This is a genomic window from Bartonella sp. 220B (assembly GCF_026930205.1).
Classification (GTDB): domain Bacteria; phylum Pseudomonadota; class Alphaproteobacteria; order Rhizobiales; family Rhizobiaceae; genus Bartonella.
Window position 1 is genome coordinate 230,686 of record NZ_JANHOI010000002.1, and the last position, 57,671, is coordinate 288,356.

A 57,671-nucleotide genomic window follows, 5' to 3' on the forward strand; every position below is an offset into this window, starting at 1 on the left:
GTTTTACCTCTGTATTAGCAGCTCCAAGCCTTTGAGCACGAAGGCATATTTGTGCAAGTGCTTCTTCTCCTGAAACATAGATAACGTTATACCCTTTTCGCGATAAAGCAGCTGCTGTTTGTGTGAGCAATGTTGACTTTCCGATTCCTGGGTCTCCACCAACAAGCAATGCCGATCCACGAACAAATCCTCCACCCGTAACACGATCAAGCTCAGCAATGCCAGAATGAATACGAGGAGCATCTTGAAGATCTCCAGAAAGAGATGTAAGGGCCACTATACGTCCTTTACGGACATTTTGTGTAGGACCGCTACCAATACCACTATTTTCATTTTCTTCGATAAGGGAATTCCATTCGCCACAGGAATTACATTTCCCAGACCAACGTGAATGAATAGTTCCACAATTTTGGCAAATAAATTGGAGACGGTGACGTGCCATGATAATTTAACCAATTTGTTCGGGAAGATAATGACTATCTGCCAGATCGCTGAAACGTGTGTAATCAGACTGAAAGGCAAGATGAACAGTCCCCGTTGGTCCATGGCGCTGTTTTGCAACAATAACGTCAGCTTTTCCAAAAGCTTTGTCCATTGTATTTTGCCACTTTTCATATTCAAGAGTGCCTATCTTTGGTTCTTCATTTTTGAGATAATATTCTTCACGATAGACAAAAAGCACGATGTCAGCGTCTTGCTCAATGGAACCAGATTCACGCAAATCGGAGAGTTGTGGGCGTTTATCTGTTCGATTTTCAACTTGGCGAGAAAGTTGTGAAAGGGCAATGATGGGAATATTCAATTCTTTCGCCAATGCTTTTAATCCTGTAGTAATTTCTGTAATTTCCTGAACACGATTTTCAGATGAACGCTTTGAATTGCTTGTCATGAGCTGAATATAGTCAATAATCAAAACATCTAAACCGTGTTGCCGCTTGAGGCGGCGTGCGCGTGCTGCCAATTGTGTGATTGATATACCACCCGTTTGGTCTATATAAAGCGGTGCTTTTTGTAAGCGATTCATAGCACGGATAATTTTTGCAAATTGCTCTTCTGAAATATTTCCACGACGGATATCAGAAGAAGAAACCTCTGTTTGTTCAGAAATAATACGGGTTGCCAGCTGTTCTGAAGACATTTCCAGTGAGAAAAATCCAACAATGCCTCCTTCATTTTCTTGTATTTTTCTATCACGATTGCAAGCATTGGCAATGTTAAAGGCAATATTGGTCGCAAGTGAAGTTTTTCCCATTCCGGGACGCCCGGCGAGGATAATGAGATCAGATTTTTGTAATCCTCCCATTTTTTCATCAAGTGTTTTAATGTGTGTGGCTATTCCTGATAAGTGTGATGAACGCTTTTTAGCAGCATTTGCCATTTCAACAGCTTTTTTGACAGCATCATTGAAATTTTCAAATCCACCGCCATACTTTCCCTTTTCTGCTAATTCAAACAAATGTTGTTCAACAGTTTCAATTTGCATAGATGGTGTGAGTTCTACAGGAGCATCAAAGGCTGTATTGACAATTTGAGTTCCAATATTAATCAAGGAGCGTCGGAGAAAAAGATCATAAATGACTCGTCCATAATCTTCAGTGTTAATGATTGTTACGGCTTCTTTTGCCAAACGGACAACGTAAGTGTATACATTGATATCTCCGATTTTTTCATCAGCTGGAATGAAAGGCTTAATAGTAACAGGATCCGCAATTTTTCCTTTTTCAATAAGGTGGGATAAAACAGCATAGATTTTTTGATGCAATGGTTCAAAAAAATGATCTGGCTTTAGAAAATCCGCAACACGATCATGAGCATCATTATTGATGAGAAGTGCTCCTAGCAATGCTTGTTCAGCTTCAATATTATGCGGAAGTTGCTGGAAAGAAGAGGAATCTTCTTTTTGTGAAGAGCTAAAATTAACGACGCTTGTTTCTTCCATAACAGTTTTTTCCACTAAAATTTCGTGTTTAGCTATTTTAGAAAACCGATCAAACATTGTACCTAAAAGGGATAAAGGACCAAATCTTCGTTTTAAGTTAAAATCACACTTTCAATTTTTTAGGTTCTCGTTGATTTCTAGTTTATCATCTGTGTATAGTTTATATACAAGCTATTCCTTTATATTTTATTTTAAATACAAAAATTTTCCAAATTGCACTTTCGATGTTCTAAAAAACACGATGTTTATCTTCAGTGTTTTGATATTATAAGATGCTAAAGTTTTAATATTGCTGTGAGTAAAATTATTTTTCTTTATGATTTGAATTATTTCAAATGAGATGGGTGATGTAATCAATTTACCACTTTATGCAGGGCACTCTTTTAAAGAGCAGAACCTTAAAAAATTGTTTTTATTTTTAATAAAACAACATATGGGAATGTTTTTGCTGACTGTATTTCTAAACTGTGTGATTTCTGGTCACTACTACGCTGAAGACGATTTTTTCATAAGAATTCGGTTTTTACGGCAAAACAATAGAATATTTAGCCTAAAAGGCTAAATATTCTATAACATATCAATCTATCAGACGACAGAAAAAGAAAAAATGCAAGACAGAGAGTAAAAATGGCTATTAAGCTTCTTTATCAGTGCTATTTGCATCATTATCGTTCATTTCTTCTGCTGATAGTTCTTCCTGATTTTCTTCTAATGATTCTTTTTGAATATCATAGATTGCTTCAGCAGAGATTAGGGTTTCACCTTCTGCTTGACGTTGTGCTTCACTGACTGAACGCGCAACATTAATGATTACAGAAATTTGAACTTCAGGGTGTAAACTCAAAGTGATGGTATGGAGACCGATCATTTTTATTGGATGATTCAACTCAATCTGATTGCGTCCAATAGAAAAGCCTTCATTTGTTATGATTTCAGAAATATCACGTGTTGATACAGATCCATAAAGTTGTCCTGTTTCACCAGCTGAACGAACAGCAATAAACGATTTACCATCAAGTTTTTCAGCAATTTTTTGTGCTTCGCTTTTGCGTTCAAGATTACGCGCTTCGAGTTGTGCACGTTGCATTTCAAAATGTCTTTTATTCGCTTCATTAGCGCGTAAAGCTTTGCCTTGAGGTAAGAGGAAGTTACGTGCATAACCATCTTTAACCGAGACAATATCACCCATTTGACCAAGACGAGGAATACGCTCAAGTAGAATAATATCCATAGTTTTTCCTTTCGAACAATAAATTTAGTGAAGTTTTTTGCGTGATTGAAAATTGTATTGAATAGCTGCCCAAATACCCATCAAGAGCATCATGAAAGAAATAGGTGGAGCAAAAACAACCGTTAAAATAGCAACATAAACAAGAGAGAGTATAATCGCGCGGCCATTGATTCCTTTTGTAATATTGTGGAGGTATGCGAGACCACTGATTGATATAACGATAGTATATGCAGAGCTAAAGGTACGCGTACCCAAATCAATGGGAGCACTCAATTCAATCATTGATGCTATGCAAGCAACAATGAAAATAATAATTCCAGAAAGAGGAAGACGAAGAGTTTTACTCCAATCATCACGAGGTCTTTTCAGCCACTTCATATGTTGAGCAGTTATCATCGAAAAATAAAGATTACCAACAAGAAAAATCAAGCTATAAATTGTCAGAGCAATAGCTGTAAAAGTTGCGGCATGGGGTGTTAAAAGCTCACTAAAAGCGAGTATATCTGCTTCTTGTGGTGTTTGCACCTTTTGCATAGCTTGTACGATATTTTCAGTAATTTTTTTTGCAATGAAGGGAGGTGATGGATGGGTTTGGACATAGAGCCCGATGAGAGTTGCTATAAGAGCGATAAAATTGGTTAAACGAAAAATAACCGATGATAATGGATACCATATCAATGCGTTTTCTTTTTGCGCTGACTGTGCAAGTCCAAGGAGCCAAGAAGCGTAGACAGCAGGAAGGAAGAATAAGAGCATAAAGCCAAGAGCAGTATAGATATTAGTCGTTATGATAAGAACGACAGTAGCACTTATAAGGGCGATGAGGCTAGCTAATGTTCCTTGTCCAAACGCAACAATAAAAATTGGGAATGAAAGAAAGCAACCAAGAAGAAAAGAAAAATGGGGCGCGAAAGTCGCAACGCTAATGATTGCCATTCCTATTACAACAGCAAATAAGCCCGCTAAAACACCGGTCATTATTTTATGAATATGAAAATTTTTCATTTGTTGCTGTCCTGCCCTCATTGCAGTTAGGGGCATTCCAATGCCTCAACTTTTAATATTTATCCGTGTATTCTGCAATCAGTTGTTTTTCTGAAGCATACAAGAAAAGCGACTGGGGAGTTTCCCCAGTTGCTAAAGTGTACTGATAACTTACTTTATAACATAAGGAAGTAAGCCTAGAAAACGAGCACGCTTGATGGCATTAGCCAATTCACGCTGTTTTTTCTGACTGACAGCTGTAATCCGTGAAGGAACAATTTTCCCACGTTCTGAAATGTAGCGCTGCAACAGTTTGATATCTTTATAATCAATTCTAGGGGCATGAGCACCTGAAAAGGGACATGTTTTGCGACGACGATGAAAGGGACGGCGTGCTGCAGTTTGATTCATATCAGTCATCATTCTACTCCTTCCATGACATCTTCACGTTGACGGCGCACAGAGCGAGGACGTTCTTCATCATAACCATTACGATCAATACGTGAGAACATAGCAGATTTTTCTTTTTCATGTTTTTCTACACGAATAGTCATATAACGCAGAATATCTTCATTGATTCGCATTTGACGTTCAACTTCAGCAATCGCTGCAGCAGGTGCATCGATATTAACCAGTACATAATAAGCTTTACGATTTTTGCGAATACGATAAGCGAGGGGACGAAGACCCCAATTTTCTACGCGCCCAACTTTTCCACCGTGTGCTTCAATGACACCTTTGTAGACACTCAAAAGTTCATCAATTTGTTGCGGTGCAATGTCCTGCCGGGCAAGGAACATATGTTCATAAAGAGCCATTGCTTTGCCTTTCTTCAATTAAATTTTACCGGTTTTAGCGCAAAGCCTCTGCGACTTGTCTTTTTTGGAAATCCAAAGAAGAAAGGACGCGTTTACAATTCGAGACATTCGAGAGCGGAGACACAGGAGGTCGGAAACATTGCGCTTCCTACTGGTTATTTTCCAGTCCTCCGTTCAACCTCCAGCCAAAGTGCCGGTAACGAAAGTTTGATATCTACAGCTTATCTTTAAAAATAGCAAGTTTATGCGTATAAAAAATTGATTTATTGAATCTTGACCTATTCTTTATAGGTTTCATTCTTTTAAAAGATTATGATGCTGATAAGCTATAAACATGAAGGAAAAAAGAATGGATTTTTTAAATCGAATTGATGTTGCACTTTTTGAAATGTTTGCTGGCAGTCATCAATCTTGGTCAGTTTTAGTTTTATTGGGTATTTTTTGTGCGAAGTTTTTGATTTATATTATTCCATTACATCTTTGTATGTTATGGTTTTGCGGTGAAGAGAGAGAGAGACGCGTAACACTAAGCATTTGTGTGAGCATTTGTGCAGCTCTTTTTATAGGTTATCTTATTTCTCTTATTTATTTTCATCCACGTCCGTTTGTTGTGGGATTAACAACACCACTCATTAAGCATCGTGCAACCGCTTCTTTTCCGAGTAATCATGCCTTGACTTTCGCATCTTATATGGCGAATCTTTATTTTTATCGATACAAAGTTGCTTCTCGGTTTGCCGCGGTGTTTTTATGTTTGATCTGTTGGGGGCGTATCTTTGTCGGTGTACATTATCCTTTTGATGTTTTAGCTGGCACAATTTTAGGCTGCTTTATCAGTTGGGGCGTTCTTCATTTTATAGCGCCATATTTTCCTAAGTTTCTATATCAAATTCCACCATTAAAGTATAACTTTAAGAGAAATATCCGTTCAAAATAAATGGCTTTCTCTTGATTTGTGCTGATGAATAAGATCAAAAGCAGATAATTTAATTACATAATTTAGGAGTTGAGGAATGGTGGCAGCTTTTATTTTTCCAGGACAGGGGAGCCAACTTGTTGGTATGGGCAAAGCGCTCGCAGAGCAATTTATTGCAGCTCGGATGGTTTTTGAAGAAGTTGATGATGCTTTAGGTGAGAAATTATCAAATATCATTTTTGAAGGTCCAGCAGATGTTTTGACGTTAACAGCAAATGCTCAACCAGCTTTAATGTGTGTATCTATAGCTATTATTCGTGTGATGGAACAATTAGGGCTTGATATAGAATCAAAGATAAAATTTGTTGCAGGTCATTCTTTGGGAGAATATTCGGCTCTTTGTGCTGCTGGTACATTTAGTCTTCGTGATACAGCAAGGCTCTTGCGTATTCGTGGAAATGCCATGCAGGCTGCTGTTGCTGTTGGTGATGGCTCTATGGCAGCACTTATTGGATTGGATGAGCAAGATGTAGAAGAAATTTGTGAGACTGTTTCTGGAAAAGGAGTATGTCAGATTGCTAATGATAATGGAGGGGGACAAATTGTTATCTCAGGTGAAGCGAAAGCGGTTGAGACAGCGGTAGAGCTTGCATCAAAAAAAGGTGCGAAACGTGCACTTCTTCTTTCTGTTTCTGCGCCTTTCCATTCGTCCTTAATGCAACCTGCTGCTGATGCCATGAAGAAAGCACTTTTGACTGTTAATAAAAAGGCTCCTATTGTTCCTCTCATTGCCAATGTTTCTGTTACACCAGAAAGTGATCCAGAGCGTATTGCTATGCTTCTTGTTGAACAAGTAACAGGGAGAGTGAGATGGCGTGAAACGATAGAGTGGATCAGTGCTCATGGGGTTGATACACTTTTTGAAGTTGGTTCTGGAAAAGTATTAACAGGTTTAGCGCGTCGTATTAATAAGGATGTAGAGGCATTAACAATTGGAACAGCTGAGGAAATAGAAACAGCACTACAGATGCTTGGCGTTTAATCGATAAGGAGTCTAAAAAATGTTTAAATTAACAGGTCGTAAAGCTCTTGTGACGGGAGCATCGGGAGGGATTGGTGAGGCAATAGCGCGTTGTTTTTATGCACAAGGGGCCATTGTTGGACTCCATGGAACACGTGAAGAAAAGCTTAAAGAAGTCGCTGCAGATCTGAGAAAAGCAGATCTAGGAAAAGATGTTTTTGTGTTTCCCGCTAATCTTTCTGAGCGTAAATCTATTAAGCAATTGGCTGAAGCAGCGGAAAGAGAAATGGGTGGTGTTGATATCCTTGTAAACAATGCAGGAATTACCCGAGATGATCTTTTTATACGTATGCAGGATCAAGATTGGGATGATGTCTTAGCGGTTAATTTGACAGCTGCTTCTACTTTAACACGTGAATTAACGCATTCTATGATGCGACGTCGCTATGGACGAGTTATTAACATAACATCTATTGTTGGTGTTGTTGGAAATCCTGGACAAACGAACTATTGTGCTGCAAAGGCAGGTTTGATAGGTTTTTCGAAAGCATTGGCACAAGAAATTGCTTCACGAAACATTACGGTCAATTGTATTGCTCCAGGATTCATTAAGTCCGCAATGACCGATAAGCTTAATGAAAAGCAAAAAGAAACTATTATGGCTGCAATTCCAATGAAGCGTATGGGGAGTGGAGAAGAAATAGCTTCTGCTGCTGTTTATCTAGCAAGCGATGAGGCAGCCTATGTGACAGGTCAAACACTCCACGTCAATGGTGGAATGGCAATGATTTAAGTATTTTTTTCACATTGATTTATAAATTTTATTATTTTAGTAATATCAAGCGAAATGAGAAAATGTATTCTGTTTCCTTAATATAATCAGTTAATCAATTTATGTCGGAATGTCAGATTGGTTCATTTTGTAGGGGATATCCACAGGGTGTTTTAAATTGTTGCTAAAATCTTGAGAGTAAATGCATCTATTGCTTGATTAGATGATGCGATATAGTTAACCCAATTATAGGAAAGTAATATAAATTTGAGGATTTCAACATGAGTGATACAGTAGAGCGCGTTAAGAAAATTATCGTGGAGCATCTTGGAGTGAATGCCGATAAGGTAGTAGAAAATGCGAGCTTTATCGATGATCTAGGAGCAGATAGCCTTGATACGGTGGAGCTCGTTATGGCTTTTGAAGAAGAATTTGGTGTGGAAATCCCAGATGAGGCTGCTGAAACGATTTTCACAGTTGGTGATGCAGTAAAGTTTATCGATAAAGCTTCTGCGTGATGATTGAAAGGCAAAAGCGTAAAATGCTTTTGCCTTTATTCTTTAGAGCTATTTTGAGAAATAAGCTTTGAGAGGTGAATCTCAATTCAAGGTTAGAAGTTATGAGACGTGTTGTTGTTACTGGTTTAGGATTGGTATCTCCATTAGCTGGTGATGTCGAATGGAGTTGGAAACGTCTTCTTGAAGGGAAAAGTGGTGTTCGACGCATTACTGAATTTGATGTGTCCGATTTGCCATGCCAAATTGCTGCTCGTATCCCCCTAGGGGATGGAACAGAGGGTACCTATAATGCTGATTTGTATATGGATCCCAAAGAACAGCGTAAGGTTGATGCATTTATTGTTTATGCAATGGCTGCTGCTGGCCAAGCGCTTTCAGATGCTGAGTGGTTTCCTAAAAGTGATGAAGATCAGGTTTCTACAGGTGTATTAATTGGTTCGGGTATTGGTGGTATAGAAGGTATTGTTGAGGCTGGGTATACACTTCGTGATAAAGGCCCAAGGCGTGTCTCTCCTTTTTTTATTCCAGGACGTTTGATTAATCTTGCTTCTGGTTATGTCTCTATTAAACACGGTTTGCGTGGTCCTAATCATTCGGTTGTGACAGCTTGTTCGACAGGTGCGCATGCAATTGGTGATGCGGCACGTTTGATTGCCTTGGGTGATGCCGATGTAATGGTGGCAGGGGGCACTGAATCTCCGATAAATCGAATCTCTCTTGCTGGTTTTTCTGCTTGTAGAGCTCTTTCTACTTGTCGTAATGATGATCCTGAACGCGCATCACGTCCTTATGATATTGATCGTGATGGTTTTGTGATGGGGGAGGGAGCTGCGATTGTTGTTTTAGAAGAGCTTGAACATGCAAAAAAACGGGGGGCACGTATTTATGCTGAGATTATTGGCTATGGTTTATCTGGCGATGCTTATCATATTACTGCTCCTTCAGAGAGTGGTGAAGGTGCACAGCGTAGTATGATGGCTGCTCTTAAGCGCGCACAAGTGGATGTAAGCGAGCTTGATTATATTAATGCGCATGGAACTTCAACGATGGCTGATACTATAGAGTTGGCAGCTGTTGAACGCGTTTTGGGGCATTATGCACCAAAAGTATCTATGTCATCAACAAAGTCATCAGTAGGGCATTTACTTGGAGCAGCCGGTGCTGCTGAGGCTATTTTTTGTGTTTTAGCTATACGAGATAATATAGCTCCAGCAACACTTAATCTTGATAATCCATCTATTGAAACGAAAATTGACCTTGTCCCACATAAACCACGTGAACGAAAGATTGATACGATTCTCTCTAATTCTTTTGGATTTGGTGGAACTAATGCGTCTTTAGTCATGCGCCGCTTTGAGAAATAATAAACACTTTATATTTGTTCTTCTGTTTCTGTTTTTTCTATTTTATTATAAAATTTATAAAAGTTTTAGTGAGAAATGAGCGTTATAGTACATAAAAGCTATTGAGGTTGATAATTATGTCCGATGTGAAAAATGGAAAACCATTCAAGGACGTAAATGATTCCTCTTCGAATCGTTTAGCAGATAATCATATGTTCGCACAGAAGAGACGGAAGAAATCGTTTATTGTACGCAATCCTTTGGTCATTCTGGGGCATTTTTTTCTCATGATGATTGTGATTGTTATTTTAAGCATCGGTATCCCTCTTTATATTGGAAAAAGTATATTTGAAGGAAGGGGGATGACGGGGGAAGAACAAGTTGTTCTTATCTATCCAGGAACAGGAATTCGTGAGATTGCTTCATTGCTTGAAAAACGTGGGCTTATTCGGTCATCTGATGTTTTTGTTTATGGAGTTGGTTACCATCAAAAAACGACACATCTTAAAGCTGGTGAATATTTAATTCCAGCGCATGCCTCGATGCGGGACATTATGGATATTCTTGTGAAAGGGAAATCTATTGAATATACATTTACAGTGCCGGAAGGTTTAACGGTTCAACAAGTTTTTGATCGATTAGCTGCTCATGAAGTTTTGATTGGAGATCTTCCAAAAGTTTTGCCTCCAGAAGGCAGTTTGATGACAGATACTGTCCGTTTTATTCGAGGAACAACGCGTAAAGAAATTATAAACAGATTGCGTGAAGGACAGACAAAATTAATTCACGCGATATGGGCTACGCGCTCACCTGATTTGCCAATTAAATCCATAGATGAATTTGTTATATTGGCATCAATTGTTGAGAAAGAAACAGGAATTGCAGCAGAAAGACCGCAGGTTGCTGCGGTGTTTTATAACCGTCTTGCAAAACATATGCGTCTTCAATCGGATCCAACGGTCATTTATGGTCTCTTTGGTGGAAAAGGGATACCATCCGGTCGTGCAATTTATCGTTCGGATCTTGAGAAGGAAACACCGTATAACACTTATAAAATTGATGGTTTGCCACCAACGGCTATTGCAAATCCAGGTCGCGATTCTTTGAAAGCGGTGGCACATCCACCCAGCAGTGATGTACTCTATTTTGTAGCTGATGGTTCGGGAGGGCATGTTTTTTCTAGAACTTTAGAGGAACATAATATGAATGTTCGCAAGTGGCGTGCATTAAAGAAGGAAAAACATTAGCTTTTGAAGATTAAAGAAAATATATTATGGATGTTTAAAGAACAGTTGAAAAAGTAAAGCAGTATGACGACATTCTTTGAGGATAAATTAAGGGCAAAAAAAAGAGATCACCGTCGTGGTTTTTTATTTATTCTCTCTTCACCTTCAGGAGCGGGCAAATCAACTCTTTCTCGATTGCTTTTGAAAGATGAACAATTAGAGCTTTCCATCAGTGTGACGACACGGCAAAGACGTCCTAGTGAGGTAGATGGCCTTCATTATCATTTTATTTCAAAAAAAGAGTTTGAACGCAAACGTGAGGGTGATGAATTTATTGAATGGGCAGAAGTTCATGGGAATTATTACGGAACTTTGCGGGAAAGCGTTGAAAACGTATTGAGAGATGGTCGAGATATGTTATTCGATATTGATTATCAAGGAACCGAACAGCTTCAAAAAAAAATGCCAGAGGATACCGTATCTGTTTTCATTCTGCCACCATCAATGAAGGAGCTTATTTCGCGTTTGCATCGTCGAGCAGAAGATAACCAAGATGTTATCAATTTACGATTGAGAAATGCACGAACAGAAATGCAGCATTGGCGTTCTTACGATTATGTTGTCATTAATGAGGATTTAGATCAGTCCCTATCGCTTATTAAATCGATTTATTTAGCCGAAACAGTAAAACGCGAACGATGCTCCTTTCTTGAACCTTTTATTAATGGGCTGATTGCTGAAGAGATGAATGAATGATCTCATTATTTTGAAAAAGAAGAATGAAAAAAATTATGTTTTTTAGATCACCAAATTGGCTAAAGTTACAAATTCAGAAATTGAGAGCGTTTCTGCGCGACGTGTTCCATCAATTCCCGCTTTTTCTAAAAGTATTTCACCTCCGAGAGGTTTAAGATTTTGACGAAGCATTTTTCGTCTTTGTCCAAAAGCCGTTTTTGTAATAAAGCTCAATTTTTGTGCGGAGCAAGTGAGAGGTTCTGTTCGCGGAATGATATGAACAACAGAAGAAGTTATTTTGGGTGCCGGTATGAAGGCTTGAGGAGGCACATCAAAAGCAATTTTAGCAATAGTACGCCATCCGGTTAAAACACTAAGGCGACCATAGTGGGCAGATTGAGGTTTTGCTGTAATACGTTTAGCAACTTCTCGTTGAAACATTAATGTCATGGATTCATAAAAAGGAGGCCATGGCTCAGCTAATAGCCAATTTAATACGAGTTGTGTTCCAATATTATAGGGAAGATTTGCAATAATGCGTGGTTTTTCTAAAGATTTTTCAAAAAGTTTTGAGAAATCTTGCTTTAATGCATCATTACAAATAATTTTTAGCTTTTGCGGATAGTATTTTTCTATCTCTAAGAGAGCAGGTAGAAAGCGCTCATCATGTTCTATTGCGGTGACAATAGCTCCTTTTGCAAGCAAGGCACGTGTTAGCCCTCCAGGACCAGGACCTACTTCAATAACAGGTTTTCCTTCTATATTTCCTGCTTGATGAGCAATTTTAGATGTGAGATTAAGATCAAAAAGGAAATTTTGACCCAAAGATTTATGAGCTTGTAATCCGTACATATTAATAACCTCACGCAGAGGAGGGAGATTATCTATTGGCATGGTATCAAACTATTTTCTGCAAGTTGATTTGCAAGTTTAAGGGCAGCGATAAAGCTTTCGGGAGAGGCAATCCCTTTATCAGCAATGTCAAAAGCAGTTCCATGATCTGGAGAAGTACGAATAAAAGGTAATCCTAAAGTGATATTGACAGTGGTATCAAAATCCAGTGTCTTAACAGGAATCAGTGCCTGATCATGATACATGCACAGGGCAACATCATATGCTTTTCTTGCAGATTCATGGAACATCGTATCAGCAGGCAGTGGGCCTATGATATTGAGTCCTTTCTTTTTAAGATATTCGATAGCGGGGATAATAGTTGCAATCTCTTCTTTTCCCATCGTACCTTCTTCTCCCGCATGAGGGTTAAGTCCAGAAATAGCAAGACGGGGTGAAGTTATTTTAAAGCGTGTTCTTAGGTCGTGTTCAGTAATAAGTGCCGTTTTAATGATGAGTTCGCGAGTAAGGTATGAAGGAACTTCTTTGAATGGAACATGAATAGTAATTGGTACTGTCTTTAATCGAGGTCCTGCTAACATCATAATCGGATGATGACATTTCTTAGAGTCTTGATAAGCCAAATCTGCTAAAAATTCTGTATGACCTGGAAATTTAAATCCGGCATCGTAAAGGTTCTTTTTTGCAATGGGACAAGTAATGAGTGCACATGCATAGCCGCTTTGGATCAATTGAACGCTACGTTTTATCGCTTCAATTATTCCAGCAGCATTATTTGGTGAAGGTAATCCTAGTTGATCACTTTGTCGATTTTCTAATGGTATTACAGGAAGAGCTACTTGGAAATTTTTTACAGGATTATCTGTAAAAACAGATTCTACTTCGACATCGATCTGTAAAAAATGGGCGCGTGCACGAATGACATCTGGATCAGCGAGAAGAACGAAAGGTGGAATTTGACGTGTAACACGTAAATTCCAAGCTTTCAGTACTATTTCAGGACCAATACCAGCAGGATCACCACCACTAACAATAAGTACAGCCATTATGAGTTTTGAATACGTGCTGACCGCCGCAATTCTTCTAAATATTTTTCACTCAATTTCTCAAGTTTCTGCGGGCCCTTTTGTTTATTATCTTGAATGGAAAATATCAACCGAGCTACGTAATCATCAGAAACTCTTTTTATTTTGCATACAGCAATCGCTTCAATTCCATCAGATGTTTCCTGGAATTTGGTCATTTTTCCGACAGGCGTTGCGAGGATAGCTTGTTCCCATGCACTGGGAAGTTGGGGTTCAAGAAATTTTCCTAAGTGACGGATAGTAACATCCAAGATACCACTCGCTTGTTTTTGAGCATTCGTACATCCTTGGAAATGTGCGCGAAAATTATTCGCTTCTCTCTGGCGTCTTTCAAAGATTTCTGAACGGAGATGTGCAGGAATGACAAAAACAATTCGCTGTAGTGTATATTCATTGGTTGAAGGTTTCACACCACCATTTTTTAATATTCTTCGTACAGCTTCTTGTTCTGTAATCAAGCCTGTCTCAGCTTGATAGCGTGCATTGACAAGACGGCCCCATCCTATTTGTCCACGGATGTAATCCTTAAAGTGCTGTACTGTGATATCATTTTGAGTCAAAATTTGGTTGAGTTGATCAATGGTCATATTATTTTGCGTTGCAAAGTTCTCGAAAGCGCTCTCAACTTCATGATTACTCACTTCAATATTACGACGCTTTATTTCAATATTTTTAAGGACTTCATTGATAAGCTCATTTTTAGCTTGCACAGCAAGATTGCCCTGCTTTTGTTGCAATCTGAGAAAAGCAACGCGCCTTTGTATATCGTAATTTGTGATAGGATTGCCATTGACTGTAGTAACAATGACAGTCTGTGCGAAGACCGGAGGAATTAAAAATTCACTTATCAGCATACTACTTGCACTCAAAGGTGTAATACAAAATAAAGCAAAAATACGCTTTTTCAATTTGTTCATGTAAATAGGCCTTCGCATTATTTATTAATTTTTATCAACTGCTTAAGATATACGTTTTTTTTCATAAAAACAACAATAAGTTAAATTGCTTATACATTCTCTTTATAAATCTGATTTCGCCTTTTTTCCAATATCTGCAATTGTCCGTAATGAAAGAGAGAAGTTAAAGTTTCGCAAAGGTGTTTTCTTTCCTGGATTGTTTATCTGCTGATAACCGAATGTTAGCCCAAAACATTCATCTGTATAGTTCAAACTAATTCCTCGTTTTACGAATGTACCAGATACCAAGTCATAACCGGCATTGCTGTTGATAGACCAGTAATTAGGCAGCTTAAGACCAGTTTGAAAAAAAATCTCTTGGCGCTCTTGTGGATATTCATAATCTGGTTGGTTTGCAATATAAACATATTGTATAGCCGCTTTAAAATTTTGCCATTTTTGTGATGCTTCAACTTCACTACGGTGAATTTTCCCTGTTTTTTTATCAAAACGTCCACGGGCTTCTAAAGAAAAACCACTTTTATGGTTTGCACTAACCATTGCTACATAGTCTGAACGTGTTGTTTCGAGGCCAGAATGAATGCCTACATTAACAAAATCTCTTTTCGCAAACGAATTTTTTCCCGCAAGATGAAAGGATTGTCCAATAAGACCGTAAAGAGACCAATTACTATTAAAACTTCCAGAATATCTTAAACCTATATTGGCTCTTGTTCCACCTTCTACGCGGTCATAACCAGAGAATTTATCGCGTTGAAACAGAGTGGTCGCGTCAAAGATGAAACTTTGTGCATCTTCATTGGGGAGTTGTCCTATATAGCGTTCATTATTGCGTACAAAAATTTGTGCGGTTGGCTCTATAATATGTGTAGAATTGCTTAATCTCATGAGGAGGGGGTAGCGTAATTCTAAACCAGCTGTTGCCATGCCACGAAACGCTGAATTACGGAGAGTTAATGAGGAGTTATTTATTATAGGAAGAGTGTCGTTTTTATGCGCATTTGTTGTAATGAGATCAGCCCGTAAAGAGAAAAGAGGGGTTAAGATAAGGCCATTACCCGTTTTGAAGCGTCTTTTCCATTCTAGTTCATTTGTTAAACGAAAATTATTTCCCGCCATACCAGAAAGCCTAGTAGCGTTGAGAGGAATTCCGTTCCAGTCGGTATATCTGAAGTCAGTATGACGACGATAAATCGATTGCATATTACTATGAAAGGTAAGCATTCCATTATAAATTGATTCATTTGGTGTGAAAGAATAATCAATGCGGGGGAGAACCCATGCTTGTCGAGAGTGTCGCTCATAATCAGGGTCATTTAAGAGTAAATCTTGAACATTGAAATGGTAAAAACGCATATCAAAGTGGTTTTTTCCTGCAAGACCATTCAAATAAAGCTGAGAAAGTTGTGTAGGATTGTTATAGTTTTCAAGTTTATATGTACGACTAAAGTGTCGATCAGACTGTGCAAGAATATCCCATCCATAGGTCCAGTGTGAATTAAGTCGAAAATCACCCTTTGTTGCTAGCATATAACGGTTTTTACGATGTGCATCAATTGTATCGTTATCAAAGCTATGCGGTTTCATTTGGTATATATGTGCAAAGCGAATGTTATAATTGCCTGTTTTAAAACGTTGACGCCATTCACCTTCAGTTAAAAGTCCTTGTTGCGTATAGACCGTAGAAGAAAGTGTAAAATCATAATGGGGGGCAAGATTCCAGAAGTAAGAATTTTTTATGCCCATGCCGAGATAATCGCTATAAAAAAAATGAGGAGCAAGCAGACCGCTAGCACGTTTCACAGTTGGATCATGGAGTTCAAAAGTTGGAAGCTGTAGAATTGGTACACCAAAAACTTCAAAACGACTCTTTTCAAATCGAATTTTTTTGGTACGATTATTCCATATGATTTTTCGTGCTTTAATCTTCCACAACACTTCTCTATCTGGTTTGTAGGAGCACGGTTCACAGGCTGTGTAGGAGGCATTGTTGAAAGTTGTTATTTGATTACTGTTTCGTGTAGCACTTTCTGCCGCGAAATGGACATTGTTGGCTGTATCAATACGTAATGCGTTTACGAATCCTTCGCCGAAATCTTTAGTCATATCAATTTGGTTAGAATAAATTTTATTCCCATCTTTTTGAACAATTTCAACATTTCCTTGGGCTATAATTCGTCCTGTTTTTTGATTATAGGTGACTTTTTGGGCAACAACTTTATTGCCATCATATTCGATTCGGACATTACCTTGTGCAGAGACAGTATTTTCATCACGATTGTAAATAAGTTCTTCTGCAGAGAGAGAAAGAGGACTTACGGGATTCGAGATACGATTTTGAGCAAGAGAAGTAAGGTTTTTGGTGTATGCAAAACGGGATAAAGAGAGACCCAAAACAAAGACAAGAACGCTTTTAAAGGCAACTGCACTTAATTGTGTTAAAATCACTTTCTTATTTATTAATATTTTCACTTAGCCATCCTCTTTATGAAGAAGAAAAGAGATTCCCAAAAACAATGCAATAACAACCGGTGTCCAAGCGGCAATAATGGGTGGAATATATCCGGCATTACCAAAAGCCTGAACGAGTACAGAAATAACATAAAGCATGAATCCGGCTGTTACGCCACCAAGAATCAATGTTCCAGATTGTCCAAAGCGCGTGAAATTTAAAGATACAATTGCTGCAATGAGAGTCATTGCCACAAGCAGTGCAGGCAATGCAATCAAAGATTGTAAATACATCTCAAAATTATTGGCAGAATAGCCAAATGAACGTGCAATCATAATTTTTTTTGGCAATTGATAAAATGGGATAGTCGCGGGATTTACTAAACGTTCGGTTAAAAATTCAGGTTTTAGATTAGTTTTTATTTGAAACGTAGTAAATTTTTCAGGAGGATGCCCTATTTTATAGATTGTACCTTCTTTTAATAGCCAAGCACCGTTTGTTAATGTTGCCTTTTGGGCGTTAATCCAATTTTTGACTGTTGCATTATCGTTATATTGTACAAAGGTTGTATCAATAAGAGAAAGCCCTTGATCAGTGATAGATTTAGCACCAATAGTTGTTTTGCCTGAATTTGTGCGTTGTGTGAACCATGGTATACGTGTGTCATGAAAGGATGTGAGTATATTATTGCTACGCCACTCAGTCATCATTTTTTCTGCTTGAGAAAATCCCCATGCAGCAAGTGGATTAATCAGCAGAATTGAAAATAATCCAAAAAGAAAAGCTCCCAAGCAAGCAGGCATGAGAAATTGCCATGCAGAAACACCAATTGAACGTGTCACAACAAGCTCAAGTTTTCTATTAAGCGAGATCAGCATCACCATTGCAGAAAAGAGTGCGATAAAGGGAATGAGTTGTTGCACAATAAAAGGGATGCGAAAAGCAGAAATAAGAAATGCATCTTTTGCGGTATAATGGGAAAGGTGAGATAGACGACCAGAGTTTTCTGTAAAGTCGATTAAAAAAGCAAGAATAAAAATACTCACAAAGAAATAACAGGTTGTTTTGAGATAACGTATAAAAAAATATCGCCCAAGCGTCCAACCAATCATGATATTTTATCCGAGTGGTATAGAGATTTTCGATGTTTAAATTTATTTACCAATTTTTGAAGAGCGCCTTGAATAACCTCGTTAAGTTTTGTGGGGATACCAATTTGATGATTTGTTAAGAGCATGAAAAAAATAAGCATACTCATTCCTATGGGTGTAATATAAAGCAGAGGAATGTAGGCAAGATCACCCTTTGCTTTTTCGGCGAAAAAATATCCTATCCAATACACTAATAAAGAAATACTAATCGCAGAGAAGTTTGCAGAGTTGCGTGCTTGTCGATATGAGCGTGTATCTCCTGCTGCTGCTAATGCAATGAGTGAAAAAACAATTGGATAGAGCCATTCTGTGAGTCTGCGATGAAACTCAGCTTTATAGTGGAGAGGTTTTCGTTGATAGTAGGGATCTTTCGGGTCAGGATTTCGTAAATAAGAAAGAGGACGGTCTTTTGGGTAAAGTGTGGGTGTTTTATCGTTGGGGATGAATTCACTCAAGTTAAAGGTATACGAGCTGAATTGAACGATTGAAACGCTCTTATTTTGATGATTGTTTCTTTCTATTTCACCATTATTGAGGACTAAAAAATGGCCATTTTTATTGCTTACAATTGACGCATCTGTTGCATAATAAAAAATATCAGTTTTAGAATCACGTTGGTCAGCGATGAAAAGATGCTTAAGTGTTCCGTTTGGATTTCGTCCACCAATTTCTATGTAAAGGTTATTGGCGAGTTTTTGGAAGCTGCCTTCACTAATGAAAAGATTAATAAGATCAAAATGAGCACTTGCAAGCATTTGTCGCATATTAAGTCTAGCTTGAGGAACAACAAAATTGGCTATAGAAAAGGAGGCACAGGCTGCAACAATTGCGAGGAGAAGAATAGGTTTCCAGACAGTATTTTTTGGAAAACCGGAGGCACTGATGATTGCAAGCTCTGAGTCTTGATTCATTGCTGAAAGGGTACTTGTAATCGCAATGACTAATGCAAAGGGAATGACAAGAAAAATAACAGAAGGGACCAATGAGAGTGAAAATTGCAAAACTGTGAAGAGTGTTTGTTTACTTGTTGTGAGAAAGTTTATCCGTGCAAGAATCTGCACTGTCCAACTGATACTGACTGCTGCAATCATAACAGCACTAAACAGCACAAGAACACGTTTTAGGATATATAACTCAATGATACGCATAAACTGGATAACATCCTCAGTCTTTAATGAGAGAGTAAATATTGTACACTGTCTTTTAGATGAAAAATATAACCAATAAAAAATATTTTTATATATTGCGCACTTTCATAAAATAAAGAACATGAGATTGTTAGCCAACTTCAATCCATTCTATTTATATTCTATTTTCAACTATAGTCCATAGAGAAGCAAGAAAACAAACTCAAATATTTTTTCTATGAATTTAGGGTTTTTATGAACTTAGGAAATGACGAGAGGTCTTTTTCCTGCTGTGAGATAGTTTAAAAAAAGTAACATGCACAATCGAAACAAGATGGTTTGTTATATTTTTAACTCTTTCTTTTTATGTGAGAGGTGATAGAAGCTTCTTCAAAAAACGTTGACTTTGTTTATAATTTATAAAGAATGATGAGGGTTTAATGGATATTCTGTTTTATCATTTGACGCAGTCAACGCTAGGAGATATTTTGCCAACCCTTGTAGAGCGTGCATTGGCGCGTTTTTGCAAGATAACCATACAATGTGTGAGTGAAGAGCAACGCGATGCTATAGATATGCGTCTATGGGTTTATGCTGATGAAGCATTTATTGGACATGGGACTGAATATGATCCATATCCAAGTTTGCAGCCCGTATTTCTTACTACAGGGCAGGAAAATCCGAATGATTCAAAGATACGCTTTCTTATAGAAGGAGCAGTTTGCTCAAATATTGATACTTATCAGCGGCTTGTCGTGATATTTGATGGACAAAATGATCAGCAATTAAATCTTGTTCGTGCACAGTGGAAAAAATATAAAATGGAAAATCATAATTTAACTTATTGGCAGCAGAATGAAAATCGCTGTTGGGAAAAACAGGCTTAATGCGTGTAACGTTTGTTATTTTGATTTTTATAGGATTGATAGGAAACATAAATCCTGCGTTCTTTATTGCGAAAGGATTGGGAGGGGGATGCGTTGAGTTTTTATTATGATTTTTCTTTTGGGAGTGTTCAAGATGTGGGTTACAATCAAAAAAAATAAACGGTATGATGATGACCGTTATTGATCGAATTTTGCTCATTTTATGGGCTGTGATATTAGCCTTTTTTTGCGTTTCGTTGGTAGGGACAACGCATATCCTGTCACAAATTTTCCCTATTACTTATATTGGCAATATTGCGGATATCTTATTCTTTTTTCTGAGTGCGTTGTTTGCTGGAATATTGTGGTGGAGTATACCGCAACCAATGTCTTTAAAAATGAAACTAGCGGCATTTTTGCCGCTAGTCCTCATTTTATTCGTCTTCACTATGTTTTAGTTAGATATTTCATCATCTTTAAAACCAACGAAACAAAGCAATGAGATAAATGAGGCAAGAAATAAATAATAACCAACATAAGAAACATCAAAATGTTGCACCAAGTATTCTGCAATATAAGGAGCGAGAGATCCTCCAATAATGCCGGATAAATTAAAAGTTACAGAAGCACCGGTGTACCGAATTTCTGTTGGGTATGGTGAAGCTAAAACAGCACCAAGAGGACTATATATCATTCCCATGATCGATAACCCAATGATAGACATTACAAAAACCCCTATAATTCCAGAGCTTAAAAAATAGGGAATTACGAAAGAATAGACTCCAGTAATTATTGTGATCCATATCATCAAAGTTCTACGTCTAATACGATCAGCGAGTATTCCAGTCAGAACAGTAAAAATACCGCAGAAAATAGCACCGACGATTTCTACTTGAAGAGCCTGATAAAATGGCAATTGCAAATAGTTTGTTGTATAGCTTAACAAATAGGCGCTCACCAAATAAAAGAGAACAAATGTTGCCATACCACAAAATGTACCAAGAAAGAGAACCCGTGGATATTTAAAAAAGACATCTATTATTGGAGCTTTAACACGCTCTTTACGTTCAAGAGTTTTTTTAAATGCTGGTGTTTCGTTAATGGAGAGACGAACCCATAATCCTATGATCATAAGAACAACTGAACCGATAAAAGGAATACGCCATCCCCATGCTATAAGCTCATTATGATCAAAAAAATGCAACAGACCTAAATAAACAATAACAGATAAAAACAAGCCAAACGGAACACCTAATTGAGGAAACATTGCATACCAGCCACGTTTCTCTGGTGGCGCATTTTCTGTTGCAAGTAGCACTGCTCCCCCCCATTCGCCTCCTAATCCCATACCTTGTCCAATGCGGCATATAGTTAAGAAGAAAGGTGCCCACCATCCGGCTGTTTCATAAGTAGGGAGAAAACCAATAATAACTGTTGATAGTCCCATTGTAAGAAGAGCAGCAATAAGCGTTGCCTTTCTTCCTATTTTATCTCCAAAATGTCCAAAAACAATAGATCCAAAGGGGCGGGAAAAAAAAGCCGCCCCAAAGATTAGGAAAGACTGTAAAATTGCAAGTTGATCATTTTGCGTTGGAAAAAATACATGAGGAAATATAAGAGCTGCAGCAGTTGCAAAGACATAAAAATCGAAAAATTCAATTGTTGGACCAATAAGGCTTGCAAACAAAATGTGAAGAGTAGAATTTTTTTTGCTTATATCTTGTATTTCTGAGTTTATAGACATGAATAGAATGTCCCTTTCAGTATTATGACAAAATCAAATTACGAAACTAACTTCTTTAATTATAAAATCGAATCAGCATCGAGTCGATATTATTACGCTTCTCATGTAAGAGAACAATGACTATGGTATGATAAGCATAGATGGTTGTACTTTATTTAACCAAATTCAATGCACAAAGGCACTATTTAAAACGCCATAAAAGATGAAAATATATTTTTACAAACAACGTAATTTTATATAATTTTATTCTGCTGTTTCTTTTACAATAGACGTTATTTTAGCCTGTTTAGGAAGCAATCTGATTTTTCAGATTATTGTTTAGTCTCACAAGAATATTCAAAAAGTCTTTTTATAGATGCAATTAAAACACTTTTTAAGTGCATTATAAATTATTTTCATTTTTTGGTTGTGTGTAAGTTTAAAAATACACACTGTAATATTTGGTTAGTTAGAGCTTAGTGCATTGAATGCTACGTATAGAGTGATTTGTCTTCTTGAAAAACATGAGAGAGCAAGTACGTCATGCTGTCTTTTCTGTGCACTTTTTCGAAATATGCGGATTTTTTTAAGATCATGGAGTGTGGAGAATGCAACACAAATTGATGTTGAGTGTTTGGGCATTGATGAACGGTAGTTTCGTTGTAAATATTGCAACTGTAGATGGAGTAGCTTCACCACGAGAGAAACCATTAATATCAGTATGCATAAGCAAGAATCTAAGAGAAAATGGTAAAAATCTCATTGATAAAAATTTTATAATTAAGGGTGGTCAAGTTGAAACTGTCGGGAAAGGCAAGTTTTTCACGGATACTCTTATTGAGGAATATGGCTTACAAAGCGTTGAGTATGGAGGACAAACACAAGATACTACAATCTGTGGTGGTGAACAAATTGTTTTGGGGGAGGAGAGTTCTGCTTATAACACTGAAATTTATGGTAAAGGTGAAGCATTTGGACAACAGAATGTGTATGATGATGGAGTTGCTTTCTTCACAAATATTATGAGTGGAGGAGAACAAAATCTCAGTACGTGGCTTGGCAACAAGGGAGGGGTAGCAGTGGATACAAAGGTTTTTGCAGCTGGGGTGCAAAATGTTTTCACAGGCGGTAAGGCAAATACCGTTACTTTGGAAGAGGGAGCTCTTCAAAGAGTCCATGCTGGTGGGTATGTGAAAACTCTGATGATTAATGATGGAGCCATTTCATTAGTCTATTCTGGTGCGATATTGGAAGGGGAAGTAAAGATTAATGGCTCTGGGAAACTTCACCTTTACGCTGGAGATAAGGGGCAGCAAACGAAAGTAGAAGAGATTGTTTTAAATGGCAAAGAATCTCAATTACGCTCTATTGCTACGGAAGTTGATGGATCAAGTTCTCTGATTAAGAAATTAGGAGGTCAGGGGAGTGTTATTTATACTGCTACTTCTATGGGTTCCACAGAGTTGAACCCATACTATTCTCTCCTGCGTATTGGTGATCTTTCGGGTAATATAGATTTCATTTTTAGAGCCAATTTTGCAGAGAGTTATGGTGATTACCTTTCGATTGAAAAGGGAACAGGAAACCATACAGTAAGTGTTATGGACTCTGGTACTGAAATTACCGAATCTTTTTTTCATTCATTGGATTTAATTACTGATAAAAGTGGAGGTGCTCATTTTACCTTAAAAAATCATTTTGGGGGCAAAGCGGATGCTGTTGATGGTGGAGCTTATATGTATGATCTAAAGCAACAAGATCAAAACGGGGGAAAATTTGGTATTTGGCGATCTCAGAAAAGCCTTCTACGTCCTTAATCGCTTTGTCTCGTACAGTATTGCCTATAGCTGAAACTTTTGAAAAAGAAGAGGATAAGACAGTTTCAAAAAATGCTATAGTCAGTTCTCATATAAGTGATTTCAGCGTTAGTAAGGGTCAATCCGTTTTGCAGAACTCTCTGCTTAATGATGATCATACAGTTTATATTTTTGATGATGGAGAGACAAAAGGGACCAAATTTTCCATTAATAATATGGTTGAGAGAGGTGGAACACTCTATGTTGAAGCAGGTGGTTTTAGTAAGAATACGACCGTTGGAAATGGTGGTTCTGAAGTTGTCGCAGAACAAGGAATTTCAAAATCTACTATTGTTTATGAAGGCGGACAACAGAAGGTAGAGGGGGGAGGAACAGCAATAGATACGACAATCTATGGTGGAAACCAATTTGTTTTCGGAGAGGGTGATGTGAATGACGGAGTTGTGAGTAGTACTGCTTATAGCACCACAATTTATGGTCAAGGTGAGGCACTGGGGCAACAGAGTGTGTATGATGATGGGGTAGTTTCAGACACAAAAATTATGAGAGGAGGAGTACAAAATCTTGCTAAGTGGTTCGCAGATGATGATGATTTTGCCCTAAAGAGTGGTGGTTTAGCAATGAATACTGAAGTTTTTGCAGGTGGCATGCAGCGTGTTTTAGCAGGAGGTGAGGCAGATATTGTCACGTTATACGCTGGTGCTGTTCAAGTCGTTCATGCTGGTGGATACATGAAAAATTTGACAATTCATGGCGGAGCTCATTCGTGGATCTTTTCTGGTGCGATATTAGGAGAAGAAATAACCGTTAATGATTTGGGACAGCTCAATCTTTATGCTGGAGATGATAAATTTCGCACTACGGCAGAAGAGATCAACTTAAGTGGAGAAATGTCTAAATTATACTCTATTGCTAACATTTCTGACGAAAGGAGCTCTTACATTCAAAATTTGAGTGGTGCAGGGGAAGTTATTTTTGCTTCTGCCGAGTCTCATTTATACTACTCTCGACTTTATATTGATAATCTTTCAGGAAGCCTACATTTTAATTTTAATGTTAGCCTTGCAGAAGGGAAAGGGGATTCCCTCTTTATTAAAAATGGTTCAGGATATCATACAATAAATGTTAAAGACTCAGGTCTTGAAATCGCTGATCCTTCTTCAAAAAGTCTTGATATTATTGTTGATAAAAGTGGAGGAGCGAATTTTACTCTGCAAAACTTTTCTGGTGCAAATGTTAAGGCTATTGATGGTGGAACCTATACATATGGTCTAAAGCAGAAAAATGGTGAGGATGGAAGTGAAAAAATTTGGTATTTGGCTGCGGTTTCCATTGACAATATACCACGGGGGAAAAGAACTCCGAGACATTTAAACCATAATCAATCTGTTGCTTTTCTTTCAACTGTTCCAGCACTAAGAGATCAAGCTTCTGAGGTGGTACGTTTCGCAGAACACTATCATTCTTCTGAAGAGCAGGAGCAGTCTGTTGTTTCTGCAAATGCTCCGTCATTTTCTGATCAGATACTGTTACGTCCAATTAATCAAAATAAACTTTCTCAACAAGTGAATGAAAAACTTTCAGTTTCTGATTTTTTAACCACGCCTTCTACGGATGCGGTTTTGTCATTGTCTGTTACACCGGCACTTGTTTTTAAGAATGAGTTGCAAACTGTGCGTGCGGGGAGAGGAATTCTAGAAAAAAATAAAAAAACTTCTGCTCTTTGGACATATGCAATCAAAAGTAAAGAGAGTGTTTCCGCAGACCACATAGATTTTAAGCTTGAACAAACAGGGATTATATTCGGGATCAGTGGTTTAAGTGAATTGGCCAATGGGGAGTTTTATATTGGTGGTTTTGGCAGTTATGACAAAGTACGTGTTGCTCATGCTCGTGGTGGTGTTAGCGGCATAAATACCTACGGCATAGGAGCTTATGCAACTTATTTTGACCATAGCGGATGGTATTTTGATAGTGTATTAAAATACAATCACTCTCAAAATACTTTGAATGCTGTTTCAACGAACGGTTTAGCTATTGAAGGGAATTATAACCAGTGGGCGGTAGGAACATCCTTTGAAGCAGGTTATCGGATTAAGGTAGCACAGCATAGTTGGATACAACCTTATGCGCAATTAATGTGGTTGCAAGTTGAAGGTAAAGAGATCAAGCTTTCGAATGAAATGACGGGTGAAATAAATCCCTTTACGTCATTACGCAGTGAAGTTGGGTTATCATTGGGGTATGAATTTTTGGATGGTGTAGAGACTTCATTGATGGGTTATGTTACGGCAGCATGGTTGCGTGAGAATAAAGATGACAATCATACGATGATTAATAAGCAGCATCAATTTGTCACGGATTTGTCAGGGAATGCGAGTAAATTAGGGATAGGTTTAAGCAGTTTTCTCAGTAATAACTTAAGGCTTTATGCAGAAGGGCATTATGTCAAAGGGCATAAGACGAAACAGTCTCTTCAGGGTATTTTGGGAGTGCGCTATAGTTTCTGAGTTTGTGTTTGGTCTTTCATTGGCTTTGTCGTGTATTTTTTACAAACGAGATATGCGATGAGTGGGGCGATCTTTTCTAAGATAAACGGACTTGCGGCTGTAGATGTTGCTGAGGAGGGGATTTTTTTATTTTACTTTTTACTGTTTGGTAAAAAGTTTCTGGAGAGATCTCAAAAAGGCAATGTAGCTATTATATCTTAAGTTCTCGATAAAATGAAGATTTTTCTAAAAAGTAAAATCTGTTTTTTGTAATGTTAATAAAGTGTTAAAGACAATTCTTAAAATTTTAGGTTGAAAATAGATTTTGCAGAGCTAATTACCTTTGATGTCTACTCAGACGTGAAGGGGGAGGAGGTAGCTATGCAATATAAGTGGAAATTGAGTTGTTGGATGCTCATGGTTAGTAGTTGTTTGGGGCAAACAGCGGCTGGGGAAGAGACGCAGTTTTTTTGTCAATCTTCAAACTATGGGGAAAATGAAAAAATATCCTATGATAATGAGGATATGAGAACAGGGGGGTGCATAAATATTAAATCATCTAAAAATGATCGTATATTAGAGATGAGCGGTGGAGCAGAATCCTTTGAAAAGCTTAGTCGTGGCATGGGGACAAAAATATCGGTAAGGAATGTATGGGGAAAAGATGGAAAAAATGATAATCAAGCCAGACAGTATGTAGAAGGAAATAATATTATAGCGCAGGAAGATTCGGAGCTCATTTTCATTAATAGTGGGACTGAACTAGACAATCATTTATTCGACAATAATGGTAAAGGCTACTTTTTAAATGATGATGATACGGATAAACCAGGGAAATCTATCAATAACACGGTTAAAAATGGTGGAGAGATTCATGTTTTGGCGGGAGGTCTCAGTCAAGAGAGCCAAATTGAATATGGCGGAACTGAAATTGTTCAAGCTTCAAAAGGAAAACAAGGATTTTCAGAAAATGCTATCGTTAAAGAAGGTGGAAAGCAAAGAATTGAGAATGGGGGGAAAGCGCAGGGAACACAAGTCTATGGTGGTGAACAGCTTGTTTTTGGAGAAGGTGATGTTAGAGGGGAAATGAAAGGTAGCAGCGCTTTTAATACTGTAATTTATGGCCAAGGCGAAACATTAGGGCGGCAAGAAGTGTATGACGGAGGAAGTGTTTGGAACACGGAAGTTATGCAAGGGGGTGTACAAGAGGTTGCAAAAAGGGATCAAGGTACAGAAAATGGTGGTTTTGCGTTTGATACGCAAGTTTTTGGTGGTGGTAAGCAAAATATCTTAGCAGGAGGTAGTGCTACTAGTGTCACTTTAAATGAAACTGCTGCGCAAGAAATATATGCTGATGGAACTGTGAAAAACCTGACAATTAATAATGAGGCAAAATCATGGGTGCATGCGGGAGCAACATTAGAAGGCAAAACGCTTTTAAATCATTCTGGACAGCTTCATCTTTATGCTGGAAATGATCAACATCATACGACAGTAGAAGATATTCTTTTAAATGGGAAAGATACAAAATTGTATTCCATCACCGATGAATTTGATGGCAAAAATTCTCTCATTCAGAAATTAAGTGGTGAGGGGAGTGTTATTTTTGCATTTACTGGCTCTGATCCGTATTATTCGCAACTTCATGTTCATGATCTTTCAGGAAGTTTACATTTTGCCTTCAATACAACTCTTGCACATAATCGTGGTGATTATCTCTTTGTTGATCATGGTACAGGTAAGCACACAATAAGTGTTACTGATTCTGGAATTGAAATCACAGATCCTTTTTCAAATAAGCGTGATTTGATTACAGACCAAAGCGGTGGCGCTGATTTTACTTTGACAGATCTCTCAGGTGAAAAAATTAATGCTATCGATGGTGGCACCTATATGTATGGTTTAAAACAAAGAAAAGATGAAAATGGAAAAGTTTGGTTCTTGTTTCCAGATCGGATCAAGGGACCAGAACCTTCACTTCCCGATCCAACAGATCCATTCGCTCCTGGTGGATCATCAACGACTCCTTCAGTTGATGCCATACTTTCTACAGCAGTAGCTTCTGGACTTATTTTTAACAATGAGCTGGAAATTATGCGTACGGGGAGAGGAATTCTGGATCAAAACAGGAAAGATACAGATTTATGGACTTACGCGCTCAAGAGCAGAGAACGTGTTACGACAGGCCATACAAATTTTAAGCTTGAGCAGACAGGAATCGTGTTAGGTGCTGATCATTTGAATGAATTAATGCATGGAGATTTGTATGTTGGTGGTTTTGGTAGTTATGATCAAGTACGCGTTGCTCATGCACGAGGAGGGGATAGCAACATAAACAGTTATAGCATTGGAGCTTATGCAACTTACTTTGATAATCGCGGATGGTATATGGATGGTGCTTTGAAATATAATTATTATCGAGATACCCTGAAAGCCATTTCAACGAACGGTTTAGATATTCAAGGCAATTATAATCAGTGGGCGATAGGAGGGGCATTTGAGATTGGTTGCCGTTTCGAGCCAGCGCAAAATGCTTGGATGCAACCTTATATAAAATTAACAGGATTGCAGGTTGAGGGAAAAAAAATCAAGCTTTCCAATGGAATGAGTGGTGATATAAGCCCATTGACTTCATTCCGTAATGAAGTTGGATTAACGGCAGGACATGAATTTATTTTTGGTACAGAAACTTCATTAACAGCTTATATTACGGTAGCTTGGTTACGTGAGAATATCAATAATAATCATACAACGATTAATCACCAGCACAAATTTATCACAGACTTATCCGGAAATGCGGGTAAGTTGGGAATTGGTTTAAACAGTTTTGTCAATGATAAACTCAAGCTTTATGCGGAAGCGCATTATCTGAAAGGGCATAAGATTAAGCAATCACTTCAAGGTATTTTAGGGTTACGCTATCTTTTTTAAGGATGCCTCTTATGTTATTGATTAAGCCTAGGACTGTATTGTTTTACAGCTTAAATGCGCAATGTGTATAACCTCTTGAGAATGTAGAGGCACTGAAGATAAGCTTACGCTCTATTAAAAGCGATATCATTTTTTTCATTTACTATTGCAAATATTGTAAATTGTGCCCTGTCCAAAAGGGCATAATTTGCATTTGATGAAGTTATACAGTCACGGGCTAAGGTAGTTTTTTGTGACTATAAATTTACAATTTATAATTGTATTATTAAAAATAATACACTAAAAAATTGTATTTAGACATAAATAAAACACATTATGATACAATCTAAAATGATCTACCTGCGGAATTGCGGGATTTTTATCTCATAATTGATAGTGGAGTATGGATAATGCGGCATAAATGCAAATTAAGTTTTTCAATATTGATGATCAGTAGTTGTCTTGTACAAATTGCAAGTGCAGTTGAGAATGAGGGGTTAGAAAAAATAACGACTGTGGGGAGTGGGAACAAAGTACCAAAAGGTTCAGCACTGGTCACGAGTAGTGTTAGCAATGCTATTACTATTCAAGATGGTGGTGTAGAGATTGTTGACAATGGTCGAACTTCTGTAGGGGCCACTATTGAAAACGGTGGGATGCAAATAGTTACACGTGCAGGAACTTCGATAAATCCTAAAATCCTTGGTGGTGGGCAGCAGTTTGTTTTTGAAGAAAAAGGTCTTAATATTACAAGTGTAGAGAAGCAAAGCAGTGCTTATGATGCTACAGTTTCTGGTGATAATAATGGTGTGGCGCAGCAGAATGTGTACGATGGTGCAATAGCTTGGCGTACGACAATTACAGGAGGAGGAGAACAGAATCTGTATACGGGGCACAAAAAAAGGGGGGGGAAGTCAATGGATACTGTGGTCTCTGAAAATGGTCGGCAACATGTTTTAGCGTTAGGAGAGTCCTATGGTACTACCTTGAAGGATAGTTCTGTTCAAGTTGTGTATCCTGGAGGGGTTGTGGATGGTCTAACGATTAACGATTTTGCTAGCTCGTGGATACATGTTGGTGTAACGGAAGTTGGAGAAGTAAAGGTCAATGATAACGGACGCCTTTATTTATTTGCTGGTGATCGCACAGACCATATCACGAAAGGGAAAGTTTCTGTAACAGGAAGAGCTGATGAAATACTATTTTTCGTTGGTGAGCGGCGCATTGCAGAAAGAGATCAGATTGACATTGAAATTTTAACGGGTGAGGGAGGAACTGTCATTTTTACTTCTATTCCATATGATCCACGTCATATTTTACTTCATGTTGAAGAACTTTCAGGGAATTTACATTTTCGTTTCAACATTAATGCTATCGGTGGTGGTGGTGATTACTTGTTGATTGATGATGGTGCAGGTAACCACAAAATAAGCGTTGTTGATTCTGGTGCTGAAATCACAGGTTCTCTTTTACAAAAAAACGGTTTCGTTACAGAAATTAATTTAGCTACCGACAAAAGTGAAGATGGAGGCGCTAATTTTACTTTGGCAAATCACTCTGGTACAGAGATTTCAGCTGTTGATGGGGGAACCTTTATGTATCGTTTGTGTAAAAGAGACAGGAGTGCTGGTTCGAGTGGTGATTATACAATTTGGTATTTAAGTATGGCGAGTATAAACTCAGAATGTTCAAGCACTCTTCCTGCACGGACGAATAAGAAACAAAAAGTTACTACCTTCTCAGGTGATTTACCTAGGGATGTGGGAACGGGTACACGGTCTCGTCCCAATAATAATGGAAGGCGTTATAAGCTCCCCCCCCAACCAAGACCGCCGCGGCATTTGAGAGAGGATCAGAGTGTTTCTGTTGCTTTCGCAGAACATTATCATTCTTCTGAAGAGCAGGAGCAGTCTGTTGTTTCTGCAAATGCTCCGTCATTTTCTGATCAGATACTGTTACGTCCAATTAATCAAAATAAACTTTCTCAACAAGTGAATGAAAAACTTTCAGTTTCTGATTTTTTAACCACGCCTTCTACGGATGCGGTTTTGTCATTGTCTGTTACACCGGCACTTGTTTTTAAGAATGAGTTGCAAACTGTGCGTGCGGGGAGAGGAATTCTAGAAAAAAATAAAAAAACTTCTGCTCTTTGGACATATGCAATCAAAAGTAAAGAGAGTGTTTCCGCAGACCACATAGATTTTAAGCTTGAACAAACAGGGATTATATTCGGGATCAGTGGTTTAAGTGAATTGGCCAATGGGGAGTTTTATATTGGTGGTTTTGGCAGTTATGACAAAGTACGTGTTGCTCATGCTCGTGGTGGTGTTAGCGGCATAAATACCTACGGCATAGGAGCTTATGCAACTTATTTTGACCATAGCGGATGGTATTTTGATAGTGTATTAAAATACAATCACTCTCAAAATACTTTGAATGCTGTTTCAACGAACGGTTTAGCTATTGAAGGGAATTATAACCAGTGGGCGGTAGGAACATCCTTTGAAGCAGGTTATCGGATTAAGGTAGCACAGCATAGTTGGATACAACCTTATGCGCAATTAATGTGGTTGCAAGTTGAAGGTAAAGAGATCAAGCTTTCGAATGAAATGACGGGTGAAATAAATCCCTTTACGTCATTACGCAGTGAAGTTGGGTTATCATTGGGGTATGAATTTTTGGATGGTGTAGAGACTTCATTGATGGGTTATGTTACGGCAGCATGGTTGCGTGAGAATAAAGATGACAATCATACGATGATTAATAAGCAGCATCAATTTGTCACGGATTTGTCAGGGAATGCGAGTAAATTAGGGATAGGTTTAAGCAGTTTTCTCAGTAATAACTTAAGGCTTTATGCAGAAGGGCATTATGTCAAAGGGCATAAGACGAAACAGTCTCTTCAGGGTATTTTGGGAGTGCGCTATAGTTTCTGAGTTTGTGTTTGGTCTTTCATTGGCTTTGTCGTGTATTTTTTACAAACGAGATATGCGATGAGTGGGGCGATCTTTTCTAAGATAAACGGACTTGCGGCTGTATGCTGCTTAGGGAGTTTTCTCGTGTTTTTGCTTTTTAAGGAGTAGGTTGAGGAGAGAATATTTAGTTTTTTGAAAGGTGATCCAATCTTTTTAGGAGGAGGCTATGATCATTGTTATGAGGGGGAAAATTACAAGAATTGCTGTTTTTATGAAAGTTTTCTCTAAATTAATAACAGGATTTTGAAAATTAATACACATTATTCTACAGTTACTTGGCAAGAGGTTTTTTGCTCGTTATAGAACGCCACAAGATAATTTTGTCAATAAAATATAAGGTGGTCAAATGGCTATAGAACGTACTTTTTCAATGATTAAGCCGGATGCAACACGTCGTAATTTGACGGGAGCAATTACAAAAATGCTTGAGGATGCAGGATTACGTGTTATTGCATCTAAGCGTGTGTGGATGAGCCAGCGTGAAGCTGAAAATTTCTATGCAGTTCATAAGGAACGTTCATTTTTTTGTGAGCTGGTTGAATTTATGTCTTCTGGTCCAACGATTGTGCAAGTTTTAGAAGGGGAAAATGCAATTGCTAAAAATCGTGAAGTGATAGGAGCTACAAATCCTCTGGAGGCGCAAGAAGGAACAATTCGTAAAACACATGCTCTGTCGATTGGCGAAAATTCCGTTCATGGTTCAGATAGTGCTGAAACAGCAAAGACAGAAATTGCTTTTTGGTTTTCCGAAATAGAAATTGTTGGTTAATCAAAGCATGTATACAAAGAAAAGAATCCCGCAACATCCTGTTTCGGGATTTTCTTTATGGGGTTATGAATTTCCTAGAAAGTATCTATAAAGAAAGCACATTATTTTCATGTGATGACATGTTTTAAGCCTGCACGAAAATAATCCCATCCTGTCCACAATGTGAGGAGAGCAGAAATCCACAGCATAATGATGCCGAATTCCATTGTATATGGAATAATTTTATTGCCAGAAGGTCCTGCCAAGAGAAGGACAATAGCTATCATCTGTACAAAAGTTTTCCATTTTGCAAGACGAGAAACAGGAACACTAACTTTCAATTCAGCCAAATATTCACGTAATCCTGATACAAGAATTTCTCTGCAAAGAATAATAATGGCGGCCCATAAAGTCCATCCAGCAATAGTACTGTCAGCAGCAAGTAAGAGCAGACAGGCAGAAACAAGAAGTTTATCTGCTATGGGATCGAGCATGCGACCAATATTGGATGTTTGTTCCCAAATACGGGCGAGGTAACCGTCTAGAAAATCAGTAATAGATGCAATAACAAAAAGGGAAACGGCAATCCAACGTGCAATATCGCTTGATTGTAGCCGTCCTTCTACAAAAAAGCACGCAACAACCATAGGCACCGCAACAATTCGTGCATAAGTGAGAATATTGGGAAAAGAAAAAGTATGTTTTTTCATAGAGCTATTTTCAATTCTTTGTGAAATATAATATATTATTTCATAAATGTAACAAAGCACAGATTATGAAAAAAGTCTTATTTTTCGTTAAAATGGTCGTGAATTTTTTGTGCAGTCATAAGAGAGATGCCCTTAACTCTTATTAAATCTTCGAGTGAAGCACCAGAAACAGCTTTAGCACTTCCAAAGTGATGAAGCAATGCACGCTTTCTTGTTGGACCGATATGTGCGATTTCATCAAGTGGATTTTTAAATACTGCTTTTTTTCGTTTTTCTCTATGCGTTCCAATTGCAAAACGGTGTGCTTCATCGCGTAGACGTTGCAAAAAATAAAGGAGAGGGTCACGTGAAGGAAGTGTAAAAGCTGTTTTGCCTTTTATAAAAAAACGTTCACGTCCTGCTCTACGGTCAGCGCCTTTAGCAATTCCAATGACCGTGATAAAATTATCTAATTCTAATTCAGATAATATTGTAAGCACACTGTTTAGTTGTCCTTCACCACCATCAATTAATATAAGATCAGGCCAAATAGGAAAAGAATCATCATTTTGATTTTTTATCTTATTGTTTTTATACGGTAGACCATGCTCTTTAATAAGGCGTGAAAATCTTCGTTTGATGACTTCTTTCATCATACCAAAATCGTCACCAGGTGTGATATCGGTTGAGCGGATGTTAAATTTGCGATATTGATTTTTAATAAATCCCATTTTGCCCGCAACAATCATTGCGCCTACTGCATTTGTCCCCATAATATGAGAATTGTCATAGACTTCTATACGATGTGGAGTATGAGAAAGTTGGAATATTTCAGCAAGTCCTTGAAGTAATTTTGTATGTGTAGCTGTTTCTGCAAGCTTTCGTCCAAGGGCTTCATGTGCATTGATATGAGCATGCTTAACGAGAGTTTTACGTTCACCTTGTTTGGGTAAAGAGAGAAGTATTTTACGATTTGCTTTTAGGCTGAAAGCTTCTGTAAGAAGTGCCTTTTCTTCGATTGATTCAGATAAAAGAATGAGTTTTGGGAGTGGCTTATCATCATAAAATTGGGCAAGAAAACTTGCTAAAATTTCGGCACTAGAAAAAGACGGATCTGCTTTAGGAAAATAGGCTCGATTTCCCCAATTTTGCCCCATACGAAAAAAAAACACTTGAATACAGGTGACCCCTTCCCGTTGCGCAATGGCAAAGACATCTGCTTCTTGTATCGTTTGAGGATTAATACCTTGGTGGCTTTGTATGTGAGAGAGGGATGATAAGCGATCACGATAGGCAGCGGCTTGTTCAAAATCAAGATTTTCTGCGGCTTGATGCATAGCCTGAACCATATCATGTTTAACGGATTGGCTTTTTCCCGAAAGGAAAGCTTTTGCTCCTCTCACCAGCTCTTTATAATCACGATCACTAATTTCATTTGTACAGGGTGCAGAACATCGTTTAATTTGATAAAGTAAACAGGGACGTGTGCGGTTTTCAAAAACTGAATCGGTACAGGTGCGTAATAAAAAGGCGCGTTGTAAAACGTTGATTGTTTGTGTCACTGCACCTGAAGAGGCAAAAGGGCCAAAATAATGTGCTTTTCTTGTTCGGGCACCACGATGTTTATAAAGTGCAGGTGCTCGGTAATCGTCAGTAATAATGATATAAGGAAAGCTTTTATCATCACGCAATAAGACATTAAAACGCGGATGAAATCTTTTGATGAGGTTAGCTTCTAACAGGAGTGCTTCTGTTTCTGTATGGGTGACGACAAATTCCATATGATATGTTGCACGTATCATACGAGCAATACGGTTATTGTGTCCTTGTTCATGGGTATAATTTGAAACGCGTTTTTTGAGATTACGTGCTTTACCAACATAGAGAACATCACCATTTTCATCTACCATCCGATAAACGCCGGGTTTATGGGGAAGATGTTTGACAAACTCTTGTATGAGTTTAACACCTTTGAATTGATTTTCATCATTTCCCCGATTGGCATTGTTCCATGGTCCAAGAGAGAGAAAAGAGAGATTTTCTCGTTCATTTTTGGAATAAGTTGTGTTGTTTTTCAGGATCATTCAGTTTACCCAGAAAGGTTTTTATCCATCAAGTACTCTCATTTATGTAATGATAGTTATTTTTCTTATAAAGAATGCATTATGATACGAGATTATTGAATCTTGGCGTTATTACTTTTGTAGGAAACATTGAGAGCGGTTTTTAAAAACAATTTTACAAGTTTGGCAATTTTAATCTCTTGCTGATGATCGGTTATATTAAAGTAGGTTTTGTTTAAAAAATCGAATTCGTACTGCTGATTATAATGTGCATTGGAAGTTGATATAGTCAAGAGGACAAAGAAGCCGACTAGTATTACAGTAGTTTTGAGTGGCTTCATGCCTATGATTCTTACCAATCAGATTCTGATTTAAGGTAAATATAGAATAAAAAAAATTTAACACAATAAATGTTCCTTTTGGATCCATTTAAGAGTCATTTGTGCATTTCTATCTTGTCCAAGACGAGAAAGAAGGAAGGGGCTAAGTTTTTTCATTTCTTCTTCAAGAAGATAAGGAGGATTGATAAGAATCATACCACTACCACACATTGTAGGTGGCACAGAGCTTTTTCGAATACGCATTTCGAGTTGCAGAATTTTAGGGATTCCTGTTTGGTAGAGTGCGTAAAGAAAATTTTCAATTTCTTTGTCATATTTGACGGGATACCATAAAGCGTAAATTCCTCCAGAGAAACGGCGATATGCTTTCATCAATCCCTCAATAAGACGGGAAAATTCATCAGGTTTCTCAAAGGGAGGGTCAATAAGGATAAAGCCACGTTTTTCCTTTGGTGGTAAATGCGCATTTAAAGAGAGCCAACCATCCAAATGTAGGACTTTTGTTTGATAATCACCGGTAAATTTTTTTGCTAAAATGCGATAATCTTCATCGTGTAATTCAATTGCGGTGAGTCGATCTTGTTTACGCAATAATTGGCGAATAAGAACAGGAGAGCCAGGATAGAAGGCTATTTCTTTTTTTTCTTTATTGAGTGTATTAATAATATCATACCATGGACAAAGGAATGTTTTTAAATCTTCTGGAATAGGAGCTGAAAAAAAACGTTGGACGCCTTCACGACACTCTCCTGTTTTTTGCGCTTCTAAAGAGGAAAGATCATAAATACCAATCCCAGCATGCGTGTCTATAACGCGAAAAGCTTTAGCTTTGCGTTTGAGATATTCTATAATGCGGGTGACAATAATGTGTTTAAAAACATCAGCAAAATTGCCAGCATGATAAATATGCCGATAATTCATGAGTAAATTTTACCAATATATATGATTACCTACCAAATTCCCTATTAAAATAGAAATAACTTTATATATAAGCAAAAAACCTTTTGTAGAAGACAAAAATATATATCTTCAAAAGAAGGTCAATATTGTGAATTGCTGGTTGTTTATTATAATTTTTTAGCAGTTGTAATTTATATGAACGCGATTAGCAACTCACATTAAAATCTTTTCATTTCATGGTGATAATATGGTAGAAATCTGCACAATTATGCAAATAATACCATTTTAAAAAGGTAAAATATTGGAATATGCATGGAGTGCTTACTATAGTGTTTACAGATAGATCAGATGAAACTGCTTTAAGAGAAGAATTTGCAAGTCTTTTGAGTTTAATAAAATAATTGATTATTTTTCAATATAATGTGCTGAGCAAAAAGAAAATATGCTAAAAATTAAATTGTAACACAAAAACCTGTGATTGCCTTTAATCGAAAGAGAAAATATACTGTTAAGTTATGATTATATTTGGAAAATTCCTTACAGAGTGAGGATAAAAATATGAATTCAAAATTAAAAACAGTGAGAGAGATTAATGGGTAATATTTTTTCACCAGCGCATTTAATTGTCATTTTACTGATTATCCTAGTGCTTTTTGGGAGTGGCAAGGTCTCTGAATTAATGGGCGATGTTGCTAAGGGGATTAAGGCTTTCAAAAAGAATATGAAAGAAGAAGAGAACAACGTTGAGGATAAATCTTCAATGGCTGATTATTCCAAAACAATAGAATGTGAATCTCAACAATCTGAGCCATTATCGGTAAAGCCTGTAGCAGCATGCAGAAAAAGTTCTTCTTCTACTAAGGGAAGAAAGACATCTGTTGCTGAAAAACGTCGTGTGAAATAACAAAAACGTAAACAGAGTTGTACATTATTTAAAAAATGAAAGAGTGGAGTCAAGTATAAGCGATGTTTGGGATTGATGGGCCAGAATTTCTCGTGATTTTACTTGTTCTCATTGTTGTGGTTGGACCAAAAGATTTACCTAAAATGCTAAGGACAATGGCAAGGGCAATGGCTTATGTACGTTCAAAAGGGAATGAATTTCGTCACCAGTTTGATGATGCAATGAAACAAGCCGAGCTTGATGATTTGCAAAAAACAATCGCGGATATCAAAGATTTCAATCTCAACAAGGAGTTGACAGAGACTTTTAATCCCCTTCATGATGCAGTAGAGAATATCCAAAATTTTGAAGTAAATGCAAGGCACTATAAATTAGAAAAAGATAAAGAGATTTTGATACGTGATCAAAATAAAACCAATGAAAATACAATCATATCCGTTGATCTTCAGAGTTCTAAGAGTATTTCTAAAACATTTAAAAATAAAAAAGATCTGTCATGAAAGTTAAGAAAGATGAAGTTGATGCCAGTATGGCACCACTTATAGAACATTTGCTTGAACTTCGTCAGAGAATTATTGCTGCTCTGGTTGCATTTTTTATAGCTTTTATTATGTGTTTTCTTATCAAAGATTATATTTTAAATTTTTTGATATGGCCTTATCAGTGGGCAATGAAAATATCAGGTGGTAATCCTGAGAGTATTCGTCTTCAATCAACACAAGTATGGGAAACTTTTTTAACGAAGATGAAACTTGCTGCTTTTGGAGCAGCTATTTTATCCTTTCCCTATACAGCTTTTCAGTTTTATAGTTTTATTGCTCCAGGACTTTATAAAAATGAACGTATGGCTTTTTTACCATTTCTCATTGGAGGACCGATTTTATTTTGTATAGGGGGAGCATTTGTTTATGTTTTGTTAGCGCCCATAATGCTTTGGTTTAGCCTTTCTCAGCAATTTCTTCCAGATATTCATTTGAGAATAGAGTTTATCGTCCGTATCTCCGATTACTTGAGTTTTATGACGTCGTTTATCCTGATTTTTGGTTTGATTTTTCAATTACCTCTTGTAACTAGTCTTTTAACGAAAATTGGATTTTTAACTTCTTATGGTTTGGTATCCAAACGAAAATGGGCTATCCTCCTCTCTTTTATCATTGCGGCGATAGTAACTCCATCGGATTTTTTTACTATGTTTGCAGTAGCTTTACCAACGATAGCTCTTTATGAGATTTCAATTTTAATTGCGTACTGTATAGAAAAAAGAAAAAAATCCTCTTAAGAAAAGTTTATATTGTGTGATAGGAAACAGATAGCAACGATGCAAATGAGGAATTTTGATGCTGGATATTAAGTGGATTCGTGAACACCCTGAGGAATTAGATAAAGCGCTAGAAGATAGAGGTATCGAGCCGCAAGCTAAAAATTTAATAGAGCTTGATCGGGAGCGTCGGTCGCATGTTGCTAAAGTGCAATTTGCCCAAGAGCGTCGCAATGCTGCTTCAAAGGAAATAGGACAAGCATTGGCTGCGGGTGATCAGGAAATGGTTGAACGCGTTAGAGCTGAGGTTGAAGAGATTAAAGTTTTCCTTTCTTCTGCTACAGCGGAAGAAAGGCGGTTAACTGAAAGCTTGGAAAAGGCTCTTTCAGCACTGCCCAATATTCCATTGGATGATGTTCCAAAAGGTAAAGATGAAAGTGATAATGTTGTCATTCGACATTTTGGGGCACCCACGGCATTTGATTTTACACCAAAGGAACATTTTGATCTTGGTCAAAATCTTAAACAGATGGACTTTGAACGAGCAGGTCGTTTATCAGGGACACGCTTTACAGTACTTTCAGGAGCATTAGCACGGCTTGAACGTGCATTGGGCCAATTTATGCTTGATGTCCATGTTGAGGAGCATGGTTATACAGAGGTTTCTGTGCCTCTTCTTGTTCGTGATGAGATTGTGTACGGAGCAGCTCAGTTGCCGAAATTTGCTGATGATCTTTTTCAGACGACCGATGGTCGATGGCTTATTTCTACAGCAGAAGTGCCGTTAACCAATTTGGTAAACAATGAAATTCTTGAGAGTTCAGATTTACCATTGCGGTTTTCTTCTCTGACTCCTTGTTTTCGATCAGAGGCGGGTGCAGCAGGTCGTGATACGCGCGGTATGTTGCGTCAACATCAGTTTTGGAAAGTAGAAATGGTATCGATTACAACTGAGGAGCAATCTTTAAAAGAGCTGGAACGTATGACAGAATGTGCAGAAGATGTTTTAAAACGTCTTGGCTTGCCTTTTCGCACAGTCGTTCTTTGTACAGGAGATATGGGATTTGCAGCGCGTAAAACTTATGATATTGAAGTTTGGCTTCCTGGACAAAGGTGCTATCGTGAAATTTCCAGTTGTTCAGTTTGTGGAGATTTTCAAGGGCGACGCATGAATGCTCGATATCGTAAAGAGGGGGATAAAGCATTGCACTTTGTTCATAGCCTTAATGGTTCAGGTACGGCTATTGGGCGTTGTCTGATCGCGGTTCTTGAGAATTATCAGCAAGCTGATGGATCGATTATTGTTCCGGATGTTTTACAACCCTATATGAAGGGCATGCGTTGTATTGCTGCTTAATTTTGGGAAAGGAGAAACCGATATGCATTTATTGCTAAAAGATGATGACATGCAAACGCGAGGTTTTGCCATTTTTGAAGAAATGAGTTTTCCGTACAATAAGGATATTACTCCATTGGAGATCAAATGACGCTATGGGGCAAAAGGGTACTTTACGATTTCGTGAGGAATTGGCCGGACTTGTACTGAAAATGCGTAGCAAAGGAATTGATGATGTTCGCTTTTTTGCTGCACTCGAGAAAATTCCACGTCAACAATTTGTTGCTACTCCTTGGGTTAGCAGTGCTTATGATAATAAAATTATTCCAATCGAGTGCGGTGAATATATTGAGCGTTTGGAAGAACAACTTTTGATTCTTTCTGCTTTGTCACTGAAAAAAAAACATCGTGTCTTAGAAATTGGTACAGGATCTGGTTTTTGTACCGCTCTTATGGCATGCCTCAGTGACCGTGTGACAACAATTGATCGCTATAAAACGCTTGTTCATGTGGCGTCCCAAAAATTTCAAACTTTGGGGCTTGAAAATATTATTGTACGGCAGTTTGATGGAAGCCAACCCGTTACAGATTTTGGATCATTTGATCGTATTCTTATTTGGCCGTCTCGTTCTGATGAACCAAAGGAATTTTTAGAACTGTTAGCTGAAAATGGGATTCTCATACAAGCTATAGGACCTCATGAAGGGGTGCAAACCGTGACGCGCTATACAAAAATTGGCAGTCGATTTGAGCGTTTAAAAATGTTCCAAGTGCGTTATCAACCCTTTATTAAAGGTATTGCGGAAACACTTTAATTTTTGAAATTGAAGATACTGCACGAACTTTCTTACTTTTTTATTTTATATTAAATTCATTTTGAGCTTATTATAAAGGCATTTATGAATAAAATATCTCATTTTAACTCTTAGGTAATATTAAAACGCTTTAATAGAATGAGTTGAGTATGAATGAGTGAGCAAAACTATGGGTTTGAAAGTTTTGAATAATATTTTTTGGCGTAATTTTCAGGGAATAATTTTTTTAGTGATGATAACGGTTTTTGCGGGGTGTAGTTCCGGTACGCAGCGTTTTGCTAATATTTTCCCTGATCGTACGGAGACTACTCATTCAAATATGTCTACAACTCTGTCTGCAGATCCGCGAATGCTGTCGTATGGTGGCATGATACAGAGCTCTGAATTGCCTCCTGTGGAGTCGAGCAGTGATTCATGGGGCAATGATAATACTCCGTATAATTCTACACAACAAAGAGGGGAATCTTCTTCTGATAGTCGAATGATGGGAATACCGCCACGCGATCTTGGAACACTTTCTCGTTCACAAATGGATAATTCTCCTATTTTTCGGCGAAATTCTTATATTGTCCAGAGTGGAGATACGCTGTTAAGCATTGCACGGCAAATAGGGGTCAATGTTGAGGCATTAAAATCAGCAAATGGTATAAGCAATAATTCCATTTATATCGGTCAGGTACTTATGATTCCAAATAGGCGTACACCAGCTGTTTCGAATACCAACAATAATGATAGGGTATTCTCAACAACAGAATCTTCAGTTCAGCCTCAAAATACCTCTTCCATAAGATATAAGAAGGCTTCATCTATAAATAAAACTTCCACAACAGTTCCACCTTCTGCAAAGATAAACAGGTCGAATACTGAAAAGAATTCTTCGAAACATAATATGATGCAATTAAATCATGAAGCTAGTTTGCCAGATGCTATAACAAATACGGAGAGTATTGTTACTCCGCAAGCTACAGGAATTTCTAAAATGCGTTGGCCAGTACGAGGACGTTTATTAAGTCAGTTTGGTCAAAAAAAAGGAACGGCAACTAATCGGGGAATAGATATTGCTGTACCTGAGGGCTCATCGGTAAAGGCGGCGGAAAATGGTGTTGTTATCTATGCGAGTGATGGATTAAAAGAGCTTGGCAATGTTGTTATGATTCGGCATGAAGACAATATTATTACTATTTATGGATGTAACAGTAGGCTTGTTGTTAACAAGGGACAAAGGATACGTCGTGGTGATGAGATTGCTAAGTCTGGTATTTCAGGAAATGTTAAAACGCCACGTGTCTATTTTGAGGTGCGTAAAAACGCTGTACCTGTTGATCCTACCGAATATTTAGAAAATTGAGTCATAGGACTGTATTTTAGAAATCTGTAATTTATAGAGCTTAAGCAAAACAGTTGATAGAATTCAGTCTGATAATGGTTTTGAGTGTAAGAATTATAGATTTGGGAATGATAGATAATTCGGTACTCTCATGAGAGGGTATAAAAAATCATTTTGTATTATTTTTTTTTGATGAGTAAAAATATGCATATTGAATGATATATAAAACAAATCTGTTCTTTAGAAGTTTTTTTCTCGTTGTTTTCCGTCTCTTAAGAGTTTATTGTCTTTCTATAAAGTTGTGATTACATTGTGGTAGTTATTGCTTTGTATAATGGATCCTCTAGAAAAGCTTTTTGTTAAGCTGAACGTTTATTTTAATAAAATGAAAATACCTGAAGTTTAATCTATAGGAGATAAAAATGCTTATTACCAATGCTTATGCCCAAGTTGCAGGTGGTGTTTCCAATGGTGCCTCACTTGTGAGCTTCGTTCCATTCATTTTAATTTTTGCAATTATGTATTTTTTTATAATACGCCCACAGCGTGCACAAATGAAAAAGCGTCAGGAGATGCTTAATGCTGTACGTCGTGGTGATACAGTTATAACGGGTGGTGGTATTATAGGCAAAGTTACAAAGGTTTACGATGAGAGTGGTGAACTAGAGGTTGAGATTAGTGATGCTATACAAGTTCGTGTTATCCGCTCAACATTAGCGGATGTTCGTGTGAAAGGCGAACCGGTTTCAGAAAAAAAATCAAAACTTGTTAAAAAAAAGGTACCACAAAAATCTAAAGCGGTAACAAAGGAAAAAGTGAATATCTCTCAAGAGAAAAAAGCTGTGTCAAAGGAAAACTGATCTTAAATATAATGACAGTTTATTCTGGTCTTTTACAGAACATTTTTATTGTGGTTGTCATAATCGATGCACAAATATAATTTTTTGTTTTCTGCGGGTGAGTTGAAGTGCTGACATCAGTTTTGGAGTAGAGCAGTAAATTCTTTATTTCTTTAAGTAAGGTCAGTGTTTTGCATAGTAGAAATCTCTTGTTTGGAAGCAAATAGATTGAGAGAATTTTTTCAAGATGGGTTTCCTTAAATCAGCGCAGCATTTGGTCGTGGTTTATTGTGAGCTTTCATATGTTTGTTTGTATTGTTAGGGGGAATAAAAGAGATTTACATCAATATTGCTGTACGAATTATGATTATAGATCAGTATTTACTGTAGGTCCTTTGCTGATTTTAGGGAAGAAAAAATACGATTGAATTTTTTAAAATAAAGGATGCTTACTATGTCTCATGCCATTCAAATCCGTGAGGCCCATTTTCCAAGGCGAGCACCTATTGATGCTTATGGAAATGGTGGATTTCGTTTTGCTGATATGTCACATAGAGGTTCTCTTGTTTGTCTGCCATCAGGTATTTATGGTATTGATATGGTAGGACCTATTCCCACTCAAGAAGATATATCTCGTATTTTAGAAGAATCATCTGAGATTGAAATTTTGTTAATAGGTACGGGAGTTGAATTATTGCCGTTGCCTAAAGAGCTACGGGTTCTTTTATGGGAAAAGCGTATTTCATCAGATACAATGAGTACGGGAGCTGCGGTGCGTACATTTAATGTTTTGTTAGCTGAAGATCGTGCCGTTGCTGCCTTGTTGTTTGCAGTAGAATGATGCATTTAATAAAGTCAACACTTATTTTAAAATAGAGAAATTGTCTAGTTATTGATTCTATAGAATTTTCTTAATTCCTACTCTTTTTATATTTTCTTGGATGCAAGGTTATAAAACAGGAGATTGAAAGTTACTTTGGTTAATTTTTTGCCAGTTTTAGTACAATGAATGTTTCAAATCCGATGAAACCAATTATCATGATTTCTTTTAATTCAGGTGAAATAAAGGAAAAGATATCTATTGGGAATTTACTTTTCAGATGAGTAAAATCATCTTTCTCTCTTGCCTAAAAGTTGTATCACACACTCCATTTTAAGCCTGTATACAAAATATATTAATCCAGATATGTTCATGTGTATGATAATATCATTTGTCAATAATATTTACCAATGTCGTCTTCTTAAATAAGCATTTCGTTTTTAAGAAGATGTTTTTTCACTCCTAAAATTTGCTTATTTTTCGAAGTTCTCTGTTCACGGACTCATATAAATAATTTGTTGAGTATTTTAAGAAAATTACGAGAATAAGCCTATTAGATTGTAGCTTTTAGGACAAACACCACATGCTCATATAGCCAGAGATTACTGAACAGCTCCATCACAAATATATCTTAGCATAATAGGGGTAGCTATTAAGAAAAATAATTTTAATATGGTAAGATAGAAGTTTAGAAGAGACGCACTAAGGATTATACTCAAAGAAATAAAAGAACTGATCTCTATGGAGTTTGATATCAGTAATAAATAATTGAGTATATGCGAGCAGGCATAGAGAAAAGAATAGGCTTTTATTGTTGAAAAGAGAGAGAAAAATAACTTTTGGAAAATAGTTCCTGAAAGATTTAACTTTTTAATGTATCTGTCATGACTGATTTACTCAATAACTTTTTAGATGGTGCTGTAATAATGTTTTGATAACAACTTTTTCTCATCATTAGTCTCAACAACATATGCAACACGCGCATCGCATTTGAGTTGTCCTAAACAAATAAGAAGCAACGTATGAGATGACTAAGTCTTTAAACAGTGCATCTATGTTTTCAAATGTTTGACTTTTGCTCTCGTTGATTTACTTTCTAGATTTACTTGTGGTGGATACATTCTGATACTAAAAAGCAAACAGCTTTTTTCAGTTGCTTATAAAATATCAATCTGTATGATTTAATACAATTAAACTCATTGCTTTAAAGTGCTCTTTATCTGCTCTTTTATTTCAGGAGGAACATGGGCACAAACGGCAATTTTGGATCCTTTCTCTACTTATTAAAATTTTAAAATGGCTACATGATAGCTTCAAGTCAATTTTTTAGAAGTAAAAATATGATAGGTGTTTGGTGAAGTTCAAAAATACCTAGAAAAGGAATCTTAATTCGTAATACATTGAGATTAAAAGATACATTTACAAATTTTGTTCTCTTAGCTGTATTTGCTTATCCATTATTTTAAAATATGGATTAAAGTGGAATGTTAAGTGCTAAAAAGGGAAGTTAATAGGTGTCATAGAATGGGAGCTTCTCTTCCTTATTGTTTTGATATTTTACGTGCTACAGATCGTGACCGCTATATCTCGGTTCTATTCGCGCCTAAAAAAAAGCGCAGAGCATTAGCTGCTCTTTACGCTTTTAATGGAGAAATTGCTCGTATTCGCGAAACTGTGCACGATCCGCTTATTGGTGAAATACGATTACGCTGGTGGTATGATTCTATTATTGATGATAAAATGCAAAATAGTCAAAATAACCCGATTTTAAGTGATTTGTTTACAGCAATAACTTTTTTTAATTTACCTAAAAAAGCTTTTTTACGTTACTGTGATGCGCAGATTTTAGATCTTTACCATAATCCGATCACAACTCTTCATGATCTCGAATTCTATTGTGGCGAAACAGCAAGCATAATTTTACATCTCTCTTGTAAGATATTAGATCCGGATGCAGCACAAGATTTTACAGATATCTATAAATATGGAGGGATTGCTCAAGGATTAAGTGGTATATTACGTCTTTTGTCATTTATGCAATCACGATATCAATATTATTTACCTACAGATATGCTAAAGGCTGTAGGAGTAAATAGGGAAGATTTAGAATCTCATCGTGTCAATGATAAACAAAAATGCCACATTGTTGAAGCTATGGTAGCATTATCGCGAGATCATTATAGCAAGTTTTATGAGGATTTTCGTACTTTGCCTAAGAATCTGAAACCAGCATTTCTTCCATTGGCAATTATACCAGCATCTCTTCAAAAAGCGGAACAGTTGGGAGCTAAAATTTTCCAAGAAAGTGCAACTTTACCATTAATTCATCGTTATTGGCTCATAACAAGGGCGGCAATAAGCGGTAATTTTCCAAAGCTATTATAGAATTAAGTGTTATCAAAGACATAAGAATGAGAAAATCTATTGATAGTAGTCGCAAGATTATGAATCCAAATCCTTTTTTCATTTAGGAAGTAGCGCTAACGATTTATTATGATGATTGTTTATCACAAAAATCTTTGTTGTTTTCATTTGGGTGGATAACATTTTTAATACACTGAAAAAAATTCTCCAAATTACATTTATTATTTTTCTACAGACCAGAAAGTTTGCAAAAAAAGCTTCTTATTCGTACAGATATTACTTCTCTCCTAATACTAACGAAAAAGAAATTATCTTGTTTTTTAATTATAGAAGAAGCTCTGATGATGATTTTATCAGCTCAATACCAAAAACCATTCACTCCATTTTTACTGGGAAGTGTTGAAAATTTGGTTATAATGAGTGCTATTAATTTTCAAGGGGGTTTCTTTATTGGCAATTTGTAGCATTTCTAGCTTTAGACCTTCTCTTATCATCATATTGATATTGGTACGGATATCAGGTGAAATGGTATGAGGGGTGATGTCTTTAGGCATGGTTACGGACTTGATTTGATAAACAATGCGGTTTGTTGCAACAGGACCTTTTATGATGCCATAATGCCCTTTTGGACCAGAAAATAAGGCCCTAACACCTTCAATACCAAGGATTTCAGAGGAATCTTGACGACGTAAGGCTTGTGTTGTTTGTTTTGTAAGACCAAGTGTATGGGCAAGAGAAACAAAACTTTTTCCTTCAGTAAGCTGTTTGAGAGCATTTTGGGCTTTTTCATCAAGAAGACGCTGAATTTCTTCATTTTTCCATTGAGAAAGTGCATCTTGTTTGGCTTCTTCGAATGTTTTATCGCGCGCAGGAATAATTTTATCAACCTTATACCAGAGATACCCACCTTTTTGAAGAGAAAGAGGATCAAGATCGACTCCTTCATTTGCTTGATAAATGGCGTTCAGGAAAATATCTTGTTGGGGTAAATCGGTAAGTATTGCACCTTCAATTGTTTTTCCTGTTTTATCAATGGTAATTGTGCGCATAGGCAATTTGTATTGCTCTGCAAGCTCTTTGAGAGAGGCACCTTCAAAACGTGCATTTTCAATTGCTGTATATTTGTTACGTATATCATCTACAGCATGATTTTGAGCGAGAGTCTGGCGAATATTTTCTTTCACCTTTTCAAAGGGAAGAGAGACTGAAGGTTCAATATGTATTACGCGAATGATAACGGGACCTTGTAAATCATTAATCACCGCACTGATTTGCCCTTGTTTGAGTCCAAAAACTTCAGATGCGAGGGAACTAGGAAGTTCACTTTCTGTTAGAGGTCCTTTTTTTATGTCATTGAGAGTTTTGTTTTCACTTTTAACCAGCGCATCAAAACTCAATCCATCGGCTATTTTTTTTGCCGCATGATCAGCAGCTTCGCGTGTAGAGAAGCGCAATTCTTCAATTGTACGTTTTTCAGGAGTTACAAAACGCGAGGCATTTTGTGTATAATAAACCCTAGCCTCATCTTCTGAGATATCTTTGTGTTTAACAAGATTAGCCGATGTCAGAGATAATAAAGAAACAGTACGGTATTCAGGAGCACGAAATTCATTTTTATGAGTCTCAAACCATTTTAGCAGTGTTTCTTGATCGGGGTCAGGAATTGTTGTCTTTTCTTTGAGGTCAATAACAAAGTAGTCAGCGATACGCGTTTCTCCTTGATAAAGAGCGAGTGCTTTATAAAACAGATCGGGTGCTTTCATTCCAGATAGAGAAGCCGAAATGAGCTGGCTACGCTTTTCTTTTTGGGTATAATAATCAAGAAAATTACTTTCGTTTATCTGTAAATGCTGAAGATAGTTACGAAACAGATTTTGCTCAAAGACGCCATTTGTTTGAAACATATTATCAGCACCAAGAATACGAGCTATTGCGTCTTTTGAAAGACTAATTTTCATTTTACGTGCCTGTTCATCAAACAAGATATCTTGTTGTAACTGATTGAAAACAAAAGCAGGAATTTTGTATTGCTGCATTTCATTGGGTGTGAACATTCGCCCGAGATGTGATGCAAGTGCTAAACGTGCGCTTTGATCAGCAAGTGCGAGACGATAGCCATCGATCGTTATTGTGGACTTTCCAGAAGTAATAAGGTCCCTTTCACCCTTTGTGTGTAATTGTGGTATTCCCCATAAAAGGATGAAGCATAAGAGCAAAACAGTAAGGAAAATCTTTGCAACCCAAGAATTCGCGGCACTTCTTATGACATCAAGCATTGTTCAATTCCATTTTTTGAAACGAGTTATTATCAAAGCAGTAAGAATTTGCAATAAAGATATGAAAGATGCAAGCTTAAAGACTTGCTTTCATTTTATAATTTGATACCTAAAAGAAAATAATATGTTGGGATAGTTCTTGAGGTGAAAATATGTCTCCAAAGATTCGACCTTTTATTGCTGGAAATTGGAAAATGAATGGAACCGGTGAATCGCTTGGAGAATTGCGTGCCATTGCTGCTGGTGTTAGCTCTGATTTAGGCCATTTATTTGAGGCGCTTATTTGTATTCCAGCAACACTTTTATCGCGGGCTTTTAATACGTTAGGTGGTGAGAGTCTTCTTTTAGGGGGGCAAAATTGCCATTTTGATGATCATGGCCCTTATACTGGGGATATTTCAGCTTTTATGCTTAAGGAAGCAGGGGCAAGCCATGTTATTATTGGGCATTCAGAGCGCCGCACAGCTTATCAAGAAAGTGATGCACTTGTTTGTGCTAAAGTGCAAGCAGCGTGGCGAGCGGGTCTTATTGCTCTTGTTTGTATTGGTGAAACATTGGAGGAGCGTAAAAGTAATAAAATATTGGATGTGCTCACGCGGCAGCTTGCGGAATCTTTGCCGGATGGTGCAACAGCAGAGAATGTCATTATTGCTTATGAGCCTATATGGGCTGTAGGTACAGGGAATACGCCAACCTCAGCAGATGTAGCAGAAGTACATCATTTTATTCGTGATGAGATGCGCTCTCGTTTTGGCAATGAAGGAAATAAGATGCGTTTGCTTTATGGAGGGTCAGTAAAACCATCCAATGCATTTGAGCTTTTGAGTACTGATCATGTTAATGGTGCTTTGATAGGTGGGGCAAGCTTAAAAGCGATTGACTTTTTAACTATTTGCGATGTTTGTCGTAAATTATAGCAAAGGAATCTTGGTTTTCCCTTGGATTATGTGCTATTTATGTGTAAATAACCGAGAGAAGTTATTTGAAGAGCAGGGTTTATGCAGACAGTACTTATTGTTATCCATTTTTTGGTTGTTATCATTTTAGTTGGTGTTATATTAATTCAGCCTTCGGAAGGCGGCGGACTTGGTGCGAATAGTGGTTCTGGGTTGATGAGAACGCGTGGATCTAAAAATCCGCTAACACGTTTGACCGCTATTTTAGCATGTTGTTTTTTTACAGTATCCATTGGCCTTACCGTCGTTGGAAGTATATCAAACTCCAGTTCTGACATTCTCAAGCGTATTCCGGTTAATTCAAAACAAAATTCTACAAGCGAAGAAACTTCAAAGAGTACGCCATCACCAAATGATAAAGCACAACCTTCTATCCTTGAACAGCTAGGAGGTGTTTCATCTTCACCTCAGGAGCAAAAACAATCTACGGGTTTTGAAACTGAAAATCCAGTTCCATCGATTCTTGAAAATTCAGTTCCAGACAACAGTACAAAATAGTCTTTTTACAAAGTACAGATTTAAAAAAGGTGATTTTTCACCTTTTTTATTGTTGTAGAAGAAAAATTGTTTCTTTTTGCATTTTTTTCTGGAAGAATCGTAAGAAACTGCTTATCACCATAAGCCTATGGCACGTTATATTTTTATTACTGGTGGTGTGGTTTCTTCCCTTGGAAAAGGCATTGCAGCCGCGGCATTAGCTGCGTTATTGCAAGCTCGTGGGTATCGTATACGGCTTCGCAAGCTTGATCCTTATTTGAATGTTGATCCAGGCACAATGTCGCCTTATCAACATGGTGAAGTATTTGTGACTGATGATGGTGCAGAAACTGACCTTGACCTTGGTCATTATGAGCGTTTTACGGGGTGTTCTGCAAATAGCCAAGACAATGTCACGACAGGGCGTATTTATCAAAATATTATCGAACGCGAACGACGTGGTGATTATTTGGGAGAAACAGTTCAGGTTATTCCTCATGTTACCGATGAAATTAAGAAATTCATTACTACGGGAAATGAAGAATTTGACTTTGTTTTGTGTGAAATAGGTGGTACGGTTGGTGATATTGAAGCAATGCCTTTTCTAGAAGCAATTCGCCAGCTTCGCAATGAATTGTCGCGGCAAAAAGTTCTTTATGTGCATCTTACATTAATGCCTTATATTTCTTCAGCTGGGGAATTAAAAACCAAACCAACACAACATTCCGTAAAAGAATTACAATCAATTGGTATTGCTCCAGATATTTTGCTGGTGCGTGCAGATCGCCCTATTCCAGAAACAGAGCGAAGCAAATTATCACTTTTTTGTAATGTTCGTCCAAGTGCGGTTATTCAGGCATTGGATATGCCAACGATTTATGATGTTCCCATAGCATATCATAAAGAGGGCTTAGATGCAGAAGTTCTTTCTGCTTTTGGAATGGATCTGACACCTAAACCCCAGATGGGTCGTTGGGAAGATATTACACATCGAATTCATCACCCCGAGGGAGAAGTAACAATCGCTGTTGTTGGAAAGTATACGGGATTGAAGGATGCTTACAAATCTCTTACTGAGGCGATTGCACATGGTGGTTTAGCAAATAAAGTGAAGGTTAATATTACGTGGATTGAAGCAGAGCTTTTTGAAAGAGAAGATCCTACGTCTTATTTGCAAAAAGTTCATGGGATTTTAGTTCCTGGTGCTTTTGGAGCACGTGGTGCTGAAGGGAAGATTCGAGCAATTCAATTTGCGCGGGAGCGTAAAGTTCCATTTTTAGGTATTTGTTTTGGGATGCAATTGGCTTGCATCGAAGCTGCACGTAATATTGCACAGATTGAGAATGCCTCATCAAGTGAATTTTGCCAAACAACAAATCCGATTGTGGGTTTGATGACAGAATGGCTCAAAGGGGATATTCTGGAGAAACGTACCCAATGTGGCAATCTTGGCGGCACAATGCGTCTTGGTGCTTTTGCCGCTGAATTAAAAGAGGATAGCCGTATTGCAAAAATTTATGGAATGACAAGAATTTGCGAGCGACATCGTCATCGTTATGAGGTCAATATTGATTATAAAGACAAGCTAGAACAATGTGGTTTGATTTTTTCTGGTATGTCTCCCGATGGTATTTTGCCAGAGACAATAGAATATGCTGATCATCCATGGTTCATTGGTGTTCAATATCATCCGGAACTGAAATCACGTCCTTTTGAACCGCATCCACTTTTTTCTTCTTTTATTGAAGCCACTGTAGAACAAAGTAGACTGGTTTAGTTCATATATTATGGGGTTATTTGCTTTTTGAGGGATAAAGTGTTTGAACCAAACGCCGTTGTAAAAGTTGGAAATGTTGTATTTTCAAATGAAGCGCCTTTTTCATTGATTGCGGGACCATGTCAGATGGAAAGCCGAGATCATACTTTTGAAATGGCAGGTCGGATTAAGCAAATTACGGATCACCTTGGTATTGGGTTTGTTTATAAATCCAGTTACGATAAAGCCAATAGAACATCCTTGAGTGCGGCACGTGGTATTGGTTTTGAAAAAGCAATGGCTATTTTTTCTGATCTGAAGAAGGAATTTGGTTGTCCGGTATTGACGGATGTACATACAGAAGAGCAATGCACGGTTGTCGCTTCTATGGTAGATATTTTACAAATACCCGCTTTTTTATGTCGTCAAACAGATCTTTTGGTAGCAGCGGCCAAAACAGGGCGTGTTATCAATATTAAAAAAGGTCAGTTTTTAGCTCCGTGGGATATGAAGAATGTTTTAAGAAAGGTTACGCAAAGCGGTAATCCGAATGTTATGCTTTGTGAACGAGGCACTTCATTTGGTTATAACCGACTTATTTCTGATATGCGTTCATTACCCATTTTGCGTTCAATGGGGGCTCCTGTTATTTTTGATGCAACACATTCTGTTCAGGAACCAGGGGGGCAAGGTGATGCATCTGGTGGACAGCGTCAATTTGTTGAAGTTTTGGCACGTGCAGCTGTTTCTATTGGGGTGGCAGGCATTTTTTTAGAAACGCATCAAGATCCAGATAATGCACCTTCTGATGGACCTAATATGATTAAAATTGATGATTTACAAAGACTCCTTGAGACTTTAGTGGAATTTGATTATCTGTCAAAAAAAGTGAATTGAATAGAGAGGAAGCCACCATTATGGCCTTTAAAATGACACAAGACTTTTGTTGGAGAAGGAAACGCACATGACGATCATTGTCGATATTATTGGACGTGAAGTGCTTGATAGTCGAGGGAATCCAACGGTAGAAGTTGATGTTCATTTGGAGAATGGAGTTTTTGGGCGTGCTCTAGTCCCCTCAGGGGCGTCGACTGGTGCGCATGAAGCTATCGAGCTTCGTGATGGTGGTATGCGCTATCAAGGGAAAGGTGTTGAGAAAGCAGTTGCTGCAGTCAATGGTGAAATTCTTGAAGAACTTGGTGGGCGAGATGCAAGAGATCAGATAGCCATTGATCAAGCTATGATTGCCTTAGATGGAACAGAAAACAAAGCACGTCTTGGTGCTAATGCACTTCTCGGTGTTTCATTGGCTGTAGCAAGAGCAGCAGCAAAATCATTATCTTTGCCTTTGTATCGTTATATTGGTGGTATACAAGCACATGTTCTTCCAATCCCAATGATGAATATTATAAATGGTGGTGTTCATGCTGATAACCCAATTGATTTTCAGGAATTTATGATTATTCCTGTGGGTGCATCTACACTAAAAGAGGCGGTCCGCTATGGTGCGGAAGTTTTTCATACATTGAAAAAACGTTTAAAAGATGCAGGCCATAATACCAATGTTGGTGATGAAGGTGGTTTTGCACCTCAATTTAAAAGTGCAGAGCAGGCAATTGATTTTATTATGGAATCTATAATTTCGTGTGGGTATAAACCAGGGGAACAAATTGCTCTTGGTTTAGATTGTGCTTCAACGGAATTTTATAAAAATGGTTCCTATTTTTATAAAGGTGAGGGCAAATGTCGTGATGTTCAGGAACAGGTAGATTATTTAGCACAACTTGTTGAAACTTATCCGATTATTACGATTGAGGATGGAATGGCTGAGGATGATTGGGAAGGTTGGAAGTTACTTACGCATTCAATTGGTCAAAAATGTCAGCTTGTTGGCGATGATTTGTTTGTCACGAATTCGGCGCGTTTGCGTGAGGGTATCAAAATGGGAGCGGCCAATTCTATTCTTATTAAAGTAAATCAGATTGGTACGTTGAGTGAGACGCTTGATGCTGTAGAAACAGCGCATAAAGCAGGTTACCGCGCCATTATATCACACCGTTCAGGTGAAACGGAGGATTCTTTCATTGCAGATCTTGCTGTTGCAACAAATTGTGGGCAAATTAAAACAGGTTCTCTTGCACGTTCAGATAGATTAGCAAAATATAATCAACTCATTCGTATTGAAGAAATGCTAGGAAAGCAGGCATGTTATGCGGGGCATTTGCAACATTGAGAGTTGAGGGCAAGATTTGAGAATGGGATATCGTTTGGATTATGAAATTTAACTTTTTTGTCAAGGGCTTATAAGTAACAATTTTATAGGTGTTAAAAGATGAGAGGTATAATTATTAGTCAGGATCAAGCAACTTATCTTGTCTCGGGTGATGATGGTAAGCGGTATCAGTTTGCAACTTGGGATTGGTTAGGAAAAAATCCACCAAGGGTGGGTGATGCAGTTGATTTTGTGTGTGACGGAGATAGTGTCAATTCTGTTTTTCCATTGTTGCAACAAGATTCAGATCCTTCAAAACCAATGTTAGCACTCATTTGTTGGATCACTGGTATATTTGGTGTTCACCGTTTTATGGTTGGTAAAGTGAGAACTGGTGCTTTAATGCTTATTCTATCTTTAACCATTGCTGGAGTGATGATTACGGGGATTTGGGCAATTATTGACTTTATAGTTATTGCTGCTGGAAAATTTACTGACAAAGATGGGAAGCAAATTACACGTTGGTAGAATTTGTACGGGGTAATATGAGGGTACAAGAGTAGGCTGTCTATTTTTGTTATGGAAGATATATTCAAAAAAATTGCTTTTATGTAAGTATTTTATGATAAAATATTAATAGAAACAATGCGTGGTTGATTAAAAATATCAAAAAGACGGTGCACATTCTATATGGACGAAATGGAAATCGATTAGAATGTGCTGTGTATCACCACTTATAGTTTTGAGAAACTTTAAGCCATTCAGGGGAGAATTTTATGCTATTTTAATTATTGCATTTATTACGGTGAATACAAATTGTATTCACGTGCTGGAGTTTATCAACGTATTATCAAGCGAGAAACAATTTGTTTATAAATACCACATAAGCAACAATTATAGGTGTTAAAGATGAAGGGTGAGATTATTAGTCATGATCGAGGTGCGTATCTTGTTGCAGGTGAGGATGGTAAGCGCTATCACTTTTCAAATGGGGATTGATTAGGAAAAAATCCACCAAAGGTAGGTGATTCCATTGATTTTATATGTGAAGGAGATGTCATTAAGTCTGTTTTTCCTCTCATGGGTAAATAACAGTTAAAACAATCAAAATTGGTATTGGCCCTTGTTTGTTGTTTTTTTGGTGCTCACCGCTTTATGGTTGGTAAATTTGGAACGGGTATTTTAATGCTTATTCTAACTTTCTCATTTTTGGGATCAGCTGTATCTGTGATTTGGGTGATTATTGATTTTATAGTTATTGTATCTGGGAAGTTTACTGACGAAGATGGGAACCAAATTACAAATTGGTAGAGATTGTATATTGTAAGATAAAAATAAGTAGTATGGTATAGCTTTATTGTGGCAGTGTTTTTGAGTGTATCACAATAAATTTTTTGTATGTGTTGAGTTTGGTAATGGGCTATTAATGAAAATTGTGCATAGTTAGGCAAAATATGAAGAGGATTGTGCCTTAAAGACTGTGCTATTTTATGTGGACAAAGCAAAAACGCAGATCAATCAAAACACGCTTTGTACTCCCACTTATGACAGTGGGAGTTCTGGGTTATTTTAGTTATCACATTTATCATGGTGAATATGGTCTGTATTCACGCAGTAAGGTTAATCAACAGATTGTTGAATTAGAAGAAGAATTTCATAGAGTGGAATCTGAGCGGATATCTATTGAAAAGCGTATTTCTCTTTTACGCAACGGACATATTGAAAGAGATATGTTGGATGAGTATATCCGAAAGAATTTAAATTTTTCTAAGCCAAATGAGTTGACAATTCTAACCCCTTGTAAATGATGTTAAAAATTAATAAGAGGTTCTATAATTTCAAAAAATATTTTTAAACAATTGCTTATGATAGTGTTTGAGACGACTGATAATGCTTGTAACTTTTGTTTGTAAAGGTTATTCCTAGATAATTACAAAAGGGAGTTTAATATGGCAGAAAGGTCTAAAAAAGGTTCTGCATCCGTGGTGCATACTGCATTATCAAACACCGCAAAGAGAGCACCAAGAGCGCATTTTACCAAAGAAGAAGAAATTGATGCTTATCGTGAGATGCTTTTAATTCGTCGCTTTGAAGAAAAGGCGGGGCAGCTGTATGGTATGGGGCTTATTGGTGGATTTTGTCATCTCTATATTGGGCAAGAAGCTGTTGTTATTGGAACATTGAAAGCAGCAAAAGAGGGGGATCAGGTTATAACTTCTTATCGTGATCATGGACATATGTTGGCGGTTGGTATGAGTCCGCGTGGTGTCATGGCAGAATTAACGGGGCGTCGAGGTGGCTTTTCCAAAGGGAAAGGAGGCTCGATGCATATGTTTTCTAAAGAAAAGAATTTTTATGGTGGGCATGGCATTGTTGGTGCACAGGTTCCGATTGGTTCTGGTTTAGCGTTTTCGAATCAATATCTTGGTAAGGATAATGTGACATTGGTGTATTTTGGTGATGGTGCTGCCAATCAGGGGCAGGTTTACGAAAGTTTTAATATGGCTTCTCTGTGGAAGCTTCCTGTTATTTATGTTATTGAAAATAATCAATATGCTATGGGAACATCTGTTGCGCGTGCTTCAGCAGAGACTGACTTTTCTCGTCGTGGTCTTTCTTTTGAAATTCCAGGCATTGTTGTTGATGGTATGGATGTTCGAGCAGCAAAAGGAGCTGCTGATGAAGCCGTTGCTTGGGCGCGTTCGGGAAAAGGACCGATTATTCTTGATATGCAGACCTATCGCTATCGTGGTCACTCTATGTCTGATCCAGCAAAATATCGCTCCAAGGAAGAGGTTCAAAAAGTAAAGGAAGAGCACGATCCAATTGATCAGGTAAAGAATCGGATTCTTAAACAAGGCTGGGCGAGCGAAGACGACTTAAAGTCTATTGATAAAGAGGTGCGTGCAATTGTTGCAGATGCAGCAGAGTTTGCGCAAAGTGATCAAGAGCCAGATGCTTCTGAGCTCTATACTGATGTTTTAGTTTGATGTGAAGGAAGCGAGTATGTCTATTGATATTTTGATGCCTGCGCTTTCACCAACGATGGAAGAAGGTAAATTATCTAAATGGCTCAAGAAAGAGGGCGATAAAGTGAGCTCTGGTGATGTTATTGCTGAAATTGAAACGGATAAGGCAATGATGGAAGTAGAGGCTGTTGATGAAGGCACTCTTGGTAAAATTTGTGTTCTTGAAGGTTCTGAAGGTGTAAAGGTTAACACTGTTATTGCAGTATTGTTAGAAGAAGGTGAAAGTGCTGAGGATCTTTCACAAACTGCTAATTCCTTAAATGTGCATCAAAAATTGCAAGCAGAATCTCTTTCTCTCTCTACAGCTGTTCCAGTCTCTCCTGCTTTAAAAAGCAGCTCTGATTTTGATATTCCAGTGGGGACACAAATGGTTACGATGACGGTGCGTGAAGCACTTAATCAGGCTATGGCTGAAGAAATGCGCCGTGATGAGATGGTTTTCCTGTTGGGGGAAGAAGTAGCGCAATATCAGGGTGCTTATAAAGTAAGCCAAGGCTTATTAGAAGAATTTGGCGCACGCCGCGTTATTGATACACCAATTACGGAACATGGTTTTGCAGGTTTGGCTGTTGGAGCTGCTTTTGGAGGGTTACGTCCTATTGTCGAGTTTATGACATTTAATTTTGCTATGCAGGCAATTGATCAAATCATCAACTCTGCAGCGAAAACGCGTTATATGTCTGGTGGACAAATG

The 57,671-nt window shown here is 37.6% G+C and carries 49 protein-coding genes and 2 pseudogenes (2 of these 51 only partly in view); 34 read left to right on the forward strand and 17 right to left on the reverse strand.

All coding sequences use genetic code 11. The annotated features are described in order from the left end of the window. The 6 genes from radA to rpsF form a co-directional block, all read right to left on the reverse strand. Nucleotides 1-442: the 5' portion of a DNA repair protein RadA gene (gene radA, locus NPX99_RS02635; RefSeq protein ID WP_269030209.1), read on the reverse strand. 935 nt of this gene lie to the left of the window's left edge; 442 of the gene's 1,377 nt are visible here — the first part of the coding sequence; the start codon lies at nt 440-442; its stop codon lies beyond the left edge, outside the window. 6 nt (nt 443-448) lie between these two features. Continuing rightward, complete coding sequence (locus NPX99_RS02640; RefSeq protein WP_269030210.1) at nt 449-1,939, reverse strand: replicative DNA helicase; 1,491 nt, start codon at nt 1,937-1,939, stop codon at nt 449-451. 634 nt (nt 1,940-2,573) lie between these two features. Beyond that, nucleotides 2,574-3,170 carry a 50S ribosomal protein L9 gene (gene rplI / locus NPX99_RS02645; protein WP_269030211.1) on the reverse strand — a complete coding sequence of 199 codons (597 nt, stop codon included), beginning with the start codon at nt 3,168-3,170 and terminating at the stop codon, nt 2,574-2,576. A 24-nt stretch (nt 3,171-3,194) separates the two neighbouring features. Further along, nucleotides 3,195-4,175, reverse strand: coding sequence for a hypothetical protein (locus NPX99_RS02650; RefSeq protein WP_269030283.1), 981 nt, complete (start codon nt 4,173-4,175; stop codon nt 3,195-3,197). Between the two features lie 150 nt (nt 4,176-4,325). Then, entirely contained in the window at nt 4,326-4,574 is a 249-nt protein-coding gene (rpsR, locus tag NPX99_RS02655) for a 30S ribosomal protein S18 (protein ID WP_269030285.1), read from the reverse strand. Next, complete coding sequence (gene rpsF, locus NPX99_RS02660; protein ID WP_269030212.1) at nt 4,574-4,972, reverse strand: 30S ribosomal protein S6; 399 nt, start codon at nt 4,970-4,972, stop codon at nt 4,574-4,576. The genes rpsR and rpsF overlap by 1 nt, the downstream gene beginning before the upstream one ends. A gap of 349 nt (nt 4,973-5,321) precedes the next feature. Here rpsF and NPX99_RS02665 point away from each other — a divergent pair, with 349 nt between their 5' ends. The 7 genes from NPX99_RS02665 to gmk all read left to right on the forward strand — a co-directional run bounded on the left by NPX99_RS02665 (nt 5,322) and on the right by gmk (nt 11,524). Continuing rightward, the gene (locus tag NPX99_RS02665; protein ID WP_269030214.1) at nt 5,322-5,909 is read left to right on the forward strand and encodes an undecaprenyl-diphosphatase; all 588 of its coding nucleotides are present in this window, start codon (nt 5,322-5,324) and stop codon (nt 5,907-5,909) included. A 76-nt stretch (nt 5,910-5,985) separates the two neighbouring features. Further along, the gene (fabD, locus tag NPX99_RS02670) at nt 5,986-6,930 is read left to right on the forward strand and encodes an ACP S-malonyltransferase (RefSeq protein ID WP_269030215.1); all 945 of its coding nucleotides are present in this window, start codon (nt 5,986-5,988) and stop codon (nt 6,928-6,930) included. A gap of 19 nt (nt 6,931-6,949) precedes the next feature. Beyond that, nucleotides 6,950-7,702, forward strand: coding sequence for a 3-oxoacyl-[acyl-carrier-protein] reductase (gene fabG / locus NPX99_RS02675; RefSeq protein WP_269030216.1), 753 nt, complete (start codon nt 6,950-6,952; stop codon nt 7,700-7,702). Nucleotides 7,703-7,962: 260 nt separating this feature from the next. After that, nucleotides 7,963-8,199 (forward strand): acyl carrier protein, encoded by a 237-nt coding sequence (locus NPX99_RS02680; RefSeq protein ID WP_004860281.1) that lies wholly within the window; start codon nt 7,963-7,965, stop codon nt 8,197-8,199. 101 nt (nt 8,200-8,300) lie between these two features. Next, nucleotides 8,301-9,563, forward strand: coding sequence for a beta-ketoacyl-ACP synthase II (gene fabF / locus NPX99_RS02685; RefSeq protein ID WP_269030217.1), 1,263 nt, complete (start codon nt 8,301-8,303; stop codon nt 9,561-9,563). Nucleotides 9,564-9,679: 116 nt separating this feature from the next. After that, nucleotides 9,680-10,789: an endolytic transglycosylase MltG gene (gene mltG, locus NPX99_RS02690; protein WP_269030218.1), complete on the forward strand. Its 1,110-nt coding sequence runs from the start codon at nt 9,680-9,682 to the stop codon at nt 10,787-10,789. A 63-nt stretch (nt 10,790-10,852) separates the two neighbouring features. Then, complete coding sequence (gene gmk, locus NPX99_RS02695) at nt 10,853-11,524, forward strand: guanylate kinase (RefSeq protein ID WP_269030219.1); 672 nt, start codon at nt 10,853-10,855, stop codon at nt 11,522-11,524. 42 nt (nt 11,525-11,566) lie between these two features. On the opposite strand, the gene rsmA is transcribed toward gmk, so the two are convergent. From rsmA to lptF, 6 genes are all read right to left on the reverse strand, one after another. Next, on the reverse strand, nt 11,567-12,397 hold the full coding sequence (gene rsmA, locus NPX99_RS02700; RefSeq protein WP_269030220.1) for a 16S rRNA (adenine(1518)-N(6)/adenine(1519)-N(6))-dimethyltransferase RsmA: 831 nt from the start codon (nt 12,395-12,397) through the stop codon (nt 11,567-11,569). Next, nucleotides 12,388-13,401 carry a 4-hydroxythreonine-4-phosphate dehydrogenase PdxA gene (gene pdxA, locus NPX99_RS02705; RefSeq protein WP_269030221.1) on the reverse strand — a complete coding sequence of 338 codons (1,014 nt, stop codon included), beginning with the start codon at nt 13,399-13,401 and terminating at the stop codon, nt 12,388-12,390. Before pdxA ends, rsmA begins: the two co-directional genes overlap by 10 nt. After that, nucleotides 13,401-14,357 (reverse strand): SurA N-terminal domain-containing protein, encoded by a 957-nt coding sequence (locus tag NPX99_RS02710; RefSeq protein ID WP_269030222.1) that lies wholly within the window; start codon nt 14,355-14,357, stop codon nt 13,401-13,403. Before NPX99_RS02710 ends, pdxA begins: the two co-directional genes overlap by 1 nt. Before the next feature lie 102 nt (nt 14,358-14,459). Continuing rightward, complete coding sequence (locus NPX99_RS02715; protein WP_269030223.1) at nt 14,460-16,829, reverse strand: LPS-assembly protein LptD; 2,370 nt, start codon at nt 16,827-16,829, stop codon at nt 14,460-14,462. Further along, nucleotides 16,830-17,921 carry an LPS export ABC transporter permease LptG gene (lptG, locus tag NPX99_RS02720; RefSeq protein ID WP_269030224.1) on the reverse strand — a complete coding sequence of 364 codons (1,092 nt, stop codon included), beginning with the start codon at nt 17,919-17,921 and terminating at the stop codon, nt 16,830-16,832. It lies immediately after the preceding gene. Beyond that, on the reverse strand, nt 17,918-19,108 hold the full coding sequence (lptF, locus tag NPX99_RS02725; protein ID WP_269030225.1) for an LPS export ABC transporter permease LptF: 1,191 nt from the start codon (nt 19,106-19,108) through the stop codon (nt 17,918-17,920). The genes lptG and lptF overlap by 4 nt, the downstream gene beginning before the upstream one ends. Before the next feature lie 419 nt (nt 19,109-19,527). Between lptF and NPX99_RS02730 the strand changes: the two genes are divergently transcribed. The 3 genes and pseudogenes from NPX99_RS02730 to NPX99_RS02740 all read left to right on the forward strand — a co-directional run bounded on the left by NPX99_RS02730 (nt 19,528) and on the right by NPX99_RS02740 (nt 20,411). Further along, the gene (locus tag NPX99_RS02730; RefSeq protein WP_269030226.1) at nt 19,528-19,974 is read left to right on the forward strand and encodes a DNA polymerase III subunit chi; all 447 of its coding nucleotides are present in this window, start codon (nt 19,528-19,530) and stop codon (nt 19,972-19,974) included. Further along, nucleotides 19,974-20,158, forward strand: a pseudogene (locus NPX99_RS02735) (hypothetical protein). Before NPX99_RS02730 ends, NPX99_RS02735 begins: the two are co-directional and overlap by 1 nt. Further along, the gene (locus NPX99_RS02740) at nt 20,145-20,411 is read left to right on the forward strand and encodes a hypothetical protein (RefSeq protein WP_269030286.1); all 267 of its coding nucleotides are present in this window, start codon (nt 20,145-20,147) and stop codon (nt 20,409-20,411) included. Before NPX99_RS02735 ends, NPX99_RS02740 begins: the two are co-directional and overlap by 14 nt. On the opposite strand, the gene NPX99_RS02745 is transcribed toward NPX99_RS02740, so the two are convergent. After that, nucleotides 20,408-21,697: an MFS transporter gene (locus tag NPX99_RS02745; RefSeq protein ID WP_269030227.1), complete on the reverse strand. Its 1,290-nt coding sequence runs from the start codon at nt 21,695-21,697 to the stop codon at nt 20,408-20,410. The two genes, NPX99_RS02740 and NPX99_RS02745, sit on opposite strands and share 4 nt — an antisense overlap. Nucleotides 21,698-22,284: 587 nt before the next feature. On the opposite strand from NPX99_RS02745, the gene NPX99_RS08800 reads away from it, so the two are divergent. The 5 genes from NPX99_RS08800 (at nt 22,285) to ndk (ending at nt 32,636) form a co-directional block, all read left to right on the forward strand. Continuing rightward, nucleotides 22,285-23,493, forward strand: coding sequence for a pertactin-like passenger domain-containing protein (locus tag NPX99_RS08800; RefSeq protein ID WP_442864044.1), 1,209 nt, complete (start codon nt 22,285-22,287; stop codon nt 23,491-23,493). Beyond that, nucleotides 23,460-26,003 (forward strand): BafA family autotransporter, encoded by a 2,544-nt coding sequence (gene bafA / locus NPX99_RS02750; RefSeq protein WP_442864045.1) that lies wholly within the window; start codon nt 23,460-23,462, stop codon nt 26,001-26,003. Before NPX99_RS08800 ends, bafA (NPX99_RS02750) begins: the two co-directional genes overlap by 34 nt. A 360-nt stretch (nt 26,004-26,363) precedes the next feature. Next, nucleotides 26,364-28,913 carry a BafA family autotransporter gene (gene bafA / locus NPX99_RS02755; protein ID WP_269030228.1) on the forward strand — a complete coding sequence of 850 codons (2,550 nt, stop codon included), beginning with the start codon at nt 26,364-26,366 and terminating at the stop codon, nt 28,911-28,913. 389 nt (nt 28,914-29,302) lie between these two features. Next, entirely contained in the window at nt 29,303-31,828 is a 2,526-nt protein-coding gene (bafA, locus tag NPX99_RS02760) for a BafA family autotransporter (RefSeq protein WP_269030229.1), read from the forward strand. A 385-nt stretch (nt 31,829-32,213) separates the two neighbouring features. Beyond that, entirely contained in the window at nt 32,214-32,636 is a 423-nt protein-coding gene (ndk, locus tag NPX99_RS02765; RefSeq protein WP_269030230.1) for a nucleoside-diphosphate kinase, read from the forward strand. Nucleotides 32,637-32,743: 107 nt separating this feature from the next. Here ndk and pgsA read toward each other — a convergent pair whose 3' ends face one another. The 3 genes from pgsA to NPX99_RS02780 form a co-directional block, all read right to left on the reverse strand. Beyond that, the gene (pgsA, locus tag NPX99_RS02770; RefSeq protein WP_269030231.1) at nt 32,744-33,325 is read right to left on the reverse strand and encodes a CDP-diacylglycerol--glycerol-3-phosphate 3-phosphatidyltransferase; all 582 of its coding nucleotides are present in this window, start codon (nt 33,323-33,325) and stop codon (nt 32,744-32,746) included. 77 nt (nt 33,326-33,402) lie between these two features. Further along, entirely contained in the window at nt 33,403-35,388 is a 1,986-nt protein-coding gene (gene uvrC / locus NPX99_RS02775) for an excinuclease ABC subunit UvrC (protein WP_269030232.1), read from the reverse strand. Nucleotides 35,389-35,765: 377 nt separating this feature from the next. Next, on the reverse strand, nt 35,766-36,629 hold the full coding sequence (locus tag NPX99_RS02780; protein ID WP_269030233.1) for a 23S rRNA (adenine(2030)-N(6))-methyltransferase RlmJ: 864 nt from the start codon (nt 36,627-36,629) through the stop codon (nt 35,766-35,768). A gap of 571 nt (nt 36,630-37,200) precedes the next feature. On the opposite strand from NPX99_RS02780, the gene tatA reads away from it, so the two are divergent. The 9 genes from tatA to NPX99_RS02825 all read left to right on the forward strand — a co-directional run bounded on the left by tatA (nt 37,201) and on the right by NPX99_RS02825 (nt 46,292). Beyond that, complete coding sequence (gene tatA / locus NPX99_RS02785; RefSeq protein ID WP_269030234.1) at nt 37,201-37,512, forward strand: twin-arginine translocase TatA/TatE family subunit; 312 nt, start codon at nt 37,201-37,203, stop codon at nt 37,510-37,512. A 62-nt stretch (nt 37,513-37,574) separates the two neighbouring features. Continuing rightward, on the forward strand, nt 37,575-38,012 hold the full coding sequence (gene tatB, locus NPX99_RS02790) for a Sec-independent protein translocase protein TatB (protein ID WP_269030235.1): 438 nt from the start codon (nt 37,575-37,577) through the stop codon (nt 38,010-38,012). Then, complete coding sequence (gene tatC, locus NPX99_RS02795) at nt 38,009-38,791, forward strand: twin-arginine translocase subunit TatC (RefSeq protein ID WP_269030236.1); 783 nt, start codon at nt 38,009-38,011, stop codon at nt 38,789-38,791. The genes tatB and tatC overlap by 4 nt, the downstream gene beginning before the upstream one ends. A gap of 58 nt (nt 38,792-38,849) precedes the next feature. Beyond that, nucleotides 38,850-40,127 carry a serine--tRNA ligase gene (gene serS / locus NPX99_RS02800; RefSeq protein WP_269030237.1) on the forward strand — a complete coding sequence of 426 codons (1,278 nt, stop codon included), beginning with the start codon at nt 38,850-38,852 and terminating at the stop codon, nt 40,125-40,127. Between the two features lie 134 nt (nt 40,128-40,261). Beyond that, a complete protein-coding gene (locus NPX99_RS02805) occupies nt 40,262-40,921 on the forward strand; it encodes a protein-L-isoaspartate(D-aspartate) O-methyltransferase (protein ID WP_269030238.1) in 660 nt (219 codons plus the stop codon). Nucleotides 40,922-41,090: 169 nt separating this feature from the next. Beyond that, complete coding sequence (locus tag NPX99_RS02810; RefSeq protein WP_269030239.1) at nt 41,091-42,269, forward strand: M23 family metallopeptidase; 1,179 nt, start codon at nt 41,091-41,093, stop codon at nt 42,267-42,269. Nucleotides 42,270-42,670: 401 nt separating this feature from the next. Beyond that, complete coding sequence (yajC, locus tag NPX99_RS02815) at nt 42,671-43,108, forward strand: preprotein translocase subunit YajC (protein WP_269030240.1); 438 nt, start codon at nt 42,671-42,673, stop codon at nt 43,106-43,108. A gap of 433 nt (nt 43,109-43,541) precedes the next feature. After that, nucleotides 43,542-43,928, forward strand: coding sequence for an Mth938-like domain-containing protein (locus NPX99_RS02820; protein WP_269030241.1), 387 nt, complete (start codon nt 43,542-43,544; stop codon nt 43,926-43,928). A gap of 1,503 nt (nt 43,929-45,431) precedes the next feature. Further along, nucleotides 45,432-46,292: a phytoene/squalene synthase family protein gene (locus tag NPX99_RS02825; RefSeq protein ID WP_269030242.1), complete on the forward strand. Its 861-nt coding sequence runs from the start codon at nt 45,432-45,434 to the stop codon at nt 46,290-46,292. Nucleotides 46,293-46,657: 365 nt separating this feature from the next. Here the strand turns inward: NPX99_RS02825 and NPX99_RS02830 are convergent, their stop codons facing one another. Then, nucleotides 46,658-48,547 carry a peptidyl-prolyl cis-trans isomerase gene (locus tag NPX99_RS02830; protein ID WP_269030243.1) on the reverse strand — a complete coding sequence of 630 codons (1,890 nt, stop codon included), beginning with the start codon at nt 48,545-48,547 and terminating at the stop codon, nt 46,658-46,660. 152 nt (nt 48,548-48,699) lie between these two features. Between NPX99_RS02830 and tpiA the strand changes: the two genes are divergently transcribed. The 10 genes and pseudogenes from tpiA to NPX99_RS02880 form a co-directional block, all read left to right on the forward strand. Beyond that, nucleotides 48,700-49,464 carry a triose-phosphate isomerase gene (tpiA, locus tag NPX99_RS02835; protein ID WP_269030244.1) on the forward strand — a complete coding sequence of 255 codons (765 nt, stop codon included), beginning with the start codon at nt 48,700-48,702 and terminating at the stop codon, nt 49,462-49,464. A gap of 81 nt (nt 49,465-49,545) precedes the next feature. Beyond that, on the forward strand, nt 49,546-50,001 hold the full coding sequence (gene secG / locus NPX99_RS02840) for a preprotein translocase subunit SecG (protein WP_269030245.1): 456 nt from the start codon (nt 49,546-49,548) through the stop codon (nt 49,999-50,001). Between the two features lie 127 nt (nt 50,002-50,128). After that, a complete protein-coding gene (locus NPX99_RS02845) occupies nt 50,129-51,757 on the forward strand; it encodes a CTP synthase (RefSeq protein WP_269030246.1) in 1,629 nt (542 codons plus the stop codon). Between the two features lie 39 nt (nt 51,758-51,796). Beyond that, nucleotides 51,797-52,633 (forward strand): 3-deoxy-8-phosphooctulonate synthase, encoded by an 837-nt coding sequence (kdsA, locus tag NPX99_RS02850; RefSeq protein WP_269030247.1) that lies wholly within the window; start codon nt 51,797-51,799, stop codon nt 52,631-52,633. A 67-nt stretch (nt 52,634-52,700) separates the two neighbouring features. Next, on the forward strand, nt 52,701-53,969 hold the full coding sequence (gene eno, locus NPX99_RS02855) for a phosphopyruvate hydratase (protein WP_269030248.1): 1,269 nt from the start codon (nt 52,701-52,703) through the stop codon (nt 53,967-53,969). A 99-nt stretch (nt 53,970-54,068) separates the two neighbouring features. Beyond that, nucleotides 54,069-54,476: a TM2 domain-containing protein gene (locus NPX99_RS02860; protein WP_269030249.1), complete on the forward strand. Its 408-nt coding sequence runs from the start codon at nt 54,069-54,071 to the stop codon at nt 54,474-54,476. Nucleotides 54,477-54,857: 381 nt separating this feature from the next. After that, nucleotides 54,858-55,259 (forward strand): annotated as a pseudogene (locus NPX99_RS02865) (NINE protein). Nucleotides 55,260-55,438: 179 nt separating this feature from the next. After that, on the forward strand, nt 55,439-55,756 hold the full coding sequence (locus NPX99_RS02870; RefSeq protein WP_269030250.1) for an FtsB family cell division protein: 318 nt from the start codon (nt 55,439-55,441) through the stop codon (nt 55,754-55,756). Nucleotides 55,757-55,897: 141 nt separating this feature from the next. After that, the gene (pdhA, locus tag NPX99_RS02875; protein WP_269030251.1) at nt 55,898-56,938 is read left to right on the forward strand and encodes a pyruvate dehydrogenase (acetyl-transferring) E1 component subunit alpha; all 1,041 of its coding nucleotides are present in this window, start codon (nt 55,898-55,900) and stop codon (nt 56,936-56,938) included. A 16-nt stretch (nt 56,939-56,954) separates the two neighbouring features. After that, a protein-coding gene (locus NPX99_RS02880) for a pyruvate dehydrogenase complex E1 component subunit beta (protein WP_269030252.1) crosses the window boundary here: on the forward strand, nt 56,955-57,671 show its 5' portion. It continues 657 nt past the right edge of the window; 717 of the gene's 1,374 nt are visible here — the first part of the coding sequence; it begins with the start codon at nt 56,955-56,957; its stop codon lies off the right edge, out of view.

Bases quoted from the DNA above. Each gene is read 5' to 3' on its own strand.
- bafA (WP_269030228.1), top strand. From the start codon at position 26,364: ATGCAATATAAGTGGAAATTGAGTTGTTGGATGCTCATGGTTAGTAGT.
- tatA (WP_269030234.1), top strand. From the start codon at position 37,201: ATGGGTAATATTTTTTCACCAGCGCATTTAATTGTCATTTTACTGATT.
- tatC (WP_269030236.1), top strand. From the start codon at position 38,009: ATGAAAGTTAAGAAAGATGAAGTTGATGCCAGTATGGCACCACTTATA.
- yajC (WP_269030240.1), top strand. From the start codon at position 42,671: ATGCTTATTACCAATGCTTATGCCCAAGTTGCAGGTGGTGTTTCCAAT.
- ndk (WP_269030230.1), top strand. From the start codon at position 32,214: ATGGCTATAGAACGTACTTTTTCAATGATTAAGCCGGATGCAACACGT.
- secG (WP_269030245.1), top strand. From the start codon at position 49,546: ATGCAGACAGTACTTATTGTTATCCATTTTTTGGTTGTTATCATTTTA.
- NPX99_RS02805 (WP_269030238.1), top strand. From the start codon at position 40,262: ATGGGGCAAAAGGGTACTTTACGATTTCGTGAGGAATTGGCCGGACTT.
- mltG (WP_269030218.1), top strand. From the start codon at position 9,680: ATGTCCGATGTGAAAAATGGAAAACCATTCAAGGACGTAAATGATTCC.
- lptF (WP_269030225.1), bottom strand. From the start codon at position 19,108: ATGCGTATCATTGAGTTATATATCCTAAAACGTGTTCTTGTGCTGTTT.
- bafA (WP_269030229.1), top strand. From the start codon at position 29,303: ATGCGGCATAAATGCAAATTAAGTTTTTCAATATTGATGATCAGTAGT.
- rpsF (WP_269030212.1), bottom strand. From the start codon at position 4,972: ATGGCTCTTTATGAACATATGTTCCTTGCCCGGCAGGACATTGCACCG.
- NPX99_RS02640 (WP_269030210.1), bottom strand. From the start codon at position 1,939: ATGGAAGAAACAAGCGTCGTTAATTTTAGCTCTTCACAAAAAGAAGAT.
- NPX99_RS02780 (WP_269030233.1), bottom strand. From the start codon at position 36,629: ATGAATTATCGGCATATTTATCATGCTGGCAATTTTGCTGATGTTTTT.
- NPX99_RS02870 (WP_269030250.1), top strand. From the start codon at position 55,439: ATGTGGACAAAGCAAAAACGCAGATCAATCAAAACACGCTTTGTACTC.
- fabG (WP_269030216.1), top strand. From the start codon at position 6,950: ATGTTTAAATTAACAGGTCGTAAAGCTCTTGTGACGGGAGCATCGGGA.
- rpsR (WP_269030285.1), bottom strand. From the start codon at position 4,574: ATGACTGATATGAATCAAACTGCAGCACGCCGTCCCTTTCATCGTCGT.
- pgsA (WP_269030231.1), bottom strand. From the start codon at position 33,325: ATGAAAAAACATACTTTTTCTTTTCCCAATATTCTCACTTATGCACGA.
- NPX99_RS08800 (WP_442864044.1), top strand. From the start codon at position 22,285: ATGCAACACAAATTGATGTTGAGTGTTTGGGCATTGATGAACGGTAGT.
- rsmA (WP_269030220.1), bottom strand. From the start codon at position 12,397: ATGCCAATAGATAATCTCCCTCCTCTGCGTGAGGTTATTAATATGTAC.
- NPX99_RS02730 (WP_269030226.1), top strand. From the start codon at position 19,528: ATGGATATTCTGTTTTATCATTTGACGCAGTCAACGCTAGGAGATATT.
- NPX99_RS02665 (WP_269030214.1), top strand. From the start codon at position 5,322: ATGGATTTTTTAAATCGAATTGATGTTGCACTTTTTGAAATGTTTGCT.
- pdhA (WP_269030251.1), top strand. From the start codon at position 55,898: ATGGCAGAAAGGTCTAAAAAAGGTTCTGCATCCGTGGTGCATACTGCA.
- tatB (WP_269030235.1), top strand. From the start codon at position 37,575: ATGTTTGGGATTGATGGGCCAGAATTTCTCGTGATTTTACTTGTTCTC.
- serS (WP_269030237.1), top strand. From the start codon at position 38,850: ATGCTGGATATTAAGTGGATTCGTGAACACCCTGAGGAATTAGATAAA.
- eno (WP_269030248.1), top strand. From the start codon at position 52,701: ATGACGATCATTGTCGATATTATTGGACGTGAAGTGCTTGATAGTCGA.
- uvrC (WP_269030232.1), bottom strand. From the start codon at position 35,388: ATGATCCTGAAAAACAACACAACTTATTCCAAAAATGAACGAGAAAAT.
- NPX99_RS02820 (WP_269030241.1), top strand. From the start codon at position 43,542: ATGTCTCATGCCATTCAAATCCGTGAGGCCCATTTTCCAAGGCGAGCA.
- NPX99_RS02860 (WP_269030249.1), top strand. From the start codon at position 54,069: ATGAGAGGTATAATTATTAGTCAGGATCAAGCAACTTATCTTGTCTCG.
- NPX99_RS02830 (WP_269030243.1), bottom strand. From the start codon at position 48,547: ATGCTTGATGTCATAAGAAGTGCCGCGAATTCTTGGGTTGCAAAGATT.
- lptG (WP_269030224.1), bottom strand. From the start codon at position 17,921: ATGATTGGTTGGACGCTTGGGCGATATTTTTTTATACGTTATCTCAAA.
- NPX99_RS02825 (WP_269030242.1), top strand. From the start codon at position 45,432: ATGGGAGCTTCTCTTCCTTATTGTTTTGATATTTTACGTGCTACAGAT.
- NPX99_RS02745 (WP_269030227.1), bottom strand. From the start codon at position 21,697: ATGTCTATAAACTCAGAAATACAAGATATAAGCAAAAAAAATTCTACT.
- rplI (WP_269030211.1), bottom strand. From the start codon at position 3,170: ATGGATATTATTCTACTTGAGCGTATTCCTCGTCTTGGTCAAATGGGT.
- gmk (WP_269030219.1), top strand. From the start codon at position 10,853: ATGACGACATTCTTTGAGGATAAATTAAGGGCAAAAAAAAGAGATCAC.
- NPX99_RS02845 (WP_269030246.1), top strand. From the start codon at position 50,129: ATGGCACGTTATATTTTTATTACTGGTGGTGTGGTTTCTTCCCTTGGA.
- NPX99_RS02810 (WP_269030239.1), top strand. From the start codon at position 41,091: ATGGGTTTGAAAGTTTTGAATAATATTTTTTGGCGTAATTTTCAGGGA.
- fabF (WP_269030217.1), top strand. From the start codon at position 8,301: ATGAGACGTGTTGTTGTTACTGGTTTAGGATTGGTATCTCCATTAGCT.
- NPX99_RS02740 (WP_269030286.1), top strand. From the start codon at position 20,145: ATGACCGTTATTGATCGAATTTTGCTCATTTTATGGGCTGTGATATTA.
- NPX99_RS02680 (WP_004860281.1), top strand. From the start codon at position 7,963: ATGAGTGATACAGTAGAGCGCGTTAAGAAAATTATCGTGGAGCATCTT.
- pdxA (WP_269030221.1), bottom strand. From the start codon at position 13,401: ATGGCTGTACTTATTGTTAGTGGTGGTGATCCTGCTGGTATTGGTCCT.
- NPX99_RS02710 (WP_269030222.1), bottom strand. From the start codon at position 14,357: ATGAACAAATTGAAAAAGCGTATTTTTGCTTTATTTTGTATTACACCT.
- fabD (WP_269030215.1), top strand. From the start codon at position 5,986: ATGGTGGCAGCTTTTATTTTTCCAGGACAGGGGAGCCAACTTGTTGGT.
- tpiA (WP_269030244.1), top strand. From the start codon at position 48,700: ATGTCTCCAAAGATTCGACCTTTTATTGCTGGAAATTGGAAAATGAAT.
- NPX99_RS02650 (WP_269030283.1), bottom strand. From the start codon at position 4,175: ATGAAAAATTTTCATATTCATAAAATAATGACCGGTGTTTTAGCGGGC.